At 61.6% G+C, this 57,671-nt stretch carries 47 protein-coding genes, 4 tRNA genes and 3 pseudogenes (1 of these 54 cut by a window edge); 30 read left to right on the top strand and 24 right to left on the bottom strand.

Features of this window, described 5'->3' with window-relative positions; translation table 11 throughout:
- Positions 1–13: 13 nt before the first annotated feature.
- The 6 genes from MF410_RS10775 to MF410_RS10750 all read left to right on the top strand — a co-directional run bounded on the left by MF410_RS10775 (position 14) and on the right by MF410_RS10750 (position 6,431).
- A complete protein-coding gene (locus MF410_RS10775; RefSeq protein WP_097627215.1) occupies positions 14–1,684 on the top strand; it encodes a ribonuclease J in 1,671 nt (556 codons plus the stop codon).
- A 2-nt stretch (positions 1,685–1,686) separates the two neighbouring features.
- Positions 1,687–2,091, top strand: coding sequence for a methylmalonyl-CoA epimerase (mce, locus tag MF410_RS10770; protein ID WP_097627217.1), 405 nt, complete (start codon positions 1,687–1,689; stop codon positions 2,089–2,091).
- 131 nt (positions 2,092–2,222) lie between these two features.
- The gene (locus tag MF410_RS10765) at positions 2,223–2,498 is read left to right on the top strand and encodes a DUF1467 family protein (RefSeq protein WP_097627219.1); all 276 of its coding nucleotides are present in this window, start codon (positions 2,223–2,225) and stop codon (positions 2,496–2,498) included.
- A gap of 592 nt (positions 2,499–3,090) precedes the next feature.
- A complete protein-coding gene (gene proS, locus MF410_RS10760) occupies positions 3,091–4,413 on the top strand; it encodes a proline--tRNA ligase (protein WP_064838076.1) in 1,323 nt (440 codons plus the stop codon).
- Positions 4,414–4,428: 15 nt separating this feature from the next.
- Complete coding sequence (locus MF410_RS10755) at positions 4,429–5,733, top strand: lipoprotein-releasing ABC transporter permease subunit (protein ID WP_097627221.1); 1,305 nt, start codon at positions 4,429–4,431, stop codon at positions 5,731–5,733.
- A gap of 14 nt (positions 5,734–5,747) precedes the next feature.
- On the top strand, positions 5,748–6,431 hold the full coding sequence (locus MF410_RS10750) for an ABC transporter ATP-binding protein (RefSeq protein ID WP_097627223.1): 684 nt from the start codon (positions 5,748–5,750) through the stop codon (positions 6,429–6,431).
- Between the two features lie 8 nt (positions 6,432–6,439).
- On the opposite strand, the gene MF410_RS10745 is transcribed toward MF410_RS10750, so the two are convergent.
- Positions 6,440–6,904 carry a DUF5680 domain-containing protein gene (locus tag MF410_RS10745; RefSeq protein WP_097627226.1) on the bottom strand — a complete coding sequence of 155 codons (465 nt, stop codon included), beginning with the start codon at positions 6,902–6,904 and terminating at the stop codon, positions 6,440–6,442.
- 503 nt (positions 6,905–7,407) lie between these two features.
- Between MF410_RS10745 and dnaE the strand changes: the two are divergent.
- Positions 7,408–10,906: pseudogene (gene dnaE / locus MF410_RS10740) on the top strand (DNA polymerase III subunit alpha).
- 58 nt (positions 10,907–10,964) lie between these two features.
- Here dnaE and MF410_RS10735 read toward each other — a convergent pair.
- Together MF410_RS10735 and MF410_RS10730 are read right to left on the bottom strand one after the other, a co-directional pair.
- Positions 10,965–12,221, bottom strand: a complete 1,257-nt coding sequence (locus MF410_RS10735; RefSeq protein WP_097627230.1) for a L,D-transpeptidase family protein — start codon at positions 12,219–12,221, stop codon at positions 10,965–10,967.
- A gap of 92 nt (positions 12,222–12,313) precedes the next feature.
- Complete coding sequence (locus MF410_RS10730; protein ID WP_097627284.1) at positions 12,314–13,606, bottom strand: DNA polymerase IV; 1,293 nt, start codon at positions 13,604–13,606, stop codon at positions 12,314–12,316.
- 75 nt (positions 13,607–13,681) lie between these two features.
- Here MF410_RS10730 and MF410_RS10725 point away from each other — a divergent pair, with 75 nt between their 5' ends.
- Positions 13,682–14,269 (top strand): GNAT family N-acetyltransferase, encoded by a 588-nt coding sequence (locus MF410_RS10725; protein WP_097627232.1) that lies wholly within the window; start codon positions 13,682–13,684, stop codon positions 14,267–14,269.
- Here MF410_RS10725 and MF410_RS10720 read toward each other — a convergent pair.
- Together MF410_RS10720 and MF410_RS10715 are read right to left on the bottom strand one after the other, a co-directional pair.
- Positions 14,244–14,912: a hypothetical protein gene (locus tag MF410_RS10720; protein WP_239620422.1), complete on the bottom strand. Its 669-nt coding sequence runs from the start codon at positions 14,910–14,912 to the stop codon at positions 14,244–14,246. The genes MF410_RS10725 and MF410_RS10720 overlap by 26 nt on opposite strands.
- 11 nt (positions 14,913–14,923) lie before the next feature.
- Positions 14,924–15,232, bottom strand: a complete 309-nt coding sequence (locus MF410_RS10715; protein ID WP_097627234.1) for a DUF3572 domain-containing protein — start codon at positions 15,230–15,232, stop codon at positions 14,924–14,926.
- A 132-nt stretch (positions 15,233–15,364) separates the two neighbouring features.
- Between MF410_RS10715 and MF410_RS10710 the strand changes: the two genes are divergently transcribed.
- Positions 15,365–15,736, top strand: coding sequence for a response regulator (locus MF410_RS10710; protein ID WP_003547430.1), 372 nt, complete (start codon positions 15,365–15,367; stop codon positions 15,734–15,736).
- 18 nt (positions 15,737–15,754) lie between these two features.
- Positions 15,755–17,128, top strand: a complete 1,374-nt coding sequence (locus tag MF410_RS10705) for a PleD family two-component system response regulator (protein ID WP_097627236.1) — start codon at positions 15,755–15,757, stop codon at positions 17,126–17,128.
- A 746-nt stretch (positions 17,129–17,874) separates the two neighbouring features.
- On the opposite strand, the gene rpmG is transcribed toward MF410_RS10705, so the two are convergent.
- The 9 genes and pseudogenes from rpmG to MF410_RS10660 form a co-directional block, all read right to left on the bottom strand.
- The gene (rpmG, locus tag MF410_RS10700) at positions 17,875–18,042 is read right to left on the bottom strand and encodes a 50S ribosomal protein L33 (RefSeq protein ID WP_003587245.1); all 168 of its coding nucleotides are present in this window, start codon (positions 18,040–18,042) and stop codon (positions 17,875–17,877) included.
- A gap of 92 nt (positions 18,043–18,134) precedes the next feature.
- Positions 18,135–19,319: an MFS transporter gene (locus MF410_RS10695; RefSeq protein WP_054181885.1), complete on the bottom strand. Its 1,185-nt coding sequence runs from the start codon at positions 19,317–19,319 to the stop codon at positions 18,135–18,137.
- A gap of 254 nt (positions 19,320–19,573) precedes the next feature.
- A complete protein-coding gene (locus MF410_RS10690; protein ID WP_097627238.1) occupies positions 19,574–20,026 on the bottom strand; it encodes a DUF983 domain-containing protein in 453 nt (150 codons plus the stop codon).
- Between the two features lie 71 nt (positions 20,027–20,097).
- A complete protein-coding gene (rnr, locus tag MF410_RS10685; protein ID WP_131711060.1) occupies positions 20,098–22,470 on the bottom strand; it encodes a ribonuclease R in 2,373 nt (790 codons plus the stop codon).
- Position 22,471: 1 nt separating this feature from the next.
- Positions 22,472–25,126 (bottom strand): type I DNA topoisomerase, encoded by a 2,655-nt coding sequence (topA, locus tag MF410_RS10680; RefSeq protein WP_097627242.1) that lies wholly within the window; start codon positions 25,124–25,126, stop codon positions 22,472–22,474.
- A 171-nt stretch (positions 25,127–25,297) separates the two neighbouring features.
- A pseudogene (gene dprA / locus MF410_RS10675) lies at positions 25,298–26,439 on the bottom strand (DNA-processing protein DprA).
- The gene (gene plsY, locus MF410_RS10670; RefSeq protein WP_097627247.1) at positions 26,439–27,059 is read right to left on the bottom strand and encodes a glycerol-3-phosphate 1-O-acyltransferase PlsY; all 621 of its coding nucleotides are present in this window, start codon (positions 27,057–27,059) and stop codon (positions 26,439–26,441) included. Before plsY ends, dprA begins: the two are co-directional and overlap by 1 nt.
- Positions 27,060–27,120: 61 nt before the next feature.
- Positions 27,121–28,410: a dihydroorotase gene (locus tag MF410_RS10665; RefSeq protein ID WP_097627249.1), complete on the bottom strand. Its 1,290-nt coding sequence runs from the start codon at positions 28,408–28,410 to the stop codon at positions 27,121–27,123.
- A complete protein-coding gene (locus tag MF410_RS10660; protein ID WP_239620380.1) occupies positions 28,407–29,456 on the bottom strand; it encodes an aspartate carbamoyltransferase catalytic subunit in 1,050 nt (349 codons plus the stop codon). The genes MF410_RS10665 and MF410_RS10660 overlap by 4 nt, the downstream gene beginning before the upstream one ends.
- 85 nt (positions 29,457–29,541) lie before the next feature.
- Here MF410_RS10660 and MF410_RS10655 point away from each other — a divergent pair, with 85 nt between their 5' ends.
- Positions 29,542–31,200, top strand: coding sequence for an acyl-CoA dehydrogenase family protein (locus tag MF410_RS10655; RefSeq protein ID WP_097627253.1), 1,659 nt, complete (start codon positions 29,542–29,544; stop codon positions 31,198–31,200).
- A 284-nt stretch (positions 31,201–31,484) separates the two neighbouring features.
- On the opposite strand, the gene MF410_RS10650 is transcribed toward MF410_RS10655, so the two are convergent.
- Together MF410_RS10650 and MF410_RS10645 are read right to left on the bottom strand one after the other, a co-directional pair.
- Positions 31,485–31,694, bottom strand: a complete 210-nt coding sequence (locus MF410_RS10650; protein WP_097627292.1) for a type II toxin-antitoxin system VapB family antitoxin — start codon at positions 31,692–31,694, stop codon at positions 31,485–31,487.
- A gap of 141 nt (positions 31,695–31,835) precedes the next feature.
- On the bottom strand, positions 31,836–34,739 hold the full coding sequence (locus MF410_RS10645) for a ribonuclease E/G (RefSeq protein ID WP_239620378.1): 2,904 nt from the start codon (positions 34,737–34,739) through the stop codon (positions 31,836–31,838).
- A 625-nt stretch (positions 34,740–35,364) separates the two neighbouring features.
- Between MF410_RS10645 and MF410_RS10640 the strand changes: the two genes are divergently transcribed.
- The 3 genes from MF410_RS10640 (at position 35,365) to prfB (ending at position 40,696) form a co-directional block, all read left to right on the top strand.
- Positions 35,365–36,639, top strand: a complete 1,275-nt coding sequence (locus MF410_RS10640) for an N-acetylmuramoyl-L-alanine amidase (RefSeq protein ID WP_097627257.1) — start codon at positions 35,365–35,367, stop codon at positions 36,637–36,639.
- A 365-nt stretch (positions 36,640–37,004) separates the two neighbouring features.
- Complete coding sequence (locus MF410_RS10635; RefSeq protein WP_097627261.1) at positions 37,005–39,464, top strand: penicillin-binding protein 1A; 2,460 nt, start codon at positions 37,005–37,007, stop codon at positions 39,462–39,464.
- 100 nt (positions 39,465–39,564) lie between these two features.
- Positions 39,565–40,696 (top strand): peptide chain release factor 2 gene (gene prfB / locus MF410_RS10630; protein ID WP_165503911.1). Its coding sequence is split into 2 segments (ribosomal slippage): positions 39,565–39,633 and positions 39,635–40,696, totalling 1,131 coding nucleotides; the frame shifts between segments, so codons are not numbered across the junction.
- Positions 40,697–40,751: 55 nt separating this feature from the next.
- Here prfB and MF410_RS10625 read toward each other — a convergent pair.
- Genes MF410_RS10625 through MF410_RS10615 form a run of 3 tightly spaced genes read right to left on the bottom strand, consistent with a single transcriptional unit; the run spans position 40,752 to position 43,093 of the window.
- The gene (locus tag MF410_RS10625) at positions 40,752–41,771 is read right to left on the bottom strand and encodes a dienelactone hydrolase (protein WP_097627265.1); all 1,020 of its coding nucleotides are present in this window, start codon (positions 41,769–41,771) and stop codon (positions 40,752–40,754) included.
- A gap of 34 nt (positions 41,772–41,805) precedes the next feature.
- Positions 41,806–42,315: a hypothetical protein gene (locus MF410_RS10620; RefSeq protein WP_239620375.1), complete on the bottom strand. Its 510-nt coding sequence runs from the start codon at positions 42,313–42,315 to the stop codon at positions 41,806–41,808.
- Positions 42,316–42,319: 4 nt separating this feature from the next.
- Positions 42,320–43,093, bottom strand: a complete 774-nt coding sequence (locus tag MF410_RS10615) for an NAD kinase (protein ID WP_049734088.1) — start codon at positions 43,091–43,093, stop codon at positions 42,320–42,322.
- Positions 43,094–43,249: 156 nt separating this feature from the next.
- Between MF410_RS10615 and MF410_RS10610 the strand changes: the two genes are divergently transcribed.
- Positions 43,250–43,325 (top strand) — tRNA-Thr (locus MF410_RS10610).
- A 111-nt stretch (positions 43,326–43,436) separates the two neighbouring features.
- The gene (locus tag MF410_RS10605; RefSeq protein WP_097627268.1) at positions 43,437–43,772 is read left to right on the top strand and encodes a hypothetical protein; all 336 of its coding nucleotides are present in this window, start codon (positions 43,437–43,439) and stop codon (positions 43,770–43,772) included.
- Positions 43,773–43,805: 33 nt separating this feature from the next.
- Here the strand turns inward: MF410_RS10605 and MF410_RS10600 are convergent, their stop codons facing one another.
- On the bottom strand, positions 43,806–43,943 hold the full coding sequence (locus MF410_RS10600; protein ID WP_165503910.1) for a hypothetical protein: 138 nt from the start codon (positions 43,941–43,943) through the stop codon (positions 43,806–43,808).
- 64 nt (positions 43,944–44,007) lie between these two features.
- Positions 44,008–44,214: a hypothetical protein gene (locus MF410_RS10595; RefSeq protein WP_097627269.1), complete on the bottom strand. Its 207-nt coding sequence runs from the start codon at positions 44,212–44,214 to the stop codon at positions 44,008–44,010.
- A gap of 154 nt (positions 44,215–44,368) precedes the next feature.
- Between MF410_RS10595 and MF410_RS10590 the strand changes: the two genes are divergently transcribed.
- Entirely contained in the window at positions 44,369–45,109 is a 741-nt protein-coding gene (locus MF410_RS10590; protein ID WP_097627270.1) for a hypothetical protein, read from the top strand.
- A 7-nt stretch (positions 45,110–45,116) separates the two neighbouring features.
- Here the strand turns inward: MF410_RS10590 and MF410_RS10585 are convergent, their stop codons facing one another.
- The 3 genes from MF410_RS10585 to MF410_RS10575 are packed head-to-tail and all read right to left on the bottom strand — an operon-like array spanning position 45,117 to position 46,910.
- Positions 45,117–45,809: an AprI/Inh family metalloprotease inhibitor gene (locus MF410_RS10585; protein WP_097627271.1), complete on the bottom strand. Its 693-nt coding sequence runs from the start codon at positions 45,807–45,809 to the stop codon at positions 45,117–45,119.
- A 37-nt stretch (positions 45,810–45,846) separates the two neighbouring features.
- The gene (gene rlmB / locus MF410_RS10580) at positions 45,847–46,737 is read right to left on the bottom strand and encodes a 23S rRNA (guanosine(2251)-2'-O)-methyltransferase RlmB (protein WP_012557362.1); all 891 of its coding nucleotides are present in this window, start codon (positions 46,735–46,737) and stop codon (positions 45,847–45,849) included.
- A complete protein-coding gene (locus MF410_RS10575) occupies positions 46,734–46,910 on the bottom strand; it encodes a hypothetical protein (protein ID WP_165503909.1) in 177 nt (58 codons plus the stop codon). The genes rlmB and MF410_RS10575 overlap by 4 nt, the downstream gene beginning before the upstream one ends.
- 30 nt (positions 46,911–46,940) lie before the next feature.
- Here MF410_RS10575 and MF410_RS10570 point away from each other — a divergent pair.
- The 13 genes and pseudogenes from MF410_RS10570 to rpoB form a co-directional block, all read left to right on the top strand.
- Positions 46,941–47,025, top strand: a tRNA-Tyr gene (locus MF410_RS10570).
- Positions 47,026–47,048: 23 nt separating this feature from the next.
- Positions 47,049–47,122, top strand: a tRNA-Gly gene (locus MF410_RS10565).
- A 346-nt stretch (positions 47,123–47,468) separates the two neighbouring features.
- Positions 47,469–48,644: an elongation factor Tu gene (gene tuf / locus MF410_RS10560; protein WP_003573803.1), complete on the top strand. Its 1,176-nt coding sequence runs from the start codon at positions 47,469–47,471 to the stop codon at positions 48,642–48,644.
- A 204-nt stretch (positions 48,645–48,848) separates the two neighbouring features.
- Positions 48,849–48,983, top strand: a complete 135-nt coding sequence (locus MF410_RS36605; RefSeq protein ID WP_275593030.1) for a hypothetical protein — start codon at positions 48,849–48,851, stop codon at positions 48,981–48,983.
- 170 nt (positions 48,984–49,153) lie between these two features.
- The gene (locus MF410_RS10555) at positions 49,154–50,047 is read left to right on the top strand and encodes an NAD(P)-dependent oxidoreductase (RefSeq protein ID WP_097630071.1); all 894 of its coding nucleotides are present in this window, start codon (positions 49,154–49,156) and stop codon (positions 50,045–50,047) included.
- 167 nt (positions 50,048–50,214) lie between these two features.
- A tRNA-Trp gene (locus MF410_RS10550) sits at positions 50,215–50,290 on the top strand.
- Between the two features lie 194 nt (positions 50,291–50,484).
- Positions 50,485–50,685, top strand: a complete 201-nt coding sequence (gene secE / locus MF410_RS10545; protein ID WP_003547514.1) for a preprotein translocase subunit SecE — start codon at positions 50,485–50,487, stop codon at positions 50,683–50,685.
- A 17-nt stretch (positions 50,686–50,702) separates the two neighbouring features.
- A complete protein-coding gene (gene nusG, locus MF410_RS10540) occupies positions 50,703–51,233 on the top strand; it encodes a transcription termination/antitermination protein NusG (RefSeq protein ID WP_003573823.1) in 531 nt (176 codons plus the stop codon).
- Between the two features lie 177 nt (positions 51,234–51,410).
- Positions 51,411–51,842 (top strand): 50S ribosomal protein L11, encoded by a 432-nt coding sequence (gene rplK, locus MF410_RS10535; protein WP_003547518.1) that lies wholly within the window; start codon positions 51,411–51,413, stop codon positions 51,840–51,842.
- Positions 51,843–51,846: 4 nt separating this feature from the next.
- Positions 51,847–52,548: a 50S ribosomal protein L1 gene (rplA, locus tag MF410_RS10530; RefSeq protein WP_239620373.1), complete on the top strand. Its 702-nt coding sequence runs from the start codon at positions 51,847–51,849 to the stop codon at positions 52,546–52,548.
- Positions 52,549–52,876: 328 nt separating this feature from the next.
- Positions 52,877–53,395: a 50S ribosomal protein L10 gene (gene rplJ, locus MF410_RS10525; protein WP_003587203.1), complete on the top strand. Its 519-nt coding sequence runs from the start codon at positions 52,877–52,879 to the stop codon at positions 53,393–53,395.
- A 58-nt stretch (positions 53,396–53,453) separates the two neighbouring features.
- A complete protein-coding gene (rplL, locus tag MF410_RS10520) occupies positions 53,454–53,831 on the top strand; it encodes a 50S ribosomal protein L7/L12 (protein WP_064838108.1) in 378 nt (125 codons plus the stop codon).
- Between the two features lie 261 nt (positions 53,832–54,092).
- Positions 54,093–57,671, top strand: a pseudogene (gene rpoB / locus MF410_RS10515) (DNA-directed RNA polymerase subunit beta) (it continues 562 nt past the right edge of the window).

Genomic DNA, 57,671 nt, shown 5'->3' with positions numbered 1-57,671 from the left:
AAAAACGAAAATTATGGCGAAACAGGACGAGTTGGTATTCCTGCCTCTGGGCGGCGTTGGCGAGATCGGCATGAATCTCGCTCTTTATGGCTACGGCCCGCCCGAGCATCGCCAATGGATCATGGTCGATTGCGGCGTCACCTTTCCCGGCCCCGACCTGCCGGGCGTCGACCTCGTGCTGCCCGATATCCGCTTCCTCGCCAGTGAGCGCAAGAATCTCAAGGCGATCATCATCACGCATGCGCATGAAGACCACTATGGCGCGCTCGCTGATCTCTGGCCGGGCCTGAACGTGCCGGTCTATGCCTCGGGCTTTACCGCTGGTCTGCTCGAAGCCAAGCGCAATTTCGAAAAGGCCAGGATCGGCGAAGTGCCGGTGACGCCGTTCAAGGCGGGCGACACGATCAATGTCGGCCCCTTCAGCATCGAAGGCGTTGCCGTCAACCATTCGATCCCCGAGCCGATGTCGCTGATGATCCGCACGCCGGCCGGCAATGTCATCCATACCGGCGACTGGAAGATCGACCACGAGCCCTCGCTTGGCCCCCTGACCGATGAGACGCGGTTCCGCCAGCTCGGCGACGAGGGCGTGCTGGCGCTGATGTGCGATTCCACAAATGCGCTGCGCGACGGTGTTTCGCCCTCCGAAAAGGATGTCTCGGAAAGCCTGCGCAAGATCATCGAAGATGCCGAGGGCCGGGTGGCGATCACCACCTTCTCGTCGAATGTCGGGCGCATCCGCACCGTCGCCGAGGCGGCCGAGGCGGCTGGCCGCGAAGTGCTGCTGCTCGGCAGCTCGCTGAAGCGGGTTGTCGACGTCGCCCAGGATATCGGCCTGATGGAGGGCGTGAAACCCTTCATCTCCGAGGAAGAATACGGTTACATCCCGCGCGATAAGGTCGTCGTCATCCTGACCGGCAGCCAGGGCGAGGCACGGGCAGCGCTTGCCAAGCTCTCCCGCGACGAGATGCGCAATGTTGCCTTTGCGGCAGGCGATATCGTCGTCTTTTCCTCCCGCGCCATTCCCGGCAACGAGAAGGCGATCCAGGACATCAAGAACGGCCTCGTCGAGCAGGGCGTACACATCATCACCGATACCGAGGCGCTGGTTCACGTTTCCGGCCATCCCCGCCGCAACGAGCTGCAGCGGATGTATGAGTGGACGCGGCCGAAGATCGTCGTGCCGGTGCATGGTGAGGCGACGCATCTGACGGCGCATAAGGAACTTGCCGAGCAATCCGGCATCGCCATCGTGCCGAGGGTGCGCAACGGCGACATTCTGCGGCTGGCACCCGGCCCCGCCGAGGTGATCGGCCAGGCGCCGCATGGCCGCATCTACAAGGACGGCTCGCTGATCGGCGATTTCGACGAGATGGGGATCGGCGAGCGCAAGAAGCTCTCCTATGTTGGCCATGTCGCAGTCAGCGTCGTGCTCGACGCCCGTTATGACATCGTCGGTGATCCCGATCTCGTTTCGATCGGCCTGCCTGTCTACGACGACGAGGGCGAAGAGATGGAAGATACGCTCTTCGATGCGGCGATCAGTGCTATCGAAAGCATTCCGCGCGCCCGTCGCAAGGATATCGACATGGTGCAGGAGGCCGTGCGCCGCGCTATCCGCGCCTCTGCCAACCATGCCTGGGGCAAGAAGCCGATTGTCACCGCCTTCGTCACCAAGGTCTGACCATGCTTGGCCGGGTAAACCACATCGCCATCGCCGTTCCCGATCTGGAAGCGGCGACGGCCGCCTATCGCGACACGCTGGGTGCTGCCGTATCGCAGCCGCAGGCTCTGCCGGAACACGGCGTCACCGTCGTCTTCGTCGAATTGCCGAACACGAAGGTCGAATTGCTGCAGCCGCTTGGGGAAACCTCGCCGATCGCAGCCTTCCTCGAAAAGAACCCGTCCGGCGGCATGCACCACATCTGTTATGAGGTGGACGATATCCTGCTTGCGCGTGATCGGCTGGTCGCGGCCGGGGCGAGGGTGCTCGGCGACGGCCAGCCGAAGACCGGCGCGCATGGCAAGCCGGTGCTTTTTCTGCATCCCAAGGATTTCTTCGGCACGCTGATCGAACTCGAACAGGCGTGAAGCCTGCGGCAGAATGCCCTCAAGGCGGCCAAGCGCTTCATCGGCTTTGAGTTGGCTGCCATTCCGCCGTATAAGGGCGCCTAGCTCAAAGTGACAGAACGTCTGTCGGCGCGACACCACCGGGAACCCCAATGCTCCAGATATTTCTTCAGGGATTTGCCGTCTACTTCATCATTTGGTGGATGACGCTTTTCGCTGTCCTGCCGATCGGTCTGCGCACCCAGGCCGAGGACAATGATGTCGTGCTCGGCACCGTTCCAAGCGCGCCGAGCCGCTTTCGTGCCGTCTTCACCTTTTCGCTGACGACGCTGATCTCGGCTCTGGTCTACGGCACCTGGTATGTCTGCGACACCTATTTCGGCTGGGGCTTCGATGCCCTTCCACAACTCGGGCCGAGCTTCTATTAAGATCAAACTTTTGCCCAAACTTTGGGCATATGTATATCATTAAAAAGCGACCTTCGTCATACCAGCGTCATGGTGTTGCGGCAAAAGAGCTGCCGTTACGGAATGAGCATCATTCCCTTACGGTAGTTGGCTGGATTTTTGGGGTCGGATGAAGCCGAAAAGCCAAAAAAAACAAGGCTAAAAGCCTTGTTTTAAGTATCGCGTGATCTGTAACCGTTGCCGGGGCAGCGACGAGCGCGCCTAAGATCTGATCCTCCCAAGACTTGACCGCGAATTCGGCAAGAATTTATCCTTCCTGCCTGTTTTGTGAGCTAAAGCTAGCTCAAACATTGGGCTTTGTCATTAGCTTTTTTTGCATTTTTGCTACACTCTAGCAAAATTTTTCTGTTGACAAGATTTTCGTTTAAGTCCTTATAAACACGCGCTTTTTCATGCCCTGTCATTTTGCGGGGCCGAACATGCGCGTGCGGGAGGTTGCCGGCATCAGTTGCGGGTTTCCTTCCTGCCGCGAAGCGGCTATGAACGCTCCCGACATTAACCATTGTCTTTCGATTCCGCCTGCTGCGGGATCTCAACTGCTTCGGAATCCGCCATGCGTCTGTCCCGCTATTTCATGCCCATCCTCAAGGAAAACCCCAAGGAGGCGGAAATCGTCTCCCACCGGCTGATGCTGCGCGCCGGCATGATCCGCCAGCAGTCGCAGGGCATCTATTCCTGGCTGCCGCTCGGCAAACGCGTGCTCGACAAGGTCAACGCCATTATTCGCGACGAGCAGAACCGGGCCGGCGCAATCGAGTTGTCCATGCCGACCCTGCAATCGGCCGAACTCTGGCAGGAAAGCGGCCGCTACGACGCCTATGGCAAGGAGATGCTGCGCATCAAGGACCGCCAGGATCGGCCGATGCTCTATGGTCCCACCAATGAGGAGATGGTGACGGATATTTTCCGCTCCTCGGTCAAATCTTATAAGGACCTGCCGCTCAATCTCTATCACATCCAGCTGAAGTTTCGCGACGAGATCCGTCCGCGCTTCGGCACGATGCGCTCGCGCGAATTCATGATGAAGGATGCCTATTCCTTCGATCTGACGCGCGAAGGGGCGGAGCATTCCTATAACAAGATGTTCGCCGCCTATCTCAGAACCTTCGATCGGCTCGGCCTGCGCGCCATTCCGATGCGCGCCGATACCGGCCCGATCGGCGGCAATCTCAGCCACGAATTCATCATCCTCGCCGATACCGGCGAATCCGAGGTCTTCTGTCACAAGGATTTCGTCGGCTTCGATATTCCCGACGACCGCACTGATTTCGACAGCGTCGAGGGCCTGAAGTCGATCTTCGACAAGTGGACCTCGCTCTATGCGGCGACTTCGGAAATGCACGACGAGGCGGCCTTCAACGCCGTCCCCGAAGGCGAGCGCCTGTCGGCGCGCGGCATTGAGGTCGGCCACATCTTCTATTTCGGCACGAAATATTCCGAGGCGATGGGCGCGAAAGTGCAGGGCCCCGACGGCAAGGAACACTTCGTTCACATGGGTTCCTACGGTATCGGCCCGACACGCCTTGTTCCCGCCATCATCGAAGCATCGCATGACGACAACGGAATCATCTGGCCGGCCTCGGTCGCGCCCTTCGATATCGTGGTGATCAACATGAAGGCGGGCGATCAAGCCTGCGACGATACTTGCGAGCTGATCTATGCGGCGCTCACCAAGGCCGGCAAGGATGTGCTCTACGACGATACCGACGACCGGGCCGGCACGAAATTCGCGACCGCCGACCTGATCGGCGTACCCGTCCAGATCATCGCCGGCCCGCGCGCGGTCGCCAACGGCGAGGTCGAAGTGAAGGACCGCAAGACTGGCGCCCGCGAAACGATGACCATCGAAGCGGCGATCAACAGGTTCGTGGCTTAAGGAAACGGAGGCGAAATGGCAGAGGCAGCAGTGGACCGGAGTTCGAAATCCGGCTTGGGTCCGGCTGGCAAGCCATTTTCCACTTTCGAACGCCTCGTGGCGTGGCGCTACCTGCGCGCCCGCCGCAAGGAAGCTTTTATCTCAGTGATCGCCGGCTTTTCTTTCGTCGGCATCATGCTCGGTGTTGCGACGCTGATCATCGTCATGGCCGTCATGAACGGCTTCCGCACCGAGCTCGTCTCGCGCATCCTCGGCATCAACGGCCATATGATCGTCCAGCCGTCCGATGGCCCCTTCACCGATTATGCCGACCTTTCCAGCAGGCTCGCTGCCGTACCGGGAGTGAAGATGGCGCTGCCTTTGGTGGAAGGCCAGGTGCTCGCCTCCGCCCAGGCCGGTGGTAGCACCGGCGCGCTGGTGCGCGGCGCCCGCGCCGAGGACCTGACCAAGCTCAAGACGATCTCCGGGAACATCAAATCCGGCGACATGGTCGGTTTTGCCTCCGGCCAGGGCGTGCTGATCGGCACCGGCATGGCCAACCAGCTCGGCCTGAGCGTCGGCGACCTCATCACTCTGACCTCGCCGGATGGTGACATTACACCGATGGGCGTCAGCCCGCGCGTTAAGTCCTATAAGATCTCCGGCCTCTTCGAGATCGGCATGTCGGAATATGATTCTTCGATCATCTTCATGCCGCTCGAGGAAGCGCAGCTTTATTTCAATGCCGAGGGACTGGTGCAGTCGATAGAGCTTTTCGTCGATCACCCCGACGATATCGACACTCTGCGGCCCAAGGTGGAGGAAGCGGCCGGCCGCCAGATCAACCTCACCGACTGGCGCCAGCGCAACCAGACCTTCTTTTCGGCGCTGCAGGTCGAGCGCAACGTCATGTTCATGATCCTGACGCTGATCGTGCTTGTCGCGGCTCTGAACATCATCTCCGGCCTGATCATGCTGGTGAAGGACAAGAGCAGCGATATCGCCATTCTGCGCACCATGGGCGCCAGCGCCGGCGCGATCATGCGCATCTTCTTCATGACCGGGGCGGCGATCGGGATCGTCGGCACTGTTGCCGGCGTGCTGCTCGGCGTTCTCGTCTGCGTCAACATCGAATCCATCCGTCAGTTCTTCTCCTGGATTTCAGGCACGGTGATCTTCAATCCGCAGGTCTATTTCCTCAGTCAGCTGCCGGCCGAGATGCAGCTCAGCGAAACGATCTCGATCGTCATCATGGCGCTGACGCTCTCCTTCATCGCGACCATCTTTCCGGCCTGGCGCGCGTCCAGGCTCGATCCGGTGCAGGCCCTGCGCTACGAATAAGGAATGCCGCCTTTATGAAACGCAACGTCGTTCTCAAGCTTACCGGCGTCGAGCGCCATTACGGGCAGGGCGATACGCTGCTGCCGATCCTGAAGGGCGCGGATTTTTCGATGTCGAAGGGCGAGATCGTCGCTCTCGTCGCTCCCTCCGGCACCGGCAAATCGACCCTGCTGCATATCGCCGGCCTGTTGGAGCATCCGGACGGCGGTGAAGTCAACATCAGCGGCCATGCCTGTGACGGCCTGAGCGATGAGAAACGCACCGCGATCCGCCGCAGCGAAATCGGCTTCGTCTACCAGTTCCACCACCTGCTGCCGGAATTTTCCGCACTTGAGAACATCATGATGCCTCAGCTAATCGCCGGGCTGTCCTGGAAGGAAGCCGGAGAGCGGGCCGGCCAGCTTCTCGATTACATGCGCATCGGCCACCGCGGCGCCCATCGCCCTGGCGAACTCTCCGGCGGCGAGCAACAGCGCGTGGCGATCGCCCGGGCCGTCGCCAATGCGCCGACCCTGCTGCTTGCCGATGAGCCGACCGGCAATCTCGACCCGGAAACGGCAAGCTACGTCTTCGATGCGCTGGAGGCGCTGGTGCGCCAGTCCGGCCTCGCGGCCCTCATCGCCACCCACAATCACGAACTCGCCCGCCGCATGGATCGGCGTGTGACCATCTCGGATGGCAAGATCGTCGATTTCTGAAACTGAGGTCAGGGGATGACTAGCCCGCCGCGATAATCGAGCATATAGGCTTTCCGGTCATCGACCATGATGCATTCATTGCCGCTGAACCGCTCGCAGTTCCCTTCGCTGTGATCGATGTAGCGGCCGAACGCATGATCGAATTCCATTCCGCCGAGAAAGCGCCCCTGCTGATACATGGCTGAAAGTGCCGCCTTGATCACCGCGCCGGCGGCAGCGCCGTCGATGAGCTCAGGGACAACGATCCAGCCGAAATAATTCATCACCCAGACAGGCTCCCCGGCAAACCAGACAACCTCCTGTCCCGCGAAATCGGTGCCGCCAAAGTAGCTGTCGAGATAGCGCCAGTCGCCGCACTCATAGCCGATATCGTGGGCACCCGGCCGGCAGGGCACGCGCGGCACACCGCCGCCGACATAGGTCGCAGCCTTGGCCTCCACGACGAATTCATTGAGCATTGCAATGTCGAGCATATCCCGTTCTCCTCTCGGCCGGATGCTGGCAAATATGCTGCGGCATGTAAAGAACAGAAACAGAACAAAAACGGCAAGCAAGGCGGGTCGCTGCGAGAGGCGCACTGCCGTTTGAGTAGCCTGTCCGATCCGTCACCGATCGCGAGAGAACAGGCGCAGCCCATCGTATCGCTTGGCACTCTCATCGATTCGCGATTCGCGTCCTGGATTTTAAAACGCAAGAAAGAAGGAAAAGATTCCTGTTGACAATGGAACATAAATCGAACAAATTGAAAACATAACGAGTAAATGAGAGCCAAATGACTGACATGATCCGTGATATCGCAGCATTCACCTCCATCGCAATGTTCGTCGCCAGCTTCTCGCTCATCGTCATGGCGATCTAAAGTTTTCAGGGGACCGCATGGCCATCATGCGGTCCGCAAGCGGGACTTGTTCTGGACATCATCGCCCTCTATGCCGACAATGCGTCCGACTCATTCGGGTGATTGGGAAGGCATGACATGGCGGATACGGCAAAGGGTTCTACGGGCGAGGCGATCGGCGGCACGCCGGGCTTCATCCACCTGAGGGTCCACTCCGCCTATTCGCTTCTCGAAGGCGCCTTGCCGCTGAAGAAGATCCTCTACAAGGCAACCGGCGACAGCCAGCCGGCGATCGCCATCACCGATACCAACAATCTGTTCATCGCGCTGGAATTCTCCCAGAAGGCGATGGACGACGGCCTGCAGCCGATCATCGGCTGCCAGGTCTCGATCGACATGGAAGACGGGCTGGAAACGGAAAAGCGCGGCGGCCAGCAGGCGCTGGTCAAGCTGCCGTCGATCGTTCTTCTCGCCGCCACGGATGCCGGTTACGAACGACTGGTCGATCTCGTCAGCCGCGCCTATCTCGGCGGTGAAAGCAACCAGGCTATCCATATCCGTGCCTCCTGGCTGGAGGAGGCCGGCACGGAAGGGCTGATCGCCCTGACCGGCGCCCTGACCGGGCCTGTCGACGCGGCGATCAAGGAAGGCCATCCCGCGCAGGGGGAGGCCCGGCTGCTTGTGCTGAAACGTCTCTTCGGCGACAGGCTCTACGTCGAATTGCAGCGGCACGGCACTTACGACAAACGTCACGAACAAAAGATCATCGGCCTCGCCTATAGCAATGACCTGCCGCTGGTTGCGACCAACGAGGCCTTCTTTCCGACACGCGACGATTACGACGCCCATGATGCGCTGATGGCGGTCGCCCACAATGCCATCGTCTCCGACGACAGCCGCTTTCGCCTGACCCCGGACCATTATCTGAAGAGCCGGGCCGAGATGGCCAAGCTCTTCGCCGATCTGCCGGAAGCACTGGAAAACACGATCGAGATCGCCAAGCGCTGCTCCTTCGTGCTGAAGACGCGAAAGCCGATCCTGCCGCGCTTCACCGGCGCGACTGACGACGCCGAGGAGGCTGAACGCGCCGAGGCGAGCGAACTGCGCCGCCAGGCTGTGGAAGGGCTGGATATGCGGCTTTCGACGCTCGGCATGTCACCGGGCTACGAGGAAAAGGATTATCGCGAGCGGCTGGATTTCGAACTCAGCGTCATCGAGCGCATGCGTTTTCCCGGTTACTTCCTGATCGTTGCCGACTTCATCAAATGGGCCAAGCAGCACGACATTCCGGTCGGTCCCGGCCGCGGTTCGGGCGCGGGTTCCCTGGTTGCCTACGCTTTGACGATCACCGACGTCGATCCGCTGCGGTTTTCGCTGCTCTTCGAACGCTTCCTCAATCCGGAACGCGTCTCGATGCCGGACTTCGACATCGACTTCTGCCAGGACCGCCGCGAAGAGGTGATCCGCTACGTCCAGGCCAAGTATGGCCGCGAGCAGGTGGCGCAGATCATCACCTTCGGTTCGCTGCAGGCGCGCGCCGCCCTTCGTGACGTCGGCCGCGTGCTTGAGATGCCTTATGGGCAGGTCGACAAGATCTGCAAGCTGGTGCCGAACAATCCGGCCAATCCGACGCCGCTCTCCAAAGCGATCGAGGAGGAGCCGAAGCTGCAGGAGGAGGCGGCGAAGGAGCCCGTCGTCGCCCGCCTGCTCGACATTGCCCAGAAGATCGAGGGGCTTTACCGCCACGCCTCGACGCATGCCGCCGGCATCGTCATCGGCGACCGCCCGCTTTCCAAGCTGGTGCCGATGTATCGCGATCCGCGCTCGGACATGCCGGTTACCCAGTTTAATATGAAGTGGGTGGAGCAGGCCGGCCTCGTCAAATTCGACTTCCTCGGCCTGAAGACGCTGACGGTGTTGAAGGTCGCCGTCGATTTCGTCGCCAAGCGCGGCATCAAGGTCGATCTCGCGGCCATTCCTCTCGACGACAAACCGACCTACGAGATGCTGTCGCGCGGCGAGACGGTCGGCGTGTTCCAGGTGGAAAGTGCCGGCATGCGCAAGGCGCTGATCGGCATGAAGCCGGACTGCATCGAGGACATCATCGCGCTGGTGGCGCTCTATCGCCCGGGTCCGATGGAGAACATCCCGACCTACAATGCCCGCAAGCACGGTGACGAAGAGCTGGAATCGATCCATCCGATGATCGACCACCTGCTCAAGGAAACCCAAGGGGTCATCGTCTATCAGGAACAGGTGATGCAGATCGCCCAGGTCCTGTCCGGTTACTCGCTCGGAGAGGCCGATCTTCTGCGCCGCGCCATGGGCAAGAAGATCAAGGCCGAGATGGACCAGCAGCGCGAACGCTTCGTCGTCGGCGCCGTCAAGAACGGCGTCTCGAAGCCGCAGGCCGACAATATCTTCGAACTGCTGGCGAAGTTCGCCAATTACGGCTTCAACAAGTCGCATGCCGCTGCTTACGCGATCGTCTCCTACCAGACGGCCTATATGAAGGCGCATTATCCGGTCGAATTCCTCGCCGCCTCGATGACGCTCGACATGTCCAACACGGAAAAGGTCAATGACTTCCGCCAGGATGCCAAGCGGCTAGGCATCGAGGTGATCGCACCCTCGGTGCAGACGTCCTTCCGCCATTTCCAGACCGGCGACAACCGCATCTATTACGCGCTGGCCGCCCTCAAGGGCGTCGGCGAATCCGCCGTCGACCATATCGTCGAGGTGCGTGGCGACAAGCCCTTTGCCGGCATCGAGGATTTCTGCCTGCGCATCGATCCGCGCCAGGTCAACCGCCGTGTATTGGAAAGCCTGATCTTTGCCGGCGCCTTTGATTGTTTCGGCACCGATCGCGCCCAGCTTTCAGCCGGCCTCGACCGCATCCTCGGTTATGCCCAGCGCGCCCAGGAGAACAAGCTGAGCGGCCAGTCGGATATTTTCGGCAGCACGCTGACCTCGGGGCCCGAGAAGATTTCCCTTCCACCGTTTTCGCCCTGGCTTGCCTCCGAGCGGCTGCTCAAGGAATTCCAGGTGCTAGGCTTCTATCTCACCGCCCACCCGCTCAATTCCTACAACAACCTCCTGCAGAAGATGCGGGTGCAGACCTTTGCCGAATTTTCCCAGGCGATCAAACAGGGCGCCTTCAATGCGCGCCTCGCCGGCACCGTCATTTCGAAGCAGGAGCGCAAGACCCGCACCGGCAACAAGATGGGCATCATCGTCTTTTCCGATTCTTCGGGCCAGTTCGAGGCGGTGCTGTTTTCGGAAATGCTCAACCAGTACCGCGACGTGCTGGAGTCGGGAAAATCCTTCGTGCTGACCGCCACCGGCGAGGAGCGGCCGGAGGGGATTGGCCTGCGCATCCAGACGATCCAGTCGCTGGAGGAAAAGTCGCTGCAGATGCAGAAGGCGCTGCGCGTCTATATCAGAGAATTCCGGGCCGCTGAAGATGGTCGCCGGCCATCTCAACGCCAGGGGCGATGGCCTCGTTTCCTTCATCGTCATCAAGGAGGAGGGCAAACGCGAGGTGGAAGTGGCGCTGGCTGAGAAATACCGCATCACGCCGGAGATCGCCGCCGCTCTTCGCGCCGCCCCCGGTGTTGTCGATGTCGAGCTTGTCTGATCATCTCGGGGTGATGCACATCACCCTGGGCGATTTGATCATCCCGGGGTGATTGCGATCAACCCCGGGTGATGGTGATGAAATCCGTGCCTTCGCCGGTATCCCGGCCAAGGCCGGTATCGGAGATCGTCAGCGTCGAGCCGGGTGCGATCAGCGCCTCGATCCTGTGCCGGGTCTCCTCCGGGATCGTGATGCGGTTGAGCGACCGGGCGATCGGCCTGCCGCTGACGATCGAGCTTTCCTGATTGGTGACGCCGAGCCGCTTCATCGTCTCGCGGGAGAGATTGTTTTCGAGCGTGATGCCGAGCCAATCCGCCGAACCGGCCTTTTCATCGAGTGCATGCAGCGTGAAGAAATGCGTGCCAAGCGCCAAGCCCTGATCGGCGATCGTCACCGGCGCTTCGAAGATCGGCTTGAACGCCCGGCGCACCATGATGACGCCGTTCGGCGGCTCGCCCTTGCCTGTTGCGGCATAGACCGATTTCAGCAGCGTGTCGGAGATGAGGCTCCTGTCGCCGGCAAATTCCGCCGGCCGCAGCGTCTTGAACGCCTTGATCGCCTGCACGGTCGCCGGCCCGAGCAACCCGTCCGGAACGCCGGCGGAAAAGCCGAGCTGGTTCAGCAGCGTCTGGATGTCGATCACCGTCTCGCGCAACGTGCGGCGGGTGATCAGCATGCTGATCGGTTCGGATGGCCGCTCCGCTTCGGGCGCTGCAACCGGCGGTGCTGCCGGCATCGGCATCGCAGCCGTGTCGTTCATCGCCACCTGCACCGGCGTGCCCGGGCTGTCGGGCATCGAAGGCCGCAGTTCGACATCCGAAAGCAGAAGCATCGGCGCCGGCGCCTGCGGATGGAAAAGGGTCGGATGGTCGATCGGCTGCGGCACCACTTCGCCATCGCTGATGATGACGGGAATGCCGGGCTCGGTCATCCCGTATAGCTTTTTTGCAAAGGCGCCGGGCATGCGCACGCAGCCGTGCGAGGCCGGATAACGCGGCACGGAATTGGATTCATGCAACGCAATGCCCGACCATGTCAGCCTCTGCATGAAGGGCATTGGCGCGTTCGAATAGAGATTGGATTCGTGGTATTTCTGCTTTTCGAGCACCGAGAAGATACCGCTCGGCGTCGTATGTCCGTCCTTGCCGGTCGAGACTTTCGAGGTCGCGACGACCTCGGTGCCGTCATAGACCGCAAGCGACTGCTTGTCCTTCGAGACGATGATCTGCAGCGTGCGCGCGTCCGCGGCCAGAGCAGGGTGCACGAGTGCGGTGGCCGACAGCAAGCCGAGGCCGAAGACGAGACGCGAGAACATGATAGCCAACCATACGCAATACTTGCCCGGCACATTATGGGACGAAGTTTAAGGAAGATTTTATAGGTCGCACGGCGCTCACGCCTCACGCTTTAGTGATCGCGCTTGCCGCTGCCGAAGGTGTAGCCGGTCTCGACGGTGTTCTTGCCGAACTTGTCGCGCAACTTGTCCATCGCCGCTTCGGCGGCCGCCCGCCGGCCCGATTGCCGGTCGATGAGATCGGGCGGATCGGCGCGGGCGGCATCGCCGAGATCGGTGACGCCGATGCCGATCAGCCGGAACTTCGTGCCGTCGGTTTCTTTTTCGAGAAGCTCAAGCCCGACGCGAAAGATCCGGTCGGCAAGCTGGGTCGGGTCTTCGAGCTTGCGGTTGCGCGTGCGTAACTTGAAGTCGGCGGTCTTCATCTTCAGGACCACTGTCTGGCCGGCGATGTCGTTTTTCTTCAGTCGCCAGGAGACCTTTTCCGAGAGATTGCGCAGGATCGGCACCAGATCGTCATAACGCCAGATATCTTCGAAGAAGGTGGTCTCCGATGAAACGCTCTTGGCCGCATCATTGAGATGCACTTCACGGTCGTCGATGCCGCGCGAAAGCCGGGCGAGCCGCTGGCCGATGCTGCCGTAGCGGCGCATCAGGTCGTTTTCCTCCATCTGCTGCAATTGGCTAATGGTGCGGATGCCGTCCGCTTCCAGCGTCGCCGCAAAGGCCTTGCCGACGCCCCAGATCGTAGTGACCGGACGCGGCGCCAGAAACTCGACCGCTTCCTCACGCCCGATGACGGAAAAGCCGCGCGGCTTCTGCAGGTCGGAGGCGACCTTGGCGAGGAATTTGCAATAGGAAAGCCCGACCGACACGCTGATGCCGATCTCCTTTTCGACCCGGCGGGCGAATTTGGCGAGTGTACGGGCCGGCGGATCGTGATGCAGCCTCTCGGTACCGCCGAGCTCCAGGAAGGCCTCGTCGATCGACAGCGGCTGCACCAGCGGCGTCAGATCCTGCATCATGGCGCGCACCTGGCGCCCGACTCGGACGTATTTTTCCATGTCCGGCCGGATGACGATCGCCTGAGGGCAGGCTTCCAGCGCCTTGAACATCGGCATCGCCGACCGCACGCCGTGGATGCGGGCGATATAGCAGGCGGTGGAGACGACGCCGCGTTTGCCGCCGCCGATAATCACAGGCTTGTCGGCAAGATCCGGATTGTCGCGTTTCTCGACGGCCGCATAGAAGGCGTCGCAATCGATATGCGCAAGCGTCAAGGCATAGAGCTCCCGATGGCGCACCAGACGCGGGCTGCCGCAGGACACGCAACGGCGCGCCTCGCCCTTCTGCTCGGCAAGGCAGTCGCGACAGAAGCCGGGTGTCTTGTCGGGCGCGGGCGTCATCATGAGAACAAAGGTTGAACGCCGCGACACTACGCCTTAAGCTTCCGAGTCTCAAGAGAGGCGGGAGCTTTGCCTATGGATAACGATCTTCGTTTCGAACCGGTAACGGCAGAACGCTGGGACGATTTCGAAACCCTGTTCGGGCCGCAGGGTGCCTTCTACAATTGCTGGTGCCTCGCGTTGCGCCTGCCGCATGCGATCAGAACGAAGATGGCGGCCGACGAGCGCAAGGCGCATATGCACGACCGGATCAAGGCCGGGCCGCCGCCGGGCATTCTCTGTTATGCCGGTGGCGCGCCGGTCGCCTGGGTCCAGATCGGGCCGCGCCATGACGTGCCGCAGTTCAATTCTTCGCGCACGGTCTCGCGGCCGTTGGAGGAGGGCGATGCGGACGATCCGTCGATCTGGGCCGTCAGCTGCTTCTTCCTGCTACCGCGCTTGCGCGGCAAGGGCATGAGCCATCGCCTGCTTTCCCTAGCGATCGATCACGCCCGGCGCCAGGGCGCGCGGCTGCTCGAGGCCTGTCCGATCGATCATGTGAAGCAGTCGAAATCGGTGACTCTCTGCATCGGCTCGACGGCGATCTTCGACGCGGCCGGTTTTGAGACGGTGGCTCGGCGCAAGGACGGCCGTCCGCTCATGCGGCTGGAACTGCAGGGCTGAAAGCGCCGGCAAGGAAATGCGCCTCGATCAGCGCGGCGGCATCAGTCCAGTCGCTGACGCGGGTGATGCCGTCGGCGGCCGCCGGCGCGAAACGATGGACGGGAGAGTTGGGCATCAGGTGAATCAGCAGGCAATCGGCAACATGTTCCCTAACGGAATGCAGATTGCGCGCCATATCATCGATGAAGACGACGGGAAGGGAGCGGCTGGCATGCAATGCGTGAACGATCGGCCCCTTAGGCTCTTCGCTGGCAAGCAGTGGAAAAAGCAGGCCGATCCGGTCGAGGAGGCGGCGGCGCTGATCCTGGAACCGCGGCTGCATGGCCGTCAGGAACAGCACGTCGGCGGCCTCAGAAAGCCGGCCGAGCGTTTCGACGACGCGATCGAGCGGCGTCTGCCACAGCTCCTGCGCCTCGAAAAACTCCTCGATCAGTCGGCTGACCTGCTGATCCTCGATCTCCGCGCCATCCGTCTGCGAGACGATGTTGCCGTGGAGCCGGAACGAGCGCGGCAGGAACGCATGACCCTGGCTTTCAAGAAAAAGCTGGAAGGGGCCGATGAACTGCAGCACGACATCGTCGACGTCGCAGACGATCAGCGGCCGTTTGCCGAGCCGGATATGCGAGATATCGAGTTCCCCCATGCCGGTCACCGTCAATATTCCCCGGAATCGAGGCCCGGCGAAGAGAAATGCTGCCAGGCGGCAGTGACCGCTTCCGGGCTGATGCCGCTCGCCGCGCAAAAAGCCATCGCCGTCGGTTCGTGGTTCATCAGGAAATCCATCATGCCGGCGAGAAAGCTGGGGTCGTTGACGGCGCTGCGCACCTGGCCGGGCGCGACACCGGTCAGCGCAAGAAATCGGCCGAACATGTCGGGGTCGTCGGCAAGCCAGCCGAGCACGGCGATCGCGGTCGCGTGCGGGTCGGCGGCCTGTTGTTTCGAAGTCTTGAAGTTGCTTTGCATTTCGAGGGGTAAGTTACCTTTTCTTCAACCAAATGCCGCTAGCGTGCGCTATCGGTTTCACGGAGCTCTTGTCCGCATGTGCCTTTCTCATGGGACGAACCGCTGCGCGAACGGACGTAGGGACAGCTTGTCATGCCCAAACAGGTGATGATTGTAGAAGATAACGAGCTCAACATGAAGCTCTTTCGCGACCTCATCGAGGCGTCCGGCTATACCACGATCCAGACCAGAAACGGCATGGAGGCGCTCGATCTGGCGCGCAAGCATCGCCCCGACCTCATCCTGATGGATATTCAGCTTCCCGAGGTCTCCGGCCTCGAAGTCACGAAATGGCTGAAAGAAGACGACGAGCTGCACGTGATTCCCGTCATCGCCGTCACGGCTTTCGCGATGAAGGGCGACGAGGAGCGGATCCGCCAGGGCGGCTGCGAAGCCTATGTTTCCAAGCCGATCTCGGTTCCGAAATTCATCGAGACGATCAAGACCTATCTGGGCGATGCCTGACGCATCGGAAAGACAGCTATGACTGCGCGAATACTGGTGGTTGACGATATTCCGGCCAACGTGAAGCTGCTCGAAGCGCGGCTGCTTGCGGAGTATTTCGACGTGATGACCGCGGCCGACGGCTACACGGCGCTGGCGATCTGCGAGCGCAACCAGGTCGATCTGATCCTGCTCGACATCATGATGCCCGGCATCGATGGTTTCGAGGTCTGCGAGCGGCTGAAGGCCAGCCGCAAGACCGCCCATATCCCTGTCGTCATGGTCACGGCACTTGATCAGCCGGCCGACCGCGTCCGCGGCCTGAAGGCCGGCGCCGACGATTTCCTCACCAAGCCCGTCAACGACCTTCAGCTGATTTCACGGGTGAAGAGCCTGCTGCGGCTGAAGACGTTGAGCGATGAACTGCGCATCCGCGCCGACACCGCCCATACGATGGGCATCGACGACCTCATGCGGGCAGGCGAGGGCCGTGCCGACGAGACCGGTCAGATCCTGCTCGTCGACGGCCGCGCCAATTCGCAGGAGCGCATCATCAAGGCGCTGAAGCCCGTCGCCGACGTGCTTGCCCTTTCCGATCCGCAGGCAGCGCTCTTCGAGGCGGCCGAAAGCCCGTTCGACCTCGTCATCGTCAACGCCAATTTCGACGATTATGATCCGCTGCGCCTCTGCTCGCAGCTGCGCTCGCTGGAGCGCACGCGCTTTCTGCCGATCCTGATCATCACCGAGCAGGGCGCGGACGAGATGGTCGTGCGTGCGCTCGATCTCGGCGTCAACGACTACATTATCCGCCCGGTCGATCCCAACGAGCTTGTTGCCCGCAGCCTGACGCAGATCCGTCGCAAGCGCTGCAACGACCGCCTGCGCGCCAGCGTCAAGCAGACGATCGAGCTTGCCGTGACCGATCCGCTGACCGGCCTTTATAACCGGCGCTATCTCGACAATCACCTGAACGTGCTCTTCAACCGTTCGATGGCGCGCGGCCGGCCGCTTTCGGTGCTGATCACCGATATCGACCGCTTCAAGCAGGTGAACGACACCTATGGTCATGACGGCGGCGACGAAGTGCTGCGGGAGTTTGCCAATCGTGTCCGCTCGACCATTCGCGGCGCCGATCTCGCTTGCCGCTACGGCGGGGAGGAATTCGTCGTCGTCATGCCGGATACCTCGCCGGAAATTGCCGCCGCTGTCGCCGAGCGCCTGCGGGCGGCCGTCGAAAACGCGCCCTTCAGGCTGAAACACGCGGGAGAGGCGCTGAATGTCACCGCTTCCTTCGGCATCGCGTCGCGCGTCGGTTCGGTGCTGACCCCGGATCAGCTGATGAAGCAGGCCGATCTTGCGCTCTACGAAGCCAAGAATACCGGCCGCAATCGCGTCGTCGCTGCCGCGGCCTGACGAATCAGCTGTCGCCTTATGTGCCGTTTATGGGTTTTCCACCGTGGTAAGCGGACTATTACCGATTTTTAATGCTCGCCCACACAGCGCGGCGTGAAAAATTTGCAGTCAAATAGCCCAAAAATGGATTTCCGGCTTTGCTGCGGATGCGCCGCTGCCCGATAGTCTTGAAGGCGTCCGGCCATAGCTAAAAATAAAACCCCGACTATAAAAACCGCCTTCGGCCGATGGGCGGAAATAGAGTCCCGCCGCACCACATCACGTAGGGGGAGGGCAGGTGTAGGTTATTACGTTATATTGTCGAATTTCTTGGGTGGGTCAGCGTCTAGGCTTCATCCCTAAGCAGAGGCGATAAATCTTTGTATGTACCAAAACTGGACTTTTAACCATAGAATCAAGTCCGCAAAAATCATCATTAAGAATTTGTTGATTTTCTTTCATTTTTGCGCAAATTATCGGCTCATAAGAGAAGCGCTCCCGCTGAGGAGTTGTCGATACCCCATGATGCTCAGGTCCGCCGCATCTCCTGGGTCGTGGGGTCGGTCGGCTAGTAGGCAAGTTATAGCGGTTCCTCGTGCCGTTTTGCATGCTGGCCGACCCCCTTTCAAGAAAACGCCGCCACTTCCCGAAGATGGAAGGGCGGCGTTTTTCTGTTTGCGCTGTCATTTTCAAGAGGGCCAATTCGGGCAATAAAAAACGCGCAACCCGAGGGCGCGCGCTTTTTGCGAAATCCGGCAACCAAGTGATTACTTGATCTTGGTTTCCTTGAACTCGACGTGCTTCTTAGCAATCGGGTCATACTTCGTCTTCGTCATCTTGTCCGTCATCGTACGGCTGTTCTTCGTCGTGACGTAGAAGAAACCGGTGTCGGCTGTCGACAGCAGCTTGATCTTGATTGTTGTAGCCTTGGCCATGGTCGTCCTGCCTTTAAGAAAATGAAAGCCGTGGAAGCCGGATGGGCTCCACGGCAAATTCTGGCGCGAAACTACGAATCCCGCCCGAAAAGTCAAGTCCGTTTTCGAATGAACATCAGTCTGATGCCGGAAAGTAGGGCGTAGAGGCCGAAGAATGCGGCAATCGCCCAGGCAAAACCGTTATTTCCGGCGACATCGATCGCCGCACCGATTGCCTGCGGCCCGGCCACGGTTCCCATCGCATAACAGAAGACGAAGGCGGCATTGGCCGCCGCAAGGTCGGAGCCCGTCAGCCGTGAGCCGAGATGACTGAGGCCGACCGTATAAAGGCCGGAGACGCAGCCGCCCCAGAAAAGCAGGAGCCCGGCCATCAGCAGCCAGTTGTCAACCAGCAGCGGCAGCATCATCGAACCGACGAAGCCCATCAGCGCCATGCCGGCCAGAAGCGGCCGCTTGTCGGGAATGCGGTCGGAAAGCAGGCCGAGCGGGATCTGGAAGATGACATTGCCGACGCCCATCATGGTAAGCAGAAGTGCGGCCTGCGATTCGGTGAAATGGGCGCGTACGGCAAAGATCGGGAACAGGGACAGGCCGCCCGCTTCGACCGCGCCGAAGATGAAGACCGCCGCCGTTGCCGTCGGCACCAGGAAGACGTAGCGCATGAAATGCAGCTCCGGTTTTTCCTCGAGCACCGGGCTCTCGTCGCGGGCAATGAAGATCGGAATGGCGGCCAGCAGGATAGCGCCGGCGCCGATCAGGAAGGGGAAGATGCCGTCGCTGCCGAGGATCGAAAACAAGAGCGGCCCGGCCGCAAAGCCGAGGGAAAGCACGGTCGCATAGATGCCGAGCACGAAGCCGCGTTTGGACGGCGGCGAGGCGGCATTGATCCAGAATTCGGAAAGGATGAACAGCGTCGTCGTTGCGCCGTGAAAGGCGAAACGCAACGGAAACCACATCCAGAAATCCTGGGCATAATAAAACCCAAGCGCGCTCAGCGCCGAAATCAGCACCGCCCAGAGCATAGTCGGCGCAACGCCGTATTTATGCGCGAGCCTGGTGGTGATGGGTGCGGCGGCCATCGCCGCGACGCCTGCCATCGCCGTGTTCAGCCCGATCAGTGTAGACGAGATGCCGCGTTTTTCCAGGATGATGCTAAGAAGCGGGAGCCCGAGGCCGATTGCTATGCCAACGGCTGAGATCGACGAGATGGCTGCCACCAGAGAAGGCCAATGGATTTCCTCGACATCGCCCGGTGTGCCGTTTCTCGGCTGAGACATTTATCCATCCTTAGAAAGCTGCGCGAGCGAATCGGCCGGTCCCCGTCGGACAGATAGACACAGACGTGCCAAATCCGGGTGACGGATGCCGCTTCGCAGTATTTCCGATGTGAGTGACCATCTGCGGAATGTAAAGCCCGTTCGGCCAAGAAATGCTTACCATGTCGGGTTGAGGATCGTCGGCTGCCGCATTTGGGTGGTGGTCGGTGGAGCGCTGGCACTACACGGTAAATATGTCTGGAAGGTGAAAGTGATCACTCCGGGGGTCCGGGGATGTCATAATCGTCCGGACCATCGCTCTCGCCGCCGAAACCGTGCATGCGCAGCGCCCATTGCAGGCCGATGACGCCGCCCTTGATCGGCTGGATCGAGGCGAGCGCGGTGATGACGGTGATCGGTGCCCAGATGGCAATATGCACCCATATCGGCAGCACGAAGGTCATGTCGGTCAGCATGTAGCCGCCGACCACGACGTGTCCGAGAACGAGGATGACGATGTAGGGCGGCAGGTCGTCGGCGCGTTGGTGATGCATCGCCTCGCCGCAGGCCGCGCAATGATCGACCGGCTTCAGGAAGGCACGGAAAAGTTTGCCGCTGCCGCAGGCCGGGCAGCGGTTCACCAGCCCGCGCAGGATGGAGCGTCCCAGCGGACGCTCGGCCTCGGGCCTGTCGCCATAGCGGACGACCGGTTCGGTCGGTGTGCTCATCGCATCTTCCTCTTCAGGCCGCATAGGCTGGTGAATCTCGCCCAATGCCGCTTTCGGACAGCCGGAACATTTCAATGCCGCCCGCGCGGTGGCCTCGTTCCCGGCTTCTTGCGAAGCTGGCCCCGGTCGCGGCGGCCGGCTTTGTGGAAGGAGCGCACCGCCGCCGGCATCGCGCGCCCTTCGCTGACCATCTCGAACCGAAGCGCGCCGGCAAGCGGGATTGCTTCGGCAAGCTTCACCGTGACGTTGTCGCCAAGGCGATAGCCGAGCCCCGTACGTTCACCCGAGAGCGCCTGATGCGCCTCGTCATAGATGAAATAGTCGGTGCCGAGCGTCGATATCGGGACGAAACCGTCGGCGCCATACTCCGGCAGGGCGATGAAAAGCCCGGATTTCGTAACACCCGAGACCCGCCCGGCAAATTCCTCGCCGACGCGTCCGCTCAAATGATGCGCGATCAGCCGGTCGACCGTCTCACGCTCGGCCGCCATCGCCCGGCGCTCGAAGGTCGAAATTTCCGCGGCGATATCGTCGAGCGCTGCCTCTTCCTCTGTCGTGATGCCGCCTTCGCCGAAGCCGAGCGAGCCGACGAGGGCGCGATGCACGATGAGATCGGCGTAACGACGGATCGGCGAGGTGAAATGCGCGTATTTCATCAGGTTGAGGCCGAAATGGCCAATATTCTCGGGGCCGTAGATCGCCTGGCTCTGCGAGCGCAGCACCATCTCGTTGACCATGGTCTGGTGCGGCGTGCCGTCGGCCTTCGCCAGAATGCCGTTGAAGTTGTTGGCGCGCATATTGCCGCCCTTGGCAAGCGGGATGCCGAGCGTCGCCAGGAACTCGCGCAGGATTTCCTGCTTGGCAAGCGTCGGCCCGTCATGGATGCGGTAGATCAGCGGCTGGCGTTTCTTTTCCAGGGTCTCGGCGGCGGCGACGTTCGCCTGGATCATCATCTCCTCGATCAGCTTGTGCGCGTCGAGCCGCGGCGGCACGTGGACCCGGTCGACGGTGCCGTCGGGCTTCAGCAGGATCTTGCGCTCCGGCATGTCGAGTTCCAGCGGCTGGCGCCGGTCGCGGCCGCGCTTCATCACCTCGTAGGCGTGCCAGAGCGGCTTCAGGATCGGCTCGAGCATCGGCCAGGTCTTGTCGTCCGGCTTGCCGTCGATCGCCGCCTGCGCCTGCTGGTAGGAGAGTTTGGCCGCGCTCTTCATCATGACGCGATGAAACGTGTGGCCGATCTTGCGGCCTTCCCCGGAAAAGCTCATGCGCACGGCAAGCGCCGGGCGGTCGACGCCTTCCTTCAGCGAGCAGAGATCGTTGGAAATGCGCTCCGGCAGCATCGGCACGACGCGATCCGGGAAATAGACCGAGTTGCCGCGCTTCAGCGCCTCGCGGTCGAGCGGCGACTTCGGGCGGACATACCAGGAGACGTCGGCAATCGCCACGGTGACGATGACGCCGCCGGGGTTGTCGGGCGAGGGGTCGAGTTCGGCATAGACGGCGTCGTCGTGGTCCTTGGCATCGGCCGGATCGATGGTGATCAGCGGCACGTCGCGCCAGTCCTCGCGATGCGACATCGTCGCCGGTTTTGCGTCCTCCGCCTCGGCGATGACGGCTGGCGGGAAGACATGCGGAATGCCGTGCGCATGGATGGCGATCATCGAGATCGCCTTTTCCGAGCCGACCGAACCCACGACCGAAAGCACCTTGGCGCGGGGCAGGCCGAAGCGCCCGAGACGGGCGACTTCGATCTCGACCAGGTCGCCGTCTTTGGCACCGCCGGTGAAGTCTGGATCGATGACCATCTCCTCGCCGCGCCGCTCGATCGGCAGCAGCCGGCCGCCGCCGCCGGGTGCTGCGCGGAAAACGCCCATCGAGGCGCCGCGGCGCTTGTCGATCACTTTGATGATCCGCGCCGTATAGGCCGGCCCGCCGCGATCGACGGCCGGGAAGATCTTCGCCAGAATGCGGTCGCCGAGGCCGGCGACCGGTGCCTTGCCCTTGCCCTGGCGGCCTGCGGGCGATTGCTGGCGGATGGCGACGGCGGGCGCGACACCCTGATCCTCGGGCCATTCCGCCGGCCGGCCGATCAGATCGCCGTCCTTGTCGCGCGTGGTGATATCGAGAACGGTGACCGGCGGCAGCGCGCCGGGGCGGATCAGCGACTTGCGGTTCTTCTGCAGCATGCCTTCCTGCTCGAGCTCCTGCAGCATGTGCTTGAGCTCGACGCGGCTGTCGCCCTTCAGCCCGAAAGCCTTGGCGAGTTCCCGCTTGGAAGCTTTCTGCGGATGATCGGCGATGAAGCGCAGGATCACCTCCCGCGACGGCAGCGCGCCGTGGACGATATTCAGCGGCTCGACGGCGGGAGCATCCTTGCCGGCACGGCCGATCTTGCCCGGGCGCTTGCCCGCAGGGTTCGTTCTGTCGCGCGGTATTCTGCTCACGTCAGCTCTTTTTCGATTTCGCGGGCGCTTTCGCCTTCGTTGCCTTTGGCTTGGCCGCCGTCTTGGTGGTCTTGGCTTCGGCCGCCGCCGCCTTCGGCTTGGCTTTCGCCTTGCTCGTCTTGCCCGCAGGCGCCTTGCCGGCCTTTTCCGTGATCAGCGCCAGCGCCTCCTCGACGGTGATGGCCTGCGGATCCTTGCCCTTGGGCAGTGTGGCGTTGACCTTGCCCCAGTTGACGTAAGGACCGTACTTGCCGTCGCGAACAGTAATGGCGCCGCCATCGGGATGATCGCCGAGCGTCTTCAGCGCCGCCGGCGTGCCGCGCGAACCGCGGCCCGGCGCCTGTTTTGCCTTTTCGGCAATGACGGTCACGGCGCGGTTGAGGCCGACCGAGAACACATCCTCGATCGTTTCCAGATTGGCATAGGAACCGTCATGCAGCAGGAACGGCCCATAGCGGCCGATGCCAGACGAGATCATCTTGCCCGATTCCGGATGTTTGCCGATATCGCGCGGCAGCGAAATCAGCGCCATCGCCTTTTCGTAGTCGATGTCCTCAGGCTTCCAGCCCTTCGGCAGCGAAGCGCGTTTGGCCTCCTTGCCGTCGCCGCGCTGGATATAGGGGCCGAAGCGGCCAGAGCGCAGCGTCAGTTCCTCGCCGGTCGTCGGATCGGTGCCGAGGTTCTTCGGTTCGTTGAGGGCGGCACCATCCGCTTCTCCGCCGTTTTCGGAGGAGAGCTGGCGGGTGTAATTGCATTCCGGATAGTTCGAGCAGCCGACGAAGGCGCCGTATTTGCCGAGCTTCAGCGACAGGTTGCCGGTGCCGCAGACCTGGCAGATCCGGGGATCGCTGCCGTCTTCCCGCTTCGGGAAGACCAGCGGCGCCAGCGCCTCGTTCAGCGAATCGAGCACATTGGTGACGCGCAGTTCCTTGGTGTCTTCGATCTGGGCGAAGAAATCTTTCCAGAAATCGCGCAGCACCTGCTTCCAGTTCAGCTCGCCGGCGGAAATCCGGTCGAGCTTTTCCTCGAGATCGGCGGTGAAGTCGTATTCGACATATTTGGTGAAGAAGCTTTCGAGGAAAGCCGTCACCAGCCGGCCCTTGGCCTGCGGGATCAGCTTGCGTTTGTCGATCGTCACATAGTCGCGGTCGCGCAGCGTCGTCAGCGTCGCGGCATAGGTAGAGGGGCGGCCGATGCCGAGCTCTTCCATCTTCTTGATCAGCGAGGCTTCTGAGTAGCGCGGCGGCGGCTCGGTGAAATGCTGGGTCGAATTGATCTTCTGCTTGGCGAGCGTCTCGCGCGCATTGATCTCCGGCAGGCGGCCACCCTCGTCGCCGTCGTCGCTCTGCTCGCCGTCTTCCTTCTGATCGGTATAGGCGGCTATGAAGCCATCGAAGCGGATGACCGAGCCGACGGCGCGCAGCCCGGCCTTCTCGCCCTTGTTGTCGGCGGTGATTTCAGCCGTCGTGCGCTCGATTTCGGCCGAGGCCATCTGGCTGGCGATACCGCGCTTCCAGATCAGGTCGTAGAGCCGAATCTGGTCGGCGTCGAGGAATTGGCGCACGCGGTCGGGCGAGCGGTAGAAATCGGTCGGGCGGATCGCCTCGTGCGCCTCCTGGGCGTTCTTGGCCTTGGTGGAATAGAAGCGCGCCTTTTCAGGCATATAACGCTCACCGAACTGGTCGACGATGGCGCGGCGCGCCGCCTCGATCGCCTCGGGCGCCATCTGCACGCCGTCGGTTCGCATATAGGTGATGAGACCGACGGTCTCGCCGCCGATATCGACGCCTTCATAAAGCTTCTGGGCGATCTGCATGGTGCGCGATGCGGAGAAGCCGAGATTGGAGGAGGCAGCCTGCTGCAAGGTCGAGGTCGTAAATGGCGGTCCGGGATTGCGCTTGACCGGCTTGGCTTCGACCGTGTCGACGACATAGCTCGCGCCGTCCAGCAACGCCTTCAGGCGGCCCGCGTCCTCGCCGTTGCCGATCGCGCGCGGCTGCAGCCGCTTGCCGTTGGCCGAAACCAGCCTTGCCTCGAACTCGTCGCCACGCGGCGTCTTCAGCAGCGCCGAGATGTTCCAGTATTCTTCCGAAATGAACCGCTCGATTTCGGATTCGCGGTCGCAGACCAGGCGAAGCGCCACCGACTGGACGCGGCCGGCGGAGCGTGCGCCGGGCAGCTTGCGCCAGAGGACCGGCGAAAGATTGAAGCCAACGAGGTAGTCGAGCGCGCGGCGCGCGAGATAGGCGTCGACCAGCGGCACGTCGATGTCGCGCGGATCGGCCATCGCGTCGAGCACCGCCTTCTTGGTGATCGCGTTGAAGACGACTCGCTTGACCGGCTTGCCGTTCAGCACCCGCTTCTTGTTGAGCATGTCGAGGACGTGCCAGGAAATCGCTTCGCCTTCGCGATCCGGGTCGGTCGCGAGAAAAAGGCCGTCGGAAGATTTCACCGCGTCGGCGATATCCTTCATCCGTTTGGCCGAGGCCCCGTCGACCTCCCAAAGCATTTCGAAATCCTGATCGGGGAGGACCGAGCCATCCTTGGCAGGCAGATCGCGCACATGGCCGAAGGAGGCGAGCACTTTGTATCCCGAACCCAGATACTTGTTGATCGTCTTGGCCTTGGCAGGCGATTCCACCACTACAACATTCATGATGATTCTCTAAAAAAGGAAACGACGCCAGCGTTGAAACCAGCGCAACACACACCGCGACATGGATGTCGGCCCTCCGACATGGACAGGGAAATCGCTGCGGTCAAGGGGTTAGCTACAATTTTACGTCTTGCGGCTGCTGCAAAGCGGCCGGCCCGTATCGCGCAAAGCTCAATCGGAAAGCGAGATGAGACCGCCCTGATGCCGGTGCAGCCTGCCTGCGATGTCGAGTTCCAGCAGGATCAGATAGACCGCCGATGCCGACAGTCCGGTGTGGCGGATAATATCGTCGATCTCGACCGGCGTCGGCCCGAGCGCATCGATGATGCGATTGCGATCCGTATCGCCGGGCGGCATCGTCATTGCCCCGCCGTCACGCGGCGGCTCCTCCGCCATCGACGACGGGAACAGCTCGAATTGCACAAGCGGCGCCAAGGCCTCGATGACATCGGCGGGTGCGGTGACGATCGAAGCGCCGTCCTTGAGCAGGCCGTTGGTGCCATGGCAGCGCGGATCGAGCGGTGAGCCCGGTACGGCAAATACCAGCCGGCCGAACTCGCCGGCAAGGCGGGCGGTGATCAGCGATCCCGAGCGCGTTGCCGCTTCCACCACGACGAGGCCGAGCGCGATGCCGGCGATCAGCCGGTTCCGCCGCGGGAAATCACGGGCGCGGGCTCCCAGCCGAAAGGCATTTCGCTGACCGCCAGGCCGTTGCCGCCGGTTATCTCCGCAAGCAGGCCGATATTCTCCGGCGGGTAGGGTTGGTCGAGACCGCCGGCAAGGGCCGCGATCGTGCCCGTCTCCAGGCTTGCCCGATGCGCCAATGTGTCGATGCCGCGCGCCAGGCCCGAGACGACGGTATATCCAGCCCGGCCGCAGTCGCGGGCCACCATCGCCGCGAATTTGGCGCCGGCGATCGAGGCGTTGCGCGAGCCGACGACGCCGACAGCAGGTCGTTTGGCGGCGGCAAGCGTGCCCTTGACGGCCAGCAGCGGCGGCGCGCCGTCGATCTGCTTCAGCGCCTGTGGATAGTCCGGCTCGCCGATGCCGACGAAGCGGGCGCCGAAACGATGCGCCGCCTCCAGCTCCCGATGCGTCTCGGCCTCGCTGGCGATACGGATTGCCCGCGTCGCACCGCCGCGCGCCGAAAGCTCCGGCAACGCCGCAAGCGCCGCCTCGGCCGAACCGAAATGATTGATGAGGTCGCGAAAGGTCGCCGGGCCGATATTGTCGGAACGGATGAGGCGCAGCCAGGCAATTCTCTGCCGTTCGCTCAGCACAGTGCCTTTTGGTCCCGCGCTCAGCGCATCCATTATCCCTTCGCCCCGATCTTGCTTTCCGTGCCGCCCATCAGCCGGGAGATATTCGCCCTGTGCTTCCAGTAGGAGATCAGCGTCATGATCGCCATGACGGCTGCAACCTTTTCATTACCCAATATCCACAGCGCAACCGGGATGACAAGCATGGCGACCAGCGCCGACAGCGAGGAATAGCGGGTGGTGAAGGCGATTGCCAGCCAGACGGCGGCGAAGAGCACTACCATGATCGGTGCGACGCCGAGCAGGGTGCCGATATAGGTGGCGACGCCCTTCCCGCCCTTGAAGCCGATCCAGACCGGGAAGAGGTGGCCGATGAAGGCGAAGAAGCCGGCGATGATCGCAGCCTCCTCACCGAGAAAGTAACCGACGACCCAGGCCGCCGCCGATGCCTTCAGCGCATCGAGCAGCAGCGTCGCCGCCGCGAGCTTGCGATTTCCGGTTCTCAGCACATTGGTCGCGCCGATGTTGCCGGAGCCGATGCTGCGCACGTCGCCGAGCCCGGCGGCGCGCGTCAGGATCAGGCCGAAAGGAATGGAGCCGAAGAGATAGCCGATGACGGCGGCGGCAAGCGCGATCGGCAGCGTGATCTGCCATGACATGAGATTGGATAACATATACCGCCTCAGCCCCTCCGTGGCCTATCCCTAATATCCCGTTTTTTAAGGACACCGTTTCCTAAAGCGCGTGGACAAGCTTTCCCGAGACATATGTCGCGACCGCCCGCCCGCTGAAGCGCGCATCTTCGAACGGCGTGTTCTTCGAGCGCGAGAGAAGCATGTCTTTGGCGACAAGCCAAGGCTCATCGAGATCGATCAGCGCGATATCGGCCGCAGCCCCCGGCTTCAGCGTGCCGGCGGGGAGGCCGAAAATCTCAGCCGGGCGGGTGGACATGGCGTCGATCAGGCGCATCAGGCTCACCTGGCCGCCATGGTGAAGCCTCAGAGCCGCCGCCAGCATGGTTTCGAGGCCGATCGCCCCGTCTTCAGCCTCGCCGAAGGGCAGTCGCTTCGTATCGACATCCTGCGGGTCGTGCGAGGAGACGATGATATCGATCTCGCCGCGTGCCAACGCCTCGACCATGGCGCCCCGGTCGTCTTCCGGGCGCAGCGGCGGGTAGAGCTTGAAGAAGGTGCGATATTCGCCGATGTCGTTTTCGTTGAGCGCCAGATTGTTGATCGAGATGCCTGAGGTCACCTTGGCGCCGCGGCTGCGGGCGCGTTCGATCGCCTCGACCGACTGCGGCACCGAGATCATCGCGGCATGATACCGGCCGCGTGTCAGCTCTGCGATCCTGAGATCGCGTTCGAGCGGGATCAGCTCGGCTTCTCTTGGAATGCCGGAGAGCCCGAGCCAGCTGGCGAAAAGCCCCTCATGCATGACGCCGTTGGCGCCAAGATATTTGTCGCGCGTTTCGCAGCAGATGACGGCGCCGAATTCGCGCGCATAGGTCATGATCCGCCGCAGCACCTGCGTGTCGTGGACGCTGGAATGGGCGTCGGTGAAGGCGACGGCGCCTGCTTGCATCAGCAGGCCGATCTCCGTCATCTCCTCGCCGGCAAGCCCCTTGGTCAGGGCGGCGGCCGGATAAACGTTGACGGCAGCGGTGTCGCGCGCCGTCTTCTTGACGAATTCAACGAGCGCGATGTCGTCGATGACGGGATCGGTGTCCGGCATCATGATGATCGAGGTGACGCCGCCGGCTGCGGCCGCCCGGCTCGCCGAGGCGATCGTTTCGCGGTGCTCGCCGCCGGGTTCGCCGATATGGACGCGCGCATCGACGAGGCCGGGCGTGGCGACAAGGCCGGCGCAGTCGCGGATATCAGCGCCTTCGGGCGCGCCCTGGTTCTGCGCCGCGCTGCCGGCAGCCAGGATCACCCCGTTTGCGGCGATGATCGAACCCACCTCGTCGAGATTGCGCGAGGGATCGACGATGCGGACGTTCTGGAGGACGATCGGGTTGCTCATGCCTTCAATCCATCGGTTCGGGGGCCTTGGTTCTGCGATACGAGCAGCGTCTCCATCACCGCCATTCGCACCGCGACCCCCATTTCCACTTGTTCGGCGATCACGCTCTGCGGACCGTCCGCCACCTCGGAGGCGATCTCAACGCCGCGGTTCATCGGGCCGGGATGCATGACTAGCGCATCCTCTTTCGCCGCCTTCAACGTTTCGGCGTCGAGCCCGTAGAAATGATAGTATTCGCGCACCGAAGGCACGAAGGCGCCGGACATGCGTTCGCGCTGCAGCCGCAGCATCATCACCACATCGGCGTCCTTCAGTCCTTCCTTCATCGAATGGAAGACCTCGACGCCCATATCGGCGATGCCGGCGGGCAGCAGAGTGGCGGGCGCGACGACGCGCACGCGGGCGCCCATCGCATTGAGCAGCAGGATATTGGAGCGCGCCACCCGCGAATGCAGCACGTCGCCACAGATCGCCACGATGATGCGCGGGAGCTTGCCTTTGGCGCGGCGGATCGTTAGCGCATCGAGCAGCGCCTGGGTCGGATGTTCGTGCTGCCCGTCGCCGGCATTGACGACCGAGCAGGAGACCTTCTGGGCGAGAAGGGCGGCCGCCCCCGCGCTCGAATGGCGGATGACCAGCACGTCGGGGCGCATCGCATTCAGCGTCATCGCCGTATCGATCAGCGTCTCGCCCTTCTTCACCGAGGAATTGCCGACCGACATGTTCATGACGTCGGCGCCGAGCCGCTTCCCGGCAAGTTCGAACGAGGCCTGCGTGCGTGTCGATGCCTCGAAGAAGAGGTTGATCTGCGTCAGTCCGCGCAGCGTCGATGTCTTCTTCTCTCGCTGGCGGCTGATCTTGACGGCTTCGTCGGCCTTGTCGAGCAGATAGGTGATATCCTGCTCGGTGAGGCCCTTAATGCCGATGAGGTGGCGGTGGGGAAAAAGACCATGACCCTGCCTCTTGCTGTCTCTGGCGGGTCTATAAAGAGTGCGGCCCGCCGGGGCAAGCATGCGCTGTGGGCAAAGGCTTATGTCCCCATGCATTTTCGCCAGAATTCCGATAGAGCAGAATGAACCGAATCATAACTTCCGGTTTCCCTTTGCCGGGTTCTTACACTAGAAGCGAATTATGACCTCCGCCAACCGGACTGACGAAAAACTCGCAGAACTCAACCAGCCGAGCCTGTGGTCTGGCATCAACGCCTATCGGTCCGATCCGCTGATCGTCGATCTGACGGCGGCCCTGCCGCGCGGCATTCGCGAAGACCTGGAAAACATGGGCCGCTACGTCACCTCGCCGGAGGCGCAGGAGCTGGCGCGCATGGCAAACCAGGGCGCGCCGCAGCTGCGCACCCACGGTCCGCGCGGCGAGCGCCTCGACGTCGTGGAATTCCACCCGGCCTGGCATGCACTGATGCGCCGCTCCATGTCGGTCGGCCTGCATTCTTCCGTCTGGGATCCGCAGGCCGATGCCGATGCCAAGGATCAGGCCCACAAGGTTCGCGCCGCCCGCTTCTATCTGACCGCGCAGCTGGAATCCGGCCATCTCTGCCCGCTGACGATGACCAGCGCCTCCGTTGCCGCGCTCTCGGCCTCGGCCGCGGTGCAGAAGGACTGGGCGCCCAAAATCCTCTCGCGCAAATATGATTCGTCGAACAAACCCGCCATGCAGAAATCCGCCGTCACCATCGGCATGGGCATGACGGAAAAGCAGGGCGGCACGGATGTGCGCGCCAACCGCAGTGCTGCCGAAAAGGTCAGCGAAGGCATCTACCGGCTGTCCGGCCACAAATGGTTCATGTCCGCTCCGATGAGCGATGCCTTCATCATGCTGGCGCAGACGAAGGAGGGCATGGGCTGCTTCCTCGTGCCGCGGCTGCTGGAGGATGGTTCGGCCAACGGCTTGCAGTTCCAGCGGCTGAAGGACAAGGTCGGCAACCGATCCAACGCCTCTGCCGAGGTCGAGTTCACCGATACCTTCGGCTTCCTGCTCGGCGGCGCGGATGCCGGGATCCGCACCATTCTCGACATGGTGACGCTGACGCGGCTCGACTGCGCGCTGGCCTCGTCAGGCATGATGCGCGCCTCGCTGGCCGAAGCCGTACACCACACCCGCGGCCGCAACGTCTTCGGCAAGATGCTCGTCAACCAGCCGATCATGACGCGCGTGCTGGCCGACATGGCGCTCGATGTCGCCGCCGCCACCGCACTGTCCTTCCGTCTGGCCGACGCCTTCGACAAGGCGCGTGGCAATGCCGAGCAGGCAGCCTATGCCCGCGTCATGACGCCGGTCGCCAAATACTGGTGCTGCAAGATCGCGCCGGCGCTGATCTACGAGGCGATGGAATGCATCGGCGGCAACGGCTATATCGAGGAACGCCCGATCGCCCGCCATTACCGCGAAGCTCCCGTCAACGCCATCTGGGAAGGCTCCGGCAACGTCATGGCGCTCGACGTGCTGCGCGTGCTCAACCGCGGCAAGGACCTATTCGAGACGGTGTTCGCTGGTCTTGCCCGCGATCTCGGTCCGGCCGGCAAGAAGACGATCGACGTGCTGCGCGCTGCAATCGCGCTCTGCGAACAGGACGAGGGGGCCGCGCGCCTGCTCGTCGAGCAGCTGGCGCTTGCCGCCGGTGCCGCCGAACTCTATCGGCTGGGCGCTGGGCGCATTGCCGATGCCTTCATCGAGACGCGCCTTGCCGGCGGCTGGCGCTCCACCTACGGCATGCTCGATTCCCGCTTCGACGCCAGCTACATCGTCGACCTGCTCTATCCGCCGGCGGGCTGACCACAGGCGGCGTATTGTTCACCTCGCCTCGTCGATCCAATCGATAGCGAAGCGCTGCGCCGACGGCTGCCCCTCACCCTAACCCTCTCCCCGTAAACGGGGCGAGGGGACGTGCCCGCGAGACACTGGCGACGGATGGAGACGTTGCGGCATATCCCCTTCTCCCCGCGCGCGGGGAGAAGGTGCCAGCAGGCGGATGAGGGGGGTGTCGACGATCTCCCGGACCTGGCTGGCCACACTTGTCCCGCGCTGATGCACGATCCACCACCGACTGTGGATGACGATCACTGTCCGTCGTCCGGCTGGTCGCAACGTCTCTCTTCCAGGTCGCCCTCCCAGCCTATGCCTGCGAGATCGGCGATCGCATTTTTCCGGCGGTGCTTCTCGATGAGGTTTCGCAAAGCCTGTTCGACGGCGGCATCTTTTGTCGCCAATCCCGTGACGATCATTGCTGCGTCGAGCAAGCCGTCATCGATATCGATCGTCGTCCGCATGACAACCTCGGCTGTACCAATATGATGAAGGTACACGCCCATCCCTTGGGGTTCAACTTCACTGAAGGTACCGTTGCCACAAGCAAAAATCCGACCGCGTCGCCGCGGCCGGATTGATCATTTACGTCCGAAAATCAGCGTTCAGAAGAAGCCACGGCGCTGCCACCAGCCGGCCTTTTTCGGCTTGCCGTCGTCGCTTTCGCCATTTTCGCTGCGGGTGGATTTCACAGTCGGCTCGGAGGAGGTGATGTTGGATTCGCGGTTGGCGCGAACTGGCTTTGCCTCTTCCGGGGCCTCTTCCTGAGCGGGCGTTTCGAGATCGGCGGAGGCCTCGACCAGCTCCGGCTCGGCTTCGGCGACAGGAGCTGCTTCTGCTACTGGCTCCTCCACAGGCGCTGGGGCGGCTTTGCGGCGGCCGCGGCCCCGGGCTGGCTTCACATCCTCGGTGACAACAGCCGCACCCTCGACAGCGGCAGCTGCGGCTTGGCTTTCGCCAGCCTGCTCGGCAACCGCTTCGACTGTTTCGGCTTCTCCAGCAGCGCCGTTGTTCGAAACGTCGTCGCCTTCGCTCTCTTCGCCGCCCCCGTCAGCGCCATTGTCTTCACCGGCTTCGCCGGCCGTCAGTTCGGAACCGTCCTCGGCGCGGTTGCGGCGGCCGCCGCGCTTGCCGCGACGGCGGCGCTTGCGGCGCTGCGATTCTTCGCTCTCAGCCAGCGTCTCGGACGTGGCTTCGGTGGTTTCATCACCTTCGCCGCCCTCGTCGTCGCCGTCTTCATCCTCGTCGCCGGCTTCGCCTGCTGCCGATGCCGGCTGCTCGGCATTGCCGTTGCGGCCGCGCCGGCGCCGGCGGCGCTTGCGCTTGCGGTTGCCGTCACCTTCGCCTTCGGAGCGTGCCGCGACGGGTCGCTCAGTGGCTGCCGGCTTTTCCTCGAGTTCCTCGTCTTCTTCCTCATCCATTTCGATGACGATGTCGTCGTCGTCATCCTCGGGAATGGCTGCGAAATTGAAGAGCGTCTCGATCTTGACCGGGTTCTCCACGGCCTCGCCGCGATCGATGGCGAAATGCTGCGCCCCGACCGAACCGTCCGCATCGATGACGATAGCGACGCCGAAACGGTTTTCGTAATCGATGATTGTCTGGCGCTTGTGGTTGAGCAGGTAGAGCGCAATGTCAGGCGTGGTGCGTACGCTGATATTGTGCGTGGTATTCTTGAGCAGATATTCCTCGATACCGCGCAGGACATGCAGCGCGACGGAGGACTGCGAACGCACATGGCCGCTGCCGCCGCAATGCGAGCAGACCTGCGTCGTCGATTCGAGAACCGAGGCACGGATGCGCTGGCGCGACATTTCCAGCAGGCCGAAATGCGAGATACGGCCGACCTGGATGCGGGCGCGATCGTTCTTCAGGCATTCCTTGAGCTTCTTCTCGACAGCGCGGTTGTTGCGCTTCTCTTCCATGTCGATGAAGTCGATGACGATCAGGCCGGCGAGGTCGCGCAGGCGAAGCTGGCGGGCGATTTCCTCAGCGGCTTCGAGGTTGGTTTGCAGCGCGGTGTCCTCGATCGAGTGTTCGCGCGTCGAGCGGCCGGAGTTGACGTCAATCGAAACCAGCGCTTCCGTCTGGTTCATGATCAGGTAGCCGCCGGAGCGCAGCGTCACCTGCGGCTGCAGCATGCGGTCGAGCTGGGCTTCGATGCCGGAGCGCGAGAAGATCGGGTGAATGTCGCGATAGGGCTGAACCACCTTGGCATGGCTCGGCATCAGCATCTTCATGAAGTCTTTCGCTTCACGATAGCCTTCCTCGCCGGCAACAATGATCTCGCCGATATCCTTGTTGTAGAGGTCACGGATCGAGCGCTTGATCAGCGAGCCTTCCTCATAGACGAGGCAGGGAGCCGTGGACGCCAGCGTCAGCGTGCGCACGTTCTCCCAGAGGCGCATCAGATATTCGAAGTCGCGCTTGACCTCGACCTTGGTGCGGTTGGCGCCGGCCGTGCGCAGGATGACGCCCATGCCCTGCGGCACCTCGAGCATGCGCGCGATTTCCTTCAGGCGCTTGCGGTCGGCCGGGTTGGTGATCTTACGGGAAATGCCGCCGCCGCGCGCCGTGTTCGGCATCAGCACGGAATAGCGGCCGGCAAGCGATAGATAGGTGGTGAGCGCTGCACCCTTGTTGCCGCGCTCTTCCTTGGCGACCTGGACGAGCAGGATCTGGCGGCGCTTGATGACTTCCTGGATGCGGTACTGCTTGCGCGGCTTGCGCTGCACGCGATCCGGCACTTCCTCCATCGCGTCTTCGGCGCCGACGGATTCGATGACTTCCTCTTCGCCGTGATCGTCATCATCGTCGTCATCATCGTGGCGACGCTTGCTGGTGTCGACGTCTTCGGAGATCGAGTCTGTTTCCACCATGGCGGCCATCGCGCCGCCGGTCGAGCCGTCATCCTCGTTGTCGACGCTCGAAGCGCCTTCGGCTTCGACGTCTGTGGGAACGGCGTCCTCGGTCGCGGTCGTCTCGGCAGCCGGCTCGGCTGCCTTCTTGCGGCTGCGGCGCGGTCTGGCCTTCTTGGCCGGCGCTTCCTCAGCGGCCTCGGGCGATGCAGCGGCCTCTACCGCTGCCGCTGCCGGCTCTTCCGTCGCAGCAGCCGTTTCCGGCGCCTCTGCCGGCACGATGCCGACATCCGGCTGATCCTGCTTGGAAAGATCGACCACCGGCGCGGTTTCGACATGCTCGACATCTTCATCGCGGCGATGCTCCTCGGCCTCGGCCCGAAGCAGCGCCTGACGGTCGGCAAGCGGTATCTGATAATAGTCGGGATGGATTTCGGCGAAGGCCAGGAAGCCGTGCCGGTTGCCGCCGTAATCGACGAAAGCGGCTTGCAGCGAGGGCTCGACCCTCGTTACCTTTGCCAGATAGATGTTGCCGCGGATCTGCTTCTTGTGCTGCGACTCGAAGTCAAATTCTTCTATGCGGTTCCCGCGAACGACAACGACGCGCGTCTCTTCCTCGTGAGACGCATCGATAAGCATTTTGTCTGCCATGTAAGCTGTGCTCCTCGGCGTGGCCGCGAGAGCGCATTCCCGACTGCTGTTGAAACAGAAAGAATGCGGTCCACTGTAGCCGCGCCGGATAATGAAAGTCGCGCCTGATGCGAGGGGGAGGGCAGCAGCCAGACCGCAGCCGGAACCATTTCGGTCCGGGGCCTGTACACTTCAGATAAAACCTGCTGCGAAACCATCAACAACCAAGCGTGATCGACAAATACGAAGACCCGTTCGGGTCCGATGAGTTTGCTCCCTGAGAGCGTGGTGGCTGATCCACCAATGAATTCCGACAATAAGCCGGAAAATCAGGATCCAGTTCTAGGGATGAAGCGCATGAGACGGCGGACGATGACCGGTGGTGGCGCCAGGTCCTGATCTGGCTGGCAGCCTTTGCGGCAACTCTATCCCGTCAACACTTTACCCTAAAATTCGTTGTATGTTTTCTGTGTCACAATAGCAAGGGAAAAGCCAAATGTGCCATAATATTGATGGATTTCGTAACGCATAGAAACTGGGGATAGAGTGATTGCGATTCGGCGGGCCGCAAAGGGTGTTTCGTCCAGGCGACGTTCGACGCGGCCGCGTCGGCTCCATCGCAATACAGATAGGGTGTGGCGGGTTATTGTTTAAGAGGGCTCGGATCGCGGCGAAATCCGCAGGGCGGCGGCGATCGACATTCGCAAGGCGGATTCTGGCAGCACTTCTGGCCGTCGGTCTGCTGCCGGCCGTTGCCGGTTCCGCCGAGGCCGGGGATCCGCTGCTTGCTTATGGCGCGCGCATCGTCGGCGACGATGCAAGGACCCGTATTGTCATCGATTTCGATCGCGAACCGCGCTTCTCGGTCCACTATATCGCCAATCCGGAACGCATCGTCATCGACCTGCCGGCGACCGCCTTCGGTTTTCCGGCCGAGGATCTCGCTGCCCGCGGCCTGTTCAAGGATATCCGCTACGGCAAGATGGACGAGGAAAGCGCCCGCATCGTTCTGACGACGGCACGGCCGGTGAAGCTGGCGCTCGCCAAGGTGCAGGCCGACGAGGCCGGCAAGGGTCATCGTCTTGTGCTCGATGCCGAGATGATCGACAAGCAGGCCTTTGCCGAACTGGTGAAGACGCAATCCTGGAATGATCGGACGTCGAGCGATGGGAGCGAGGCGGCCCAGACGACGAGCGCCATTCCGGCGCCTGAGAAACCCGCCCCCGGCGATTTCGTCATCGCCGTCGACGCCGGTCATGGCGGCATCGATACCGGCGCGATCGGGGTCGACACCAAGACCGAGGAAAAGCAGGTGACGCTTGCCTTCGCCAAGGCGCTGACCGAGCGGCTGAACAAGGAGCCCGGCATCAAGGCTTTCCTGACGCGCGAAGATGACGAATTCCTGTCGCTTTCGCAGCGTGTGCTGATCGCCCGCCAGAACCATGCCGGCCTGTTCATTTCGCTGCATGCCGACACGCTGAAGCAGAAGGATATCCGCGGCGCTACCGTCTACACCATCTCCGACAAGGCATCCGACAAGCTCGCCGCCGACCTTGCCGAACGCGAAAACCTCTCCGACCAGATTGCCGGCAAGGAGACGGTCGCCGAGCCGCCCGAGGTCGCCGATATCCTGCTCGATCTGACCCGGCGCGAGACCCAGGCTTTCTCGATCTCGCTCGCCGAAAGCGTGCTGAATTCTTTCAAGGACCAGGTCGGCACCATCAACAACCCGCACCGTCATGCCGGTTTTCGCGTGCTGCAGGCCCCCGACGTGCCGTCGATCCTCCTCGAACTCGGGTTCCTCTCGAATGCCGACGATGAGAAACTGCTGCTCGACGAGACCTGGCGCGGCAAGATCGTCGGTCTTTTGACCGATGCGGTGAAGCGCTACCGCGCTGCCGTCATCGCCAATGGCGGCTGATGCCTGACCGACCCATAAATCCATAGGGGTTGTGGGTCGGCGAAATTAATGAAAACAAAGACTTAATGTAAGTCGCATGACTCAAAGTCTGAGCGGGATGGTTCGGATTGGCGGCGGGGGCGGGCGTTGCTTGGATGTGACAGTTCTAATGAAACGCGGCCGCAGCGGTGAATGCGGCGGGCAGAGCCCTATTTTCCTCACAATCGCGCCGTTACTCCGGCTTATGTTTCGTAAGCCTGTGGCGCGGAATCGGCTTGTGGCGGTAGCGCTCATGGAGTAAGCCGCGCAACGTGCAAATTGCCTTGATCCGTGCAATCGTTGCGTTCTGCGCCGATTGAAGATCGAAGAGACCGGTAGCTGAAAATATGGTTAGACTTTTTGGATATTTCTTCGGAATGGCCTGCGTCCTGTTTCTGGTCGCGGCGGCGGGTGTTGCCATCTATCTCGCCAACGTCGCGAAGGATCTCCCGGATTATGCCGTTCTGAACAGCTATGCGCCGCCGGTGACCACCCGTGTCCACGCCGGCAACGGTGCGCTGATGGCCGAATACGCCAAGGAAAAGCGTCTCTTTCTGCCGATCCAGGCCATCCCCGACCGCGTCAAGGCGGCTTTCCTGTCGGCCGAAGACAAGAATTTCTACAACCATCCGGGCGTTGATCTCACCGGTCTCGGCCGCGCCATCCTCGTCAACCTGCAGAATTTCGGTTCCGGCCGCCGCCCCGTCGGCGCGTCGACGATCACCCAGCAGGTCGCCAAGAATTTCCTTTTGAGCTCTGACCAGACGATCGACCGCAAGATCAAGGAAGCGATCCTGTCCTTCCGTATCGAGCAGGCCTACAGCAAGGACAAAATCCTTGAGCTCTACCTGAACGAGATTTTTTTCGGCCTGAATTCCTATGGCATCGCCGGCGCGGCACTCACCTATTTCAACAAATCCGTTACCGAACTGACGGTTGCCGAAGCCGCCTATCTGGCATCGCTACCGAAAGGTCCGGCCAATTATCATCCTTTCCGCCATCCCGAAGCTGCGCTCGAGCGTCGCAACTGGGTGATCGACCGCATGGTCGAGAATGGCTATGTCAGCCAGAGCGACGGCGAGGAAGCCAAGAAGCAGCCGCTCGGCGTCACCGCCCGCACGACCGGCCCCTCGCTTTTTGCTTCGGACTATTTCGCCGAAGCCGTGCGTCGCCAGTTGATCGACCAATATGGTGAGAAAGTCCTCTATGAAGGCGGCCTTTCGGTGCGCACCTCGCTCGATCCGCAGATGCAACTCGCTGCCCGCAAGGCGCTGCAGGACGGTTTGGTGACCTACGACGAGCGCCGCGGTTTCCACGGGCCCATCAAGCAGATCGATGCAAGCGGTGACTGGGGTAAGGCGCTTGCCGATATTCCTGCGCTCGCCGACGTCCCGGAATGGCGGCTTGCCGTCGTGCTCGCCGTCTCCGACAGCACCGTCGATATCGGCCTGCAGCCACCCAAGGATGGAAGCGGCAAGGTTTCGGCCGACCGTCAACGCGGCACGATCGACGCCAAGAACATGCAGTGGGCCTTCCGTTCGGCCGACAGCGCCCGCAAGAGCACGAAATCGCCGGTCGGCGCCGTCGCCCCCGGTGATGTCGTCTATGTCGCAAAGCTCGGCGACGACGCCTCGACCTCCTATCGCCTGCAGCAGCCGCCGAAGGTGCAGGGCGGCCTGGTCGCCATGGATCCGAAAACCGGCCGCGTGCTCGCCATGGTCGGCGGCTTCTCCTATTCGCAGTCCGAATTCAACCGCGCCACCCAGGCGATGCGCCAGCCGGGCTCCTCGTTCAAGCCCTTCGTCTACGCCGCCGCGATGGACAATGGTTATACGCCGGCCTCCGTCATCATGGACGCGCCGATCGAGATCGTCTCGGGCGGCCAGGTCTGGAGGCCGGAAAACTACGGCGGCGAATCCGGCGGCCCGTCGACGCTGCGTTCGGGCATCGAGCATTCCCGCAATCTGATGACGGTGCGCCTCGCCAACGATCTCGGCATGAACATCGTCGCCGAATATGCCGAGCGCTTCGGCATCTACGATCACATGCTGCCGGTTCTCTCCATGTCGCTCGGCGCTGGCGACACGACGGTGCTGCGCATGGTCTCGGCCTATTCGGTCATCGCCAATGGCGGTAAGCAGATCAAGCCGACATTGATCGACCGCATCCAGGACCGCTACGGCAAGACGATCTTCAAGCATGAGGAGCGTCTGTGCGAGGGCTGCAATGCCGGCGACTGGCAGAACCAGGAAGAGCCGAATGTCGTCGACAACCGCGAGACCGTTCTCGACCCGATGACCGCCTATCAGATCACCTCGATGATGCAGGGCGTCATTCAGCGCGGCACCGCCGCCGGCAAGATCGATCTCGGCGGCCGCGACGTCGCCGGCAAGACCGGCACCACCAACGACGAGAAGGATGCCTGGTTCGTCGGCTTCACACCGGATCTGGTCGCCGGCCTCTATATGGGCTTCGATACGCCTGGCCCGCTCGGCCGCGGCGGCACCGGCGGCGGTCTCTCCGCCCCGATCTTCAACGAATTCATGCAGGCCGCCGTCAAGGACACGCCGGAATCGAAGTTCGTCATCCCGCCGGGCATGAACCTGATTTCGATCGACCGCAAGACCGGCATGGCCGCCGTCGACGGCGATCCGAACACCATCATCGAGGCCTTCAAACCAGGCACCGGCCCGGCCGACAGCTTCAACGTCATCGGCATGGATAGCACCATGGCGCCGGAAGAGATCCTGAAGACCTCGCCGCAGGCAAACCAGGCCGTCCAGACCGGCACGCCCGGCCTGTTCTGACCGTCGCCGAATTTTGAACGCCCGCCGCGGCTCTTTACATCCGCGGCGGGCGTCTCTATTCAGCAGCATTTGAAGAAGACCGTTACAGAAAAGCAGGAAAATGCGAGCCGAAATCGAAAACGTGGTCGATGAAACCAAGCAGGCTATCACCCTGCTGAGGAGGCATCTTTGACTGGGACCAGGCGATAAGACGGCTGGACTGGTTGAACAACAAGGCAGAGGATCCGAACCTCTGGAACGACGCTACCGAAGCGCAGAAGCTGATGCGCGAGCGCCAGCAACTCGATGACGGCATCAGCGGCGTCAAGCAGCTGGAACAACAGCTGAACGACAATATCGAACTGATCGAGCTCGGCGAGGAAGAGGGCGACGAAGGTGTCGTCAAGGAAGCCGAGGATACGTTGAGGGCCCTGAAGGCCGAGGCTGCGCGCCGCCAGGTGGAAGCGATGCTCTCCGGCGAGGCCGACGGCAACGACACCTATCTCGAAGTTCATTCAGGCGCCGGCGGCACCGAAAGCCAGGACTGGGCGAACATGCTGCTGCGCATGTACACCCGCTGGGCCGAACGCCAGCGTTTCAAGGTCGAGCTTCTCGAAGTTCATGACGGCGAAGAGGCGGGCATCAAATCCGCGACCCTGCTCGTCAAGGGACACAATGCCTATGGCTGGCTGAAGACGGAATCGGGCGTGCACCGGCTGGTGCGCATCTCGCCTTACGACAGCAACGCGCGTCGCCACACCTCCTTTTCGTCGATCTGGGTCTATCCCGTGGTCGACGACTCGATCCAGATCGAGATCAACGAAGGCGACTGCCGCATCGACACCTATCGTTCGTCGGGCGCCGGCGGCCAGCACGTCAACACCACCGACTCGGCGGTGCGCATCACGCATATGCCGACCGGCATCGTCGTGCAGTGCCAGCAAGAGCGTTCGCAGCACAAGAACCGCGCCAAGGCCTGGGACATGCTGCGCGCCCGCATGTATGAAGCCGAGCTGAAGAAGCGTGAGGACGCCGCCAACGCCGAAGCCGCCTCCAAGACGGATATCGGCTGGGGCCACCAGATCCGCTCCTACGTGCTGCAGCCCTACCAGCTGGTCAAGGATCTGCGCACTGGCGTCGCCAGCACCGCGCCGGACGACGTGCTCGACGGCGAACTCAACGAGTTCATGGAAGCGGCTCTCGCCCACCGCATCAGCGGCGCCGCCGACGCAGTCGTTGACGACGTGGACTGATAGACAAAAGCAGAATTGAGACGAGAAAGCCCCGGAGACGGGGCTTTTTTGATGCTCAGGCGAGCCCTTTGACGGCGCTGTGCTGGAAAAGCGCTGCCGACAGATCGGCAGTCTCATCATGGATGGCTGCGCGCTCGATATCAGGGGGATCGGTAAAGAGCTCTGCCGCAAAGGCCAGGCCGAGTGCGGTGCCCTCAGGCACGAAGACGTAATGCCCAAGGCCGCCGCCGAAGATTTTAAGAGTGCTGTGTCTCAGCCGCGCATGCAGCCATGCCGAACATTCCGCGGCCGGTGCCGCCCTGTCTGCGTCGCCGACCAGAATGAGGGCGGGCGCGTCGACAGCTTTCAGGCTTTCCTCGCTGAAACCGAGAACGGACCGGCCCGGCGCGCACAGGAGCGCGGCCTTGATTCTGTCGTCCCGGTAGGACTTCGACATGCGCGACCATGAATCGCGAAACACATCGCTGCTGCGAAGCAAGGTCGGGATATGATCGGCAAGATCGGGAAATTCCCTTGGTCCGCGCGTGCCACCCGGCTTCATTCTGGATGGTTCGAATTGCGAAAACTGGGCGACCGCGCCAAGAAGCAGCGCGACGCTATAGGCCCCGGCCGAAAATCCGGCGGCGAACGCGCGGGTTGTATCGATATGACAGGAGAGATTGCCGAGCCATTCATCGCTGTGGTCAAGCATGAAGCTCAGATCCGGCGCCCGCTCCCAGAGGCAGGCGAAGCCTTCGGCGCGATAGGGCTCGTTACCGGTATTGCCGTGATGGTTGACGCCGAGTGCTGCAAATCCGCGATCGGCCAGCCGTCGCGCTAGCCATTCCAGTCCGGCCGCGGATCCGCCGGTCCCATGCGACAACAGGACGAGGGGATAGGACCGGACATCCGGCCGGACGGGTGCGTCGCGGGCGACGACCGCCTTCTTGAACCAGCTTCTTTCCGTTGTATCGCTTTCCCGCGCCTCATCGGCAGCGCGGTACCACAGCGACCAGCTGATCGGTCTGGGGCCGTTTGCGTCCCAATTCGACCTGTTCTTGTCGTAAAGGACGCCGTCGCGGTAGCCGAGTTTCATCTCTTCTACTCCTTCCCGAACGATTCCCAGTGGTTCAATTCGTCGCTTTTTCGACGGTAATGTCGCCGAATTCGTCGATCAGCACGGTCCAACCATCCGGCTCGGCATTGGGCTCGGTTTTCAGATAGATCGTCGCGAACAGCCCCGGTTCCTTGATGATGCCGTTCGAATTTTCGGGGCGTATATCGGTAACATAAGGCTTCAGGTCGCTGATCTCCTGCAACTCGACGGTAGAAGCGATCGTCGGGCCGGTCTCGGTCTGGGCAATCTGCTGGAGATAGACCTTGGAGGTCCTGTCTGCCTCGCGCACGGCAAAGAGCTTGTAGTAGCCGTGGCGCTGCGTGGCCTTTGCCTGCGGGCTGGCAACACTTTCGGCGCCTGTCGGCGCCCGCTCGACATCAGGTGCGTTGCCGTCATCCTCCCAGTAGCCGGTGCTGGTCGCGAAAATCACCGATGCCGGCAGGATGGCATCCTGCGCCGGCAAGGCTGCGGCCGACCATCCGATGAGGAAAACCGTGGTCATCAATATCCGTCGCACAGCCATCGTCTCAATCCTTGAACTGCTCGGCGAGAATACGGTCGGACCAGGAGCGGTCGGGATCGGAAAGGATGCGTGCGGTCATATGCTCCGACTGGGCAATGCGGACATGCAGCACCGATTTGACCTCGGTATTGTCGGCCACCGCATTCACCGGCCGCTTCACCGGCTCGAGCACATCGATATCGACGGTCACCTTGTTCGGCAGCAGTGCGCCCCGCCAGCGCCGCGGCCGGAAAGCGCTGACCGGCGTCATGGCGAGCAGCGGCGCCTCCAGCGGCAGGATCGGACCATGGGCGGAAAGATTATAAGCCGTCGATCCGGCAGGGGTCGCGACCATCAGCCCGTCGCAGATCAGCTCCTCCAGGCGGACGCGCCCGTCCACCGTCACCCTCAAATTCGCCGCCTGATAGGATTGACGGAAAAGATAGACCTCATTGATGGCGAGCGCCGTCGAGTTGGTGCCATCGGCGTTGGCCGTCGTCATCTGCAACGGCCGGAAGACGTTTTCGACAGCGACGCAGATACGCTCCTGAAGCTGTTCGCTGCGATAGTCGTTCATCAGAAAGCCGACCGAGCCGCGGTTCATGCCGTAGACCAGCTTGCCGGAATTCATGGTGTTGTGCAGCGTCTGCAGCATGAAACCATCGCCGCCAAGCGCGACGATGACATCGGCATCGTCGGCCGGCACGTCGCCATAGATGCGAATCAACTCCTCGCGCGCGGCGAGCGCCTCCGTCGTCGGCGAGGCGATAAAGGAAAGAGTCTGAAATGAACGGCCCATGCAATGCCCTTTGTGAAGCTGCTCTAGCTAACGGATAAAGGGCTGGTGCGACAAGGACGTTTTCTATCGCCAAGCGTTTGAGGGCGGCCGACTTCTCCGCATAGACACGAATTTTTCTTTACAGAATCAGTAGAATCTGCTAGTTGGGCACCTATTGCCCTTGTAGCTCAGTTGGTAGAGCACCTGATTTGTAATCAGGGGGTCCCGGGTTCGAACCCTGGCGGGGGCACCATTCTTATTCTCCGATACGCTGTCCCTGGATGAACCCTGGCTGAAGGGTTGCTTCAGCGGCAGTTCAGCCGCTCCGGCGCATTGTCTCCTCATCATCAATGAGGAAGCAGCCATGAAGCTCGCACACATTATTCTCACCGCAACCATTGCCGCCGGTGCGGCTTTCGCATCGCTTGCACCTGCTTCCGCCATGCCGGCCGAACGGCCGGGTGTGACGGCCGCCCAAGGCGATATCGTCCAAATTCATGATAGCTGGCGGGGCGACCGTTGGCGTGATGACGGTGACTGGCGCGGCGACCGTGGCTGGCGCGACGACCGCAATTGGCGCCGGTCCGACTGGCGCGACGATGACCGCCGCTGGCGGCGGTGGCGTGCCGAGCGTTGGCAGGAACGCCGCGAGTGGCGCCATCGCGATCGCGCTATCCCTTTCTGGCTCTATCGCAGCTGAGGGTGATCGGCCCGGAAATCATCCGGGCCGTTTTTAATGTGTAAGGGGCTCGTTGACGCTCGCCTCGATCCTGCCGCCATTGCCGGTCTGGCCGGCGCCGGACGGCGACAGTATCGCGATGCTGAGCACGGAGACGACCATGAAGGCGACGACGGCGATCATTATGCGCATAAGCGTTCAATCCTCGTTCGATTCCGGGATTAACGCTTGATCGCCATCCGCGTTCCTGCCGGATCTATTGCACCGTTCCCGGCGTCGCAGGGCCCGGCGCCGTCGGCGACAGGGGATCGGGCTGGTGGATCGGATGCGAGGTGTCCACCCATATAATGCTGAGAATGATCCCGACGAAGACCGCGATGAAGAGGATACCGAAAATCAGCGGTCGAATAGCCATGACGGGATCGTTCCTTCTTGCTTCCGACCGGTCGTTGCGATCGGTCATCGCCCGATCATAGTGGTCCAGGAGGTCTTTCCAAGGCAAAATCGAACTTCTCCGGCATCGGTCGAGCCTTGCCCGGCTATCTCAGGCTTGCGTTTTCCCTCTGTCGCACCGGGTTGAACTGTGTCAGGGATGCCTGAAACAGTTGGGGACGGTCATGAAACGGACGGTTAGAGCATCGGTCGTTGTCGCGGCATTCATCTCGTTCGCCGGAGCCTCTGATAATGCGCGAGCTTTCGACAAGCCGATAAAAGTGGATGTCGTCGCGTTGCCGAAGGATGAGCTCAATCCCGATGCAAAGCCGAAGATCACCTGCAGCCACTATCCGGCCTTCGTGGTCAAGGAGGTCGATCTCGGCGAGGTCGGCGCCGAAAAGCTGGCGCTGCTTGCCGCCGATGCGCCTTGTGAGCGCACAAGCGAGCGCGAGCGGGTGATCGCGGACGATACCGCCGGATATCTCATGGGTGTCAGCGCCGGTTTCGTCTTCTTCCGGGCGGCGGACGGGTGGAACGGCGGGCTGCCCTTCGTCGTCTACGATGCGGCGACGGGCGAGCGACTGCTCGACGATTCCCTCGATGGCGACGATTTTGCCGCGATCAGGAGCGGGAAGGGGGAGCTGACACTCGATTTTGGCCGCGTCTACACCGCTTCCTGCTCGCTCTACCACGAAGGTGCCGACTGCGCGAAAGCGATTGCCGCCGAGACCGGCCTGGCGCCGAAGCAACTGCCGGATTGCGCCGCGGCCTACAAGGCGGAAATCAAACGCAGCCCCGACCACGCCAGCGAAATCGAGAAACTGCCGAGCGTGGTCGTCTATCCCGTCGAGCTTGCCTATGCGGCCGGCGATACGACGCGACAGCCGATGGACGGCCCGACCACTTGCAGGACGCCTGACTGAGTGGGGATCAGCGACGTACAAGCGAAAGCGGCTTGCCGCCTTCCTGCTTCGATTTGTCGAAATTGCCGTCGCTGCGCATGTCGAATCCGAGCGACGAGCCGTCACCGCCCATCAGCGTGAGGGCGAAACCCTCGATATGCCAGACCGCAAGCTTGAGCTTGGCGACATTGGCAGCGCAGTCACCGGAAAGTGACAATGGCGCGTTGCCGTCCGTCCCGACATTGCTGTCGAGCGTTACGCCGCAAAGCCTTGCTCCGTCCGGCCGCTGCATTGTCCACGTCCCGGCAAGGCTGTCGAAGGTCGGCAGGTGATCGACGCCGTCGGGGGCGGCGGTCAGCAGGTAAAGCTTGCCGTCTTCCGTCTTCAAGGGAGAGCCCTCCTTTTCGAGGAAACGGGCGAGCACCTTGCGCGTCGGATCGATCAGGATGATGCCGCCATTGCCGTCGAAATTCCACGCAGAGGCATCCGCGAGTGATGGTAACGGCTTGGTGCAGGCCTCCTGCCCGGAAATCGAATAGCCGCCGATCGCCATGTCGGTTTCGAGCGTCATCCTGCATCCCGCGCGCCCGTCTTCCGGCGCGACGAGATAGGTCCCTGCCTGTGCTCTGAGGATATCGGGATCGATATCCTGCCCATACGCCACGCCGCAGAGGAGGAGGGCGGCTGCGCAAGCCGCGAGCGGAAAGACCAAACGGATCATGACAGTCCCCCTTGTCGCCGCTCGTATGCGGATCAGCCTATGCCTTCAGGTAAAGCCGCGCCGCATAAAGCGCGATCGCCGCCGCATTCGAGACGTTCAGCGATTTGATTGCGCCGGGCATGTCGAGACGGGCAAGTGCGTTGACGGTTTCCCGCGTCTTCTGGCGAAGCCCCTTGCCCTCGGAGCCGAGCACCAGCGCCACTTTCTCACCCGAAAACGTGCCCTCGAGCGCCGCAGGTCCTTCCGAATCGAGGCCGATGGTGGAGAAGCCGAGCTTGTGCAGTTCACCGAGCGCATCGGCGAGATTGGTCACCTGTATATAAGGTATCAGTTCCAGCGCGCCGGAGGCTGATTTGGCGAGCACGCCTGACTCGGTCGGGCTGTGTCTCTGGGTGGTGATGACGGCGCCGGCATTGAACGCGACGGCCGAGCGCATGATCGCGCCAACATTATGCGGATCGGTGACCTGGTCAAGGACGAGCAGGAGAGGGCTGTCCTTCAGCGCTTCGAGCCGGCGGACCGGCAGCGGCCGTGTTTCCAGCATGACGCCTTGATGGATCGCCTCGGGGCCGAGCACCTTGTCGATCTCCTGCGGCGAGACGATCTCGAAGGGAATGCCGAGCGTTTCGACGTCGACTTCGAGCCGCGCCAGCGCGTTCTGCGTCACGAAGAGTTTGATCTTCTTGCGCTCGGGATTGTCGAGGGCGGCGCGCACCGTATGCAGGCCATAGAGATGCACCTGGTCGGGCGCCAGCGCCGGCGGCTTCCAGTCCTCAGCCCCGCGCCTGCGTTTCTGCGGCTGAGGGGTCGGAATCTCGCCGCGTTCGCGCTTTGCGTCACGGTGGGCGCGCCGCAGCGTGGCGTAGTGCGTATCCTTGGCCGATGGGTCTGTCGCGGCCTTGCCGCCAGGTTTTTTGTCTTTGCTCATGCGGCTTTATAGCCATGGCGCTCGCCGCCGCATAGGCTTTCTTTCATATGCCGGCTTTCGGTGGCGAATGAAATTTTTCGTGTTTTTTCCGTTGTCATCGTGTTGACAGACTGAAATGCTCCGGTCATATACGCGGCGCAGACGACGGGCGGCATCGCTTCGAAGTCTGACAAACTTGGTCTTCTAGATCCGGACGAAAAACTGGAGAGATGCCCGAGTGGTTAAAGGGGACGGACTGTAAATCCGTTGGCTCAGCCTACGTTGGTTCAAATCCAACTCTCTCCACCATTCGTCATCGGATCGGACCACCCGCGGGTATAGCTCAATGGTAGAGCAGCAGCCTTCCAAGCTGAATACGCGGGTTCGATTCCCGCTACCCGCTCCAGTTCTCCAAAGCTCGTTCATGGGCCCGATGCTGCCGCGATAATTCCGCGCGTAGATCTTTCGGAACAGGCTGGCGACAGCGGCTCTCGACTGACAGGCGAGGGCGCTCGGCCCCGGGCGCCCGTGCTTCATCTCCCGCCGTCCACGCGATTTTCTGCAAGGATTTCAGTGATTTTCCCCTGCATTCCGGCGAATCGCCTTGCAGCCGGCGAATTGTCCCCCATATGCGCTGTCACACCAAGAATGGCGTCTGCAATTAAGTCTTGCGCAATGTCGCCGAAAGCCTTAAACGGCGGCACTAAACCGGTTCGCCGGGGCCCACCATTTCGTTCACAGGAAGCATTCAAATGGCAAAGAGTAAGTTTGAGCGCAACAAGCCGCACGTCAACATTGGCACGATCGGCCACGTTGACCACGGCAAGACGTCTCTGACGGCAGCGATCACGAAGTACTTCGGTGAGTTCAAGGCGTACGACCAGATCGACGCTGCTCCGGAAGAAAAGGCCCGCGGCATCACCATTTCGACGGCGCACGTCGAGTATGAGACGCCGGCCCGCCACTATGCGCACGTCGACTGCCCCGGCCACGCCGACTACGTCAAGAACATGATCACCGGTGCTGCCCAGATGGACGGCGCGATCCTGGTGTGCTCGGCCGCTGACGGCCCGATGCCGCAGACGCGCGAACACATCCTGCTGGCCCGCCAGGTCGGCGTTCCGGCGATCGTTGTGTTCCTGAACAAGGTCGACCAGGTTGACGACGCCGAGCTTCTCGAACTGGTCGAGCTCGAAGTTCGCGAACTTCTGTCGTCCTACGACTTCCCGGGCGACGATATCCCGGTCGTCAAGGGTTCGGCGCTTGCTGCTCTTGAAGATTCTGACAAGAAGATCGGCGAAGACGCGATCCGCGAGCTGATGGCTGCGGTCGACGCCTACATCCCGACGCCTGAGCGTCCGATCGACCAGCCGTTCCTGATGCCGATCGAAGACGTGTTCTCGATCTCCGGCCGCGGCACGGTTGTGACCGGCCGCGTCGAGCGTGGCATTGTCAAGGTTGGCGAAGAAGTCGAGATTGTCGGTATCCGCGCAACTTCGAAGACGACGGTGACCGGCGTTGAAATGTTCCGCAAGCTGCTCGATCAGGGCCAGGCTGGCGACAACATCGGCGCCCTGGTTCGCGGTGTGAACCGTGACGGCGTCGAGCGTGGCCAGATCCTGTGCAAGCCGGGCTCTGTCAAGCCGCATAAGAAGTTCATGGCGGAAGCCTACATCCTGACGAAGGAAGAGGGTGGCCGTCATACGCCGTTCTTCACCAACTACCGTCCGCAGTTCTACTTCCGCACGACCGACGTGACCGGCATCGTGACGCTGCCGGAAGGTACCGAGATGGTCATGCCGGGCGACAACGTCACGGTTGCCGTCGAGCTGATCGTTCCGATCGCGATGGAAGAAAAGCTGCGCTTCGCGATCCGTGAAGGCGGCCGCACCGTCGGCGCCGGTATCGTCGCTTCGATCGTCGAGTAATCCTGGGATTACCCGAAATTCAGGAAAAACCCCGCTGGAAACGGCGGGGTTTTTTCGTTTTGATACCTGTTTGAGGGATTAACAGGTGTTGTAAAAATATCGTTAAATATGCCCGTCACAGTATTTTGTTCATCTCACATTCAGAAACCAGTTGTGATTGGTTCATTTTAGTCCAGACTCCTTCATGCAAAGAGGAGAGCCCGGATGATTCCAAAGGCCACGTTCGCTGCGACCATATTCGCGATGTATGTTTTCACGATGTTTTTCATCGCTGCAATTCCGCAGGAGGTTGTTCAGGCAGCCGGAGTGCAGATCGGTGACGTAACCGTCGTTAAGTGACGATTTCAGCAGTTCACCGCAGGCGTCTGCGGTGAACGGAAATGATCGGCCAGGCGCCCCGGATAGGCTGCTCCTGGCGACGCGGGGGTGAACCCTTGCAGGACGCTCGCTTGCTCTTCGCGCGGAAGCGTCTAACTATGCCTCCGATTTGATGATGCGGAGGATATTCCATGAAGAAGCGAATTCTGTTTACGGGCGGTTCGGGCAAGGCAGGTCGCCATGCCGTGCCATGGCTCGTCAATGCGGGTTACGAGGTTCACAACCTCGATCTGGTGCCGCTGGACAGTCCCGGCGTCACCAATCTCATTGCCGACATCACCGATAGCGGTCAGGTCTTCAATGCGTTGTCGATGCACCGGGATTTTCCCGATCTCGATGCGGGCAGGGGCGTGCAACCCTTCGATGCCGTCGTGCATTTCGCCGCCATCCCGCGCATTCTGATCAAACCCGACAATGAGACTTTCCGCATCAATACGATGGGCACTTATAATGTCATCGAGGCGGCGGTGAAGCTCGGCATCAGGAAGATTATCGTCGCATCCAGCGAGACGACCTACGGGGTCTGCTTCGCCGAAGGTCATCGCGATTTCCATCAGTTCCCGCTGGAGGAAGACTACGACGTCAATCCGATGGATTCTTACGGGCTTTCCAAGGTGGTCAACGAAAAGACGGCGCGTGCCTTTGCCGAGCGTTCGGGGTTCGACATCTATGCGCTGCGCATCGGCAACGTCATCGAGCCGCACGAATATGAGAGGTTTCCCACCTATTTCGCCAATCCCGAGATGCGCAAGCGCATTGCCTGGAGCTATATCGACGCCCGCGATCTCGGACAGATCTGCCATCTCTGCATCGAAAAGGACGGTCTCGGCTATCAGGTCTTCAACGCGGCCAACGACACCGTCTCGGCCAATACGCCGTCGAGGGAGCTTGCCAAGCGATTCTTCCCCAACGTGCCCTTCACCCGGGAGATCGGCGAATATGAAGGCCTGCTCTCCAACCGCAAGATTCGCGAAGTGCTGGGTTTTAAAGAAGAGCACGATTGGCGGAAATACGTGAAGGTCTGAACCCATATCGGTGGCGCGATGAGCAAGCCGATCGCTCGCATATGTGCAGAATGGCTATGAAAAACGAAAATCGTGCTTGCCAATCCGCCGTCGCCGTCTTAAAGGGAGCGCCATGCTTTTCAGCAGCGATTTGCGGGCCTTGGCCCAGCGCTGAATGAGCGGCATGAAGGGGTATAGCTCAGTTGGTAGAGCGGCGGTCTCCAAAACCGCAGGTCGTAGGTTCGAGCCCTACTGCCCCTGCCATTTTCCTTGATGCGGGACAGCGCGGACGTGCTCGCGGCATTCCGGCCGGGGATCGATGGGCGGTGACTAATTTCGTTAAACTTCGGTTTCCCTCTTGTCTATTCGGGAATCGGTGTTTATTTAGGGTTCAACAGACACGCGGTGCGTGGGGCTGATAGTTTCAGCTTTACGCGCCGTAATTGCGTGGGCAGTCGATGGCATCAAAATCCAATCCGTTTGCGTTTCTGCAGCAGGTTCGCTCCGAGACGTCCAAAGTTACATGGCCGTCGCGCCGCGAGACGATGATCTCGACGGTCATGGTGCTTGTGATGGTGGTTTTCGCCGCGCTGTTTTTCTTTGCCGCTGACCAGCTGATCGGCTGGGCTCTGAGCTTCGTGCTCAATACCGGCAACTGATACGGGTGGAGATGAAAATGGCGGCACGTTGGTACATCGTCCACGCATATTCAAATTTTGAAAAGAAGGTTGCTGAAGACATCGAGAACAAGGCTCGCCAGAAGGGGCTTGAGCACCTGTTCGAGAAAATCCTCGTGCCGACCGAAAAGGTGGTGGAAGTGCGTCGCGGCCGCAAGGTCGACAGCGAGCGCAAGTTCTTCCCGGGCTATGTCATGGTTCGCGCCAATCTGACGGATGAAGCCTACCATCTGATCAAGAATACGCCGAAGGTCACAGGCTTCCTCGGCTCCGATAATAAGCCCGTTCCGATTCCGGATCATGAAGCCGAGCGCATTCTCGGCCAGGTCCAGGAAGGTGTCGAGCGGCCGAAGGCCTCCATTACCTTCGAGATCGGCGAGCAGGTTCGCGTTTCCGACGGCCCGTTCGCGTCGTTCAACGGCACGGTTCAGGATGTGGACGAAGAGCGTTCGCGCCTGAAGGTTGAAGTGTCGATCTTCGGCCGCGCAACGCCGGTCGAGTTGGAATACGCTCAGGTCGAGAAGGTCTGATTGTAAGAGATTGGAAGCAGGCCCTTGCGGCCGGTTTCCTGCGGACCTTGTCCGCACCCGCGTGGAAGGTGAGGGGTCTTAGCCGGACCCTAATGATCCGCACCACGCAACCGCAGCCGCCGGAGAGATCCGGCATCACGGGCCGGGCGACCGGCCGTTCATGAAAGGCAGAGAGATATGGCTAAGAAAGTTGCAGGCCAGCTCAAGCTTCAGGTCAAGGCAGGATCGGCAAACCCGTCCCCGCCGATTGGTCCGGCGCTTGGTCAGCGTGGCATTAACATCATGGAATTCTGCAAGGCGTTCAATGCCGCCACGCAGGAAATGGAAAAGGGTATGCCGATCCCGGTCGTCATCACCTATTACCAGGACAAGTCCTTCACCTTCGCGATGAAGCAGCCTCCGGTCAGCTACTGGCTGAAGAAGGAAGCGAAGATCACGTCCGGTTCCAAGACGCCCGGCAAGGGCGCCAAGGCCGGCTCCCTCACCAAGGCTCAGATCAAGTCGATCGCAGAAGCCAAGATGAAGGATCTGAACGCAGCGGATATCGAAGGTGCAATGGCGATGATCGAGGGCTCTGCCCGCGCCATGGGCCTGGAAGTGGTGGGTTAAGATCATGGCTGGTAAGCGCACGCAGAAGATCAACGAAGGTGTTGATCCCACTAAGCTCTACGCTCTGAGCCTGGCTATCGGCATGGTCAAGGAACGGGCTGTCGCCAAGTTCGACGAAACAATCGAGGTCTCGATGAACCTCGGCGTCGACCCGCGCCATGCGGACCAGATGGTTCGCGGCGTCGTCAACCTGCCGAACGGCACGGGCCGCACGGTTCGCGTCGCCGTCTTCGCTCGTGGCGTCAAGGCCGATGAAGCCAAGGCCGCCGGTGCCGATATCGTCGGCGCTGAAGACCTCGTCGAAATCGTCCAGGGTGGCAAGATCGAATTCGATCGCTGCATCGCCACCCCCGACATGATGCCGCTCGTCGGCCGTCTCGGTAAGGTTCTCGGCCCCCGCGGCATGATGCCGAACCCGAAGGTCGGCACCGTCACCATGGATGTCGCCGGAGCCGTCAAGGCTTCCAAGGGCGGCGCTGTCGAGTTCCGCGTCGAGAAGGCTGGTATCGTCCATGCCGGCATCGGCAAGGCCTCTTTCGACGCCAAGGCTCTGGAAGAAAACATCCGCGCCTTTGCTGACGCCGTCATCAAGGCGAAGCCGGCTGGCCCCAAGGGCAACTACGTCAAGCGCGTGGCGATTTCCTCGACCATGGGCCCGGGCGTCAAGATTGAAGTCGGCTCGGTCACCGCAGCTCCGACTGCATAAGTTGATTGCCGGACCTCGGTCCGGTCACTGAAATTCCGGCCTCGCAAGGGGCCGGAATATTCCGGAGAAATCCGGAATCCTGTCCGAGATTGCAGGTGGTTTTCCCTTAATCACTTCGCCTGCATGAGACGGGTAAGACCCGAATTTCATGAAGTTCGCTTCTAGGAAATCGGTTCGAGCCTTGGATGCCTTGTGCCTCTTTAGCCTTGATTGGCGCGGGAGCGCGGGGGACAGGATCCTCAAGCGTCGCTTGGGATCTCACATGATCCCGGGAGGCAAAAGGCAACCCGGCGGGCCCGTTTTCGGTCCCGCCAACTGGAGATAGGCAGTGGAAAGAGCGGAAAAACGCGAATTCGTCACGGAACTGAACGAAGTCTTCAAGGCTTCGGGCTCAGTTGTCGTGGCCCACTATGCTGGTGCCACAGTCGCGCAGATGAACGACTTTCGTTCGAAGATGCGTGCAGCTGGCGGTACCGTCAAAGTCGCGAAGAACCGCCTGGCCAAAATTGCCCTTCAGGGTACGGAAGCGGAAGGGATCACTGATCTCTTCAAGGGTCAGACGCTGATTGCATACAGCACCGATCCGATCACCGCTCCGAAGGTCGTCATGGACTTCGCCAAGACCAACGACAAGATCGTTGTTCTGGGCGGCGCCATGGGAACAACCACGCTCAACGCCGATGCAGTCAAGTCGCTTGCGACCCTGCCTTCGCTCGATGAGCTGCGTGCGAAGCTGCTGGGCATGATCCAGACACCGGCTACCCGCATCGCTGGGGTTGTTGCAGCACCGGCAAGCCAGCTTGCTCGCGTGTTCGCGGCTTACGCCAAGAAGGACGAAGCCGCTTAAGGCGGTTTTTCGCTGTTTATAATCAACCGGTTCGAACCGAACAAAAGGAACTAGTAAAATGGCTGATCTCGCAAAGATCGTTGACGACCTCTCCGCTCTGACCGTTCTGGAAGCTGCAGAACTGTCGAAGCTTCTCGAAGAAAAGTGGGGCGTTTCCGCTGCTGCTCCGGTAGCTGTTGCTGCCGCTGCTGGTGGTGCTGGCCCGGCTGTCGTTGAAGAAGAAAAGACCGAATTCGACGTTATCCTCGTCGACGCCGGTGCCAACAAGATCAACGTCATCAAGGAAGTCCGCGCCATCACCGGTCTCGGCCTCAAGGAAGCCAAGGACCTCGTCGAAGGCGCTCCGAAGGCTGTCAAGGAAGGCGTCAACAAGGCTGAAGCCGCTGACATCAAGAAGAAGCTTGAAGACGCTGGCGCCAAGGCCGACGTCAAGTAATCTTGAAACGCTTTTGGGAGGCAGTCTTTGCTGCCTCCCATTTGCCGTTTTTCTGAACGAATTACCCAAAAGCCGCGTCAAACCGGCTTTTGGGTAATGGGTTCTTCAAAAGGATAGTCTCGCATCGAGGGCAGCACAGCAATCCGAGCTGAGCGTTTTCGGGTGTCGGACGAGATTGGATGACTCATTGATAGACGGGATCGACTGGCCATCGGTTCCCGTCCGTTGCAGGCCCGGGTGCAAGATTTTGAAGGAGCGACGATGGCTCAGACCCTTTCGTTCAACGGTCGTAGGCGCGTACGCAAGTTTTTTGGTAAGATCCCCGAAGTCGCAGAAATGCCGAACCTCATCGAGGTTCAGAAGGCGTCCTACGACCAGTTTTTGATGGTTGAAGAGCCGAAAGGCGGCCGGCCCGACGAGGGCCTTCAAGCCGTTTTCAAGTCGGTTTTCCCGATCACCGATTTTTCCGGCGCTTCGATGCTGGAATTCGTATCCTACGAGTTCGAACCGCCGAAGTTCGACGTTGACGAATGCCGTCAGCGCGACCTGACCTATGCGGCACCCCTGAAGGTGACGCTGCGCCTGATCGTGTTCGATATCGACGAGGATACGGGCGCGAAGTCGATCAAGGACATCAAGGAACAGTCCGTCTATATGGGCGACATGCCGCTCATGACCAACAACGGCACGTTCATCGTCAACGGCACCGAGCGCGTCATCGTTTCCCAGATGCACCGTTCGCCGGGCGTCTTCTTCGATCACGACAAGGGCAAGAGCCATTCTTCCGGCAAGCTGCTCTTTGCTGCCCGCGTCATCCCTTATCGCGGTTCCTGGCTCGATATCGAATTCGACGCCAAGGATATCGTCTACGCCCGTATCGACCGTCGCCGTAAGATCCCTGTCACGTCGCTGCTGATGGCGCTCGGCATGGACGGCGAGGAAATCCTCGACACCTTCTACACGAAGTCGCTCTACAAGCGCGACGGCGAAGGCTGGCGTATTCCCTTCAAGCCGGAAACGCTGAAGGGCGCCAAGGCGATCACCGAGATGGTTGACGCCGATACCGGCGAAGTCGTCGTCGAAGCCGGCAAGAAGCTGACCCCGCGCCTGCTGCGCCAGCTGTCAGACAAGGGCCTGAAGGCGCTGAAGGCCGCTGACGACGATCTCTACGGCAACTATCTCGCCGGCGACATCGTCAACTACTCCACCGGTGAAATCTACCTCGAAGCCGGCGACGAAATCGACGAGAAGACGCTCGGCATCATCCTGGCGAACGGCTTCGACGAGATCCCGGTTCTTGGCATCGACCACATCAATGTCGGCGCCTATATCCGCAACACGCTTTCGGCCGACAAGAACGAGAACCGTCAGGACGCTCTGTTCGACATCTACCGTGTCATGCGTCCGGGCGAGCCGCCGACCATGGAATCGGCCGAAGCCATGTTCAACTCGCTGTTCTTCGATGCGGAGCGTTACGACCTCTCCGCCGTCGGCCGCGTCAAGATGAACATGCGTCTCGACCTGACCGTCGAAGACACCGTCCGCATCCTGCGCAAGGACGACATCCTGGCCGTGGTCAGGATGCTGGTCGAACTGCGCGACGGCAAGGGCGAGATCGACGACATCGACAACCTCGGCAACCGCCGCGTCCGCTCGGTCGGCGAGCTCGATGGAAAACCAGTACCGTCTCGGCCTGCTCCGCATGGAGCGTGCGATCAAGGAACGCATGTCCTCGATCGAGATCGACACGGTCATGCCGCAGGATCTGATCAACGCCAAGCCGGCGGCTGCCGCCGTGCGCGAATTCTTCGGTTCCTCGCAGCTCTCGCAGTTCATGGACCAGGTCAACCCGCTCTCGGAAATCACCCACAAGCGCCGTCTGTCGGCTCTTGGCCCGGGTGGTCTGACCCGTGAGCGCGCCGGCTTCGAAGTCCGCGACGTGCATCCGACCCACTACGGCCGTATTTGCCCGATCGAAACGCCTGAGGGCCCGAACATCGGTCTGATCAACTCGCTTGCGACCTTTGCCCGCGTCAACAAGTACGGCTTCATCGAAAGCCCGTACCGCCGTATCGTCGACGGCAAGGTGACGAGCGACGTGCTCTACCTGTCCGCCATGGAAGAGGCGAAGTACTACGTCGCCCAGGCCAACGCCGAAATGAACGCCGACGGTTCCTTCGTCGACGAGTTCGTCGTCTGCCGTCATGCCGGCGAAGTCATGCTCGCACCCCGCGACAGCATGAACCTGATGGACGTTTCGCCGAAGCAGGTCGTTTCGGTCGCAGCCGCGCTCATCCCGTTCCTGGAAAATGACGACGCCAACCGCGCGCTCATGGGCTCGAACATGCAGCGTCAGGCCGTGCCGCTGCTGCGTGCCGAAGCCCCGTTCGTCGGTACCGGCATGGAGCCGGTCGTTGCCCGTGACTCCGGCGCCGCCATCGGCGCGCGCCGTGGCGGCGTGGTCGACCAGGTCGACGCGACGCGTATCGTTATCCGCGCCACCGAAGACCTCGAAGCCGGCAAATCCGGCGTCGATATCTACCGCCTGCAGAAGTTCCAGCGTTCGAACCAGAACACCTGCGTCAACCAGCGTCCGCTGGTCACCGTCGGTGACGAGGTCAACCGCGGCGACATCCTCGCTGACGGCCCGTCGACCGATCTCGGCGACCTGGCGCTCGGCCGCAACGCGCTCGTCGCGTTCATGCCCTGGAACGGCTACAACTACGAAGACTCGATCCTGCTCTCCGAGCGTATCGTTGCCGACGACGTGTTCACTTCCATCCACATCGAGGAATTCGAAGTGATGGCGCGCGACACCAAGCTTGGTCCTGAGGAAATCACCCGCGACATTCCGAACGTTTCGGAAGAAGCGCTGAAGAACCTCGACGAAGCCGGTATCGTCTACATCGGCGCCGAAGTTCAGCCGGGCGATATCCTCGTCGGCAAGATCACGCCGAAGGGCGAAAGCCCGATGACGCCGGAAGAAAAGCTTCTGCGCGCCATCTTCGGCGAAAAGGCCTCCGACGTGCGCGACACTTCCATGCGCATGCCGCCCGGCACCTACGGCACGATCGTCGAAGTCCGCGTCTTCAACCGCCATGGCGTCGAGAAGGACGAGCGCGCGATGGCAATCGAGCGCGAAGAGATCGAACGTCTTGCAAAGGACCGCGACGACGAGCAGGCGATCCTCGACCGTAACGTCTACGGCCGTCTGATCGAAATGCTGCGCGGCCAGGCCTCCATCGCCGGCCCGAAGGGCTTCAAGAAGGGCACCGAGCTTTCGAACGCCGTCGTCTCCGAATATCCCCGCTCGCAGTGGTGGATGTTCGCCGTCGAGGACGAGAAGGTTCAGAGCGAGCTCGAAGCCCTTCGCGGCCAGTACGACGAATCCAAGTCGCGCCTTGAACAGCGCTTCATGGACAAGGTCGAGAAGGTCCAGCGCGGCGATGAAATGCCTCCTGGCGTCATGAAGATGGTCAAGGTCTTCGTCGCCGTGAAGCGCAAGATCCAGCCGGGCGACAAGATGGCCGGCCGTCACGGGAACAAGGGCGTCGTCTCGCGCATTGTGCCTGTCGAGGACATGCCGTTCCTCGAAGACGGCACGCATGTCGACGTCGTTCTGAACCCGCTCGGCGTTCCCTCGCGTATGAACGTCGGCCAGATCCTCGAAACCCACCTGGGTTGGGCTTGCGCCGGCATGGGTCGCCAGATCGGCGAACTGATCGACGCATACAAGGCCAATGGCAACATCGAGCCGCTGCGCAAGACCATCGGCGATGTCGTCGGTGACGGTCCGAAGGCCGAACAGGTCCAGGATTTCGACGACGACTCGGTTCTGCG

Source organism: Rhizobium sp. C104, from assembly GCF_022354505.1.
GTDB classification, from domain to species: Bacteria; Pseudomonadota; Alphaproteobacteria; order Rhizobiales; family Rhizobiaceae; genus Rhizobium; species Rhizobium redzepovicii.
Note: the sequence above shows the minus strand (reverse complement) of the source record. Positions and strands in the feature narration are given on the sequence as shown.

Excerpts from the sequence above, each read along its gene's own strand:
- rlmB (WP_012557362.1), bottom strand. The coding sequence starts at position 46,737 with ATGAGCAAAGACAAAAAACCTGGCGGCAAGGCCGCGACAGACCCATCG.
- MF410_RS10715 (WP_097627234.1), bottom strand. The coding sequence starts at position 15,232 with ATGCAAAGCAACTTCAAGACTTCGAAACAACAGGCCGCCGACCCGCAC.
- MF410_RS10620 (WP_239620375.1), bottom strand. The coding sequence starts at position 42,315 with ATGGCTGTGCGACGGATATTGATGACCACGGTTTTCCTCATCGGATGG.
- MF410_RS10655 (WP_097627253.1), top strand. The coding sequence starts at position 29,542 with ATGACCTCCGCCAACCGGACTGACGAAAAACTCGCAGAACTCAACCAG.
- MF410_RS10750 (WP_097627223.1), top strand. The coding sequence starts at position 5,748 with ATGAAACGCAACGTCGTTCTCAAGCTTACCGGCGTCGAGCGCCATTAC.
- MF410_RS10650 (WP_097627292.1), bottom strand. The coding sequence starts at position 31,694 with ATGCGGACGACGATCGATATCGATGACGGCTTGCTCGACGCAGCAATG.
- MF410_RS10710 (WP_003547430.1), top strand. The coding sequence starts at position 15,365 with ATGCCCAAACAGGTGATGATTGTAGAAGATAACGAGCTCAACATGAAG.
- MF410_RS10605 (WP_097627268.1), top strand. The coding sequence starts at position 43,437 with ATGAAGCTCGCACACATTATTCTCACCGCAACCATTGCCGCCGGTGCG.
- MF410_RS10660 (WP_239620380.1), bottom strand. The coding sequence starts at position 29,456 with ATGCATGGGGACATAAGCCTTTGCCCACAGCGCATGCTTGCCCCGGCG.
- MF410_RS10775 (WP_097627215.1), top strand. The coding sequence starts at position 14 with ATGGCGAAACAGGACGAGTTGGTATTCCTGCCTCTGGGCGGCGTTGGC.
- MF410_RS10555 (WP_097630071.1), top strand. The coding sequence starts at position 49,154 with ATGAAGAAGCGAATTCTGTTTACGGGCGGTTCGGGCAAGGCAGGTCGC.
- plsY (WP_097627247.1), bottom strand. The coding sequence starts at position 27,059 with ATGTTATCCAATCTCATGTCATGGCAGATCACGCTGCCGATCGCGCTT.
- MF410_RS10625 (WP_097627265.1), bottom strand. The coding sequence starts at position 41,771 with ATGAAACTCGGCTACCGCGACGGCGTCCTTTACGACAAGAACAGGTCG.
- rplL (WP_064838108.1), top strand. The coding sequence starts at position 53,454 with ATGGCTGATCTCGCAAAGATCGTTGACGACCTCTCCGCTCTGACCGTT.
- MF410_RS10665 (WP_097627249.1), bottom strand. The coding sequence starts at position 28,410 with ATGAGCAACCCGATCGTCCTCCAGAACGTCCGCATCGTCGATCCCTCG.
- MF410_RS10635 (WP_097627261.1), top strand. The coding sequence starts at position 37,005 with ATGGTTAGACTTTTTGGATATTTCTTCGGAATGGCCTGCGTCCTGTTT.
- MF410_RS10585 (WP_097627271.1), bottom strand. The coding sequence starts at position 45,809 with ATGATCCGTTTGGTCTTTCCGCTCGCGGCTTGCGCAGCCGCCCTCCTC.
- rpmG (WP_003587245.1), bottom strand. The coding sequence starts at position 18,042 with ATGGCCAAGGCTACAACAATCAAGATCAAGCTGCTGTCGACAGCCGAC.
- mce (WP_097627217.1), top strand. The coding sequence starts at position 1,687 with ATGCTTGGCCGGGTAAACCACATCGCCATCGCCGTTCCCGATCTGGAA.
- MF410_RS10755 (WP_097627221.1), top strand. The coding sequence starts at position 4,429 with ATGGCAGAGGCAGCAGTGGACCGGAGTTCGAAATCCGGCTTGGGTCCG.
- rplA (WP_239620373.1), top strand. The coding sequence starts at position 51,847 with ATGGCTGGTAAGCGCACGCAGAAGATCAACGAAGGTGTTGATCCCACT.
- MF410_RS10590 (WP_097627270.1), top strand. The coding sequence starts at position 44,369 with ATGAAACGGACGGTTAGAGCATCGGTCGTTGTCGCGGCATTCATCTCG.
- rplK (WP_003547518.1), top strand. The coding sequence starts at position 51,411 with ATGGCTAAGAAAGTTGCAGGCCAGCTCAAGCTTCAGGTCAAGGCAGGA.
- MF410_RS10615 (WP_049734088.1), bottom strand. The coding sequence starts at position 43,093 with ATGGGCCGTTCATTTCAGACTCTTTCCTTTATCGCCTCGCCGACGACG.
- MF410_RS10745 (WP_097627226.1), bottom strand. The coding sequence starts at position 6,904 with ATGCTCGACATTGCAATGCTCAATGAATTCGTCGTGGAGGCCAAGGCT.
- topA (WP_097627242.1), bottom strand. The coding sequence starts at position 25,126 with ATGAATGTTGTAGTGGTGGAATCGCCTGCCAAGGCCAAGACGATCAAC.
- MF410_RS10730 (WP_097627284.1), bottom strand. The coding sequence starts at position 13,606 with ATGACGCCCGCGCCCGACAAGACACCCGGCTTCTGTCGCGACTGCCTT.
- MF410_RS10695 (WP_054181885.1), bottom strand. The coding sequence starts at position 19,319 with ATGTCTCAGCCGAGAAACGGCACACCGGGCGATGTCGAGGAAATCCAT.
- MF410_RS10765 (WP_097627219.1), top strand. The coding sequence starts at position 2,223 with ATGCTCCAGATATTTCTTCAGGGATTTGCCGTCTACTTCATCATTTGG.
- MF410_RS10595 (WP_097627269.1), bottom strand. The coding sequence starts at position 44,214 with ATGACCGATCGCAACGACCGGTCGGAAGCAAGAAGGAACGATCCCGTC.
- proS (WP_064838076.1), top strand. The coding sequence starts at position 3,091 with ATGCGTCTGTCCCGCTATTTCATGCCCATCCTCAAGGAAAACCCCAAG.
- MF410_RS36605 (WP_275593030.1), top strand. The coding sequence starts at position 48,849 with ATGATTCCAAAGGCCACGTTCGCTGCGACCATATTCGCGATGTATGTT.
- MF410_RS10725 (WP_097627232.1), top strand. The coding sequence starts at position 13,682 with ATGGATAACGATCTTCGTTTCGAACCGGTAACGGCAGAACGCTGGGAC.
- tuf (WP_003573803.1), top strand. The coding sequence starts at position 47,469 with ATGGCAAAGAGTAAGTTTGAGCGCAACAAGCCGCACGTCAACATTGGC.
- MF410_RS10720 (WP_239620422.1), bottom strand. The coding sequence starts at position 14,912 with ATGGGGGAACTCGATATCTCGCATATCCGGCTCGGCAAACGGCCGCTG.
- secE (WP_003547514.1), top strand. The coding sequence starts at position 50,485 with ATGGCATCAAAATCCAATCCGTTTGCGTTTCTGCAGCAGGTTCGCTCC.
- MF410_RS10690 (WP_097627238.1), bottom strand. The coding sequence starts at position 20,026 with ATGAGCACACCGACCGAACCGGTCGTCCGCTATGGCGACAGGCCCGAG.
- MF410_RS10735 (WP_097627230.1), bottom strand. The coding sequence starts at position 12,221 with ATGTTCTCGCGTCTCGTCTTCGGCCTCGGCTTGCTGTCGGCCACCGCA.
- MF410_RS10600 (WP_165503910.1), bottom strand. The coding sequence starts at position 43,943 with ATGCGCATAATGATCGCCGTCGTCGCCTTCATGGTCGTCTCCGTGCTC.
- nusG (WP_003573823.1), top strand. The coding sequence starts at position 50,703 with ATGGCGGCACGTTGGTACATCGTCCACGCATATTCAAATTTTGAAAAG.
- MF410_RS10705 (WP_097627236.1), top strand. The coding sequence starts at position 15,755 with ATGACTGCGCGAATACTGGTGGTTGACGATATTCCGGCCAACGTGAAG.
- MF410_RS10645 (WP_239620378.1), bottom strand. The coding sequence starts at position 34,739 with ATGGCAGACAAAATGCTTATCGATGCGTCTCACGAGGAAGAGACGCGC.